This is a genomic window from Streptococcus sp. CF8_Ac1-9 (assembly GCF_024295565.1).
GTDB lineage: Bacteria > Bacillota > Bacilli > Lactobacillales > Streptococcaceae > Streptococcus > Streptococcus parasanguinis_X.
In genome coordinates this window covers 57,672-115,342 of the sequence record NZ_JANCOY010000003.1, presented here as the reverse complement: position 1 = coordinate 115,342, position 57,671 = coordinate 57,672, and the positions used below count along the sequence as shown (strand labels likewise).

Sequence of the window (57,671 nt, the reverse complement as noted above, 5' to 3'; positions counted from 1 at the left end):
GCCACTGTCAACATGTGACCTATTTCATGATATTTTTTAAATGTAATGTGGTGGCCTTTATAATGTGAGACAATATTGGCTATTGCTGACGAGGCATCCCATATTTCATCAACAGTACTTCCGAGCAATAAGATTGGCGAAGAGAATCTACTAATGTCTATCCTAGCAGAGCGATCTTTAGGGATAGGTTTTCTAAAAAGTTTGCTAAACAGATAATCTCTCAGTCGAAACTTTTGATAGGTAAGTTCCTTTTGCAAATACGTCCAAGAAGAAGTATGGGAGTTCCATTTCCCTTTTATCCCTTCATACACCACATCAGAGGGTGAATTTAGTACCAAACATTGAACGTCATTAAAAATGCTCTCCTCAGCTAAAACTAACTCTGCTCCCTTAGAACGTCCATAGATTCCAATTCTTTCACTATCTACTTGATGATGCTGACGTAGATAATCCTTTGCTTCCACAAGGCACTCTAAAGGAATACGTTCCAAATTTTTTGGCAACCCCTCTAAACCAAAGTAGGCAACTGCTAAGCAAATATAACCTCTAGAAGATAGAAGCTGAGCTATATTCTGTGCCTTTTCAATCCTTCCTTCACTACCGCTCACAATAATCAATGCTGGTGCTTTTATTGCCTTTTTATCATAAAATAGTCTCCCTTGAAAATGTTTCATGTAAATATCTTGATGACTAATTTGCGAACTCATGTAATGTCTTGTGAAAGTTCTCTCTGCGACGACAGTATTACCTTGTATAATTTTGATTTCCACAAAAAAGTGATCTAATAAGGGAATTTTAGAAAGAGAGTTTGGAAGTTTCTTTTTCCTATTGGTCAAGGGCTTGGCATTAAAGAATAACCCCATTGTTGCAATATCTTCATAAGAGCCAGAACAAGATGGAGTTTGTGAAATATCAATAATACCATTCTTATCTGATACAAAAGTCGCTGTTGATTTCCATAAAACATCATGAGCTAAAAGCATAGGAGCATTGATACAATAATAATCAGATAAATACATTTCGACTCGATAGGTTTCTCTTGGTTTTAAGCCATCGATGACAATATTAAAAGATTCGTCTGCTAAATCAGACTCTGAGATCAGTTCAATTTGTATATTCATATCTTCCTCTTTTTGTTAATATAATTAACAATATAGTTTTAAAATTACCGTGATTTTTACCACGGCAATTCTTGCCATACCTGTTCAACATCATCCATCAGTTTCATAACCATTTGAAGATCCTCCTCACTATAATTTCTTAAAACTGAAAAAATGGCCTTTTCAATATGTTCTTGCTGCTCTTTATGGATATTAAAAACTTCAACACCTTTTTTGGATAATATCAGATATTTATTTTTTTCATTATCCGGTGCAAATTCAAAAGTAACGAGGTCTTTCTTGGTTAAACGTCTAACACTCTGAGTAATGGCACTCCTAGATACTTCAAGTAACTCAGATAATTTCACTAGATTCACAGGCTGATTGCGACCTATCAGGTCGATCAAATGGACTTCATTAATAGTGATTGATTTATCAATACTGTTCCTATGCTGAGCTTTTTTCAACTGTTCAAAAGCTAAAGCAAAGCTGTTAAAACGATTATTAAACTTATACAGTTCTTTCTTATTCATAGCGCCTCTCTTTTGTTAATGATATTAACAAAAATACTATTTATTGTCAAGCTGAGCCTAAAAAATCCTCCAGAGTTGAACTCTGAAGGATTTATTTTTATTTAACAACGATATTAACAAGTTTATTAGGGACACTAATCACTTTCACGATGTCCTTGCCATCGATTTCTGCTTTGACTTTTTCGTCAGCTAGAGCGACTTCTTGCAATTCTTCGCGTGAAAGATCTTTCGCGACCATGAGTTTAGCACGGACTTTTCCTTTGATTTGAACGACGATTTCAATTTCGTCTTCAACCAATTTGCTTTCGTCCCATGTTGGCCAAGCCACATAAGAGATAGACTCGCCTGTTGCTGCGACTGTTTGCCAGAGTTCTTCTGCCAAGTGAGGCGCAAATGGAGCGATCAATTGGATAAAGCCTTTGGCATAATCCACATAGAGTTTGTCTTCCTTGTTGGCAGCATTGACAAAGACCATGAGCTGAGCAATGGCTGTGTTGAATTTCATAGACTCGATTTGCTCTGTAACAGCCTTAACAGTTTCGTTGTAAACTTTGTCTAGAGCGCCATTGTTTTCCGCAACGATTTCTTTACTTGTGATCAAACGGTACACACGGTCAAGGAATTTACGGCTTCCTTCCAGACCTTCTTCAGACCAAGCGATGGAAGCATCGAGTGGTCCCATGAACATTTCATAGACACGAAGGGTATCCGCACCGTATTGTTCCACCACATCGTCTGGGTTGACCACGTTCTTGAGGGATTTAGACATCTTAGCTGGCGCTTGCTCCAACTCTTCCCCTGTTTCCACATGGAAGAAGGAACCGTCACGTTTTTCAACCTTGTCAGTTGCCACAAGAGCACCACGGTGGTCACGGTAGCTAGTTCCCAAGATCATTCCTTGGTTAAAGAGTTTTTGGAATGGCTCCTTAGTTGGAACAACACCAAGGTCATAGAGGAATTTATGCCAGAAACGAGCGTAAAGCAAGTGGAGCACGGCGTGTTCTGCACCACCTACGTAGATATCTACTGGCAACCATTGTTTGAGGAGATCCTCGTCAGCCAATTTCTCAGTGTTGTGTGGATCGATATAGCGGAGGTAGTACCAGCTTGAACCGGCCCATTGTGGCATCGTATTAGTTTCACGACGACCTTTGACGCCATCCTCACGGGTCACTTCCAGCCAGTCTGTCAAGTTGGCCAATGGGCTTTCTCCAGTACCTGAAGGGCGGATGTCCTTGGTTACTGGCAAGACAAGTGGTAGTTCACTTTCTGGAACAGCTGTCGAAGTTCCATCTTCCCAATGAATGATTGGGATTGGTTCACCCCAGTAACGTTGACGGCTAAAGAGCCAGTCGCGGAGACGGTAGGTCACCTTTTCTTGACCAAAGCCTTTTTCTTCTAACCAAGCCACAATTTTAGCAATCGCTTCTTCTTTGTTGAGACCGTTCAAGAAGTCAGAGTTGACGTGAAGGCCATCTTCTGTGTAGGCAGCCTCTTCAACATTGCCACCTTCCAAGACTTCTACGATTGGAAGACCAAACTGTTTAGCAAATTCCCAGTCACGCTCATCGTGGGCAGGTACGGCCATAACAGCACCTGTACCGTAGCTAGCAAGAACGTAGTCCGCAATCCAGATTGGGATTTCTTTACCATTGACAGGGTTGATCGCATAAGCTCCAGTCCAAACCCCTGTTTTTTCCTTGGCAAGGTCTGTACGAGCCAAGTCTGATTTAAGGCTAGCTTGGTGTTTGTAGTCCGCTACAGCCTCAGCTTGTTCTGGGCTTGTGATGGCATCTACTAGTTCATGTTCAGGCGCCAAAACAGTGAAGGTCGCACCAAAGAGGGTATCCGGACGAGTTGTAAAGACGGTGAATTCCTTGTCTGTCCCTTTTACTTTGAAAGTGACATTGGCACCAGTTGATTTTCCAATCCAGTTGCGTTGCATGTCCTTGATAGACTCTGGCCAGTCAAGGTCATCCAAGTCAGCAAGCAAGCGCTCCGCATAGGCAGTGATTTTGAGCATCCATTGGCGCATTGGTTTACGAACAACTGGATAGCCCCCACGCTCAGAGGTTCCATCTGGAAGAACTTCTTCGTTAGCGATAGCTGTGCCCAATTCTTCAACCCAGTTTACTGGCACTTCCGCTTCATAAGCCAAACCTTTTTCATAAAGCTTGGTGAAAATCCATTGCGTCCATTTGTAGTAGTTTGGATCTGTCGTGTTGACTTCACGGTCCCAGTCGTAAGAGAATCCAAGCGCATTGATTTGGCGTTTGAAGTTAGCAATGTTTTCCGCTGTGAATTCCGCTGGGTCATTCCCTGTATCCATAGCGTATTGCTCTGCAGGCAAACCAAAGGCATCCCAGCCCATTGGGTGAAGGACGTTGTAGCCTTGTGCACGTTTGAAACGGCTGAGGATATCAGTCGCTGTGTATCCTTCTGGGTGTCCTACGTGCAGACCCGCTCCAGATGGGTAAGGGAACATGTCCAATGCATAAAACTTAGGTTTTGAAGCATCTGTTCCTGTCTTAAAAGTATGATGGTCAGCCCAGTATTTTTGCCACTTAGGCTCGATTTCTTTATGATCGTAAAAACTCATAGCGTCTCTCCAATTTTCGTGATGCTCCTATTATACCATTTTTAGGCGATTTTTAAAGGTTCAGACAAAGAAAAAGACAGGTCCCATACGGGACCTGTCCATCCTGTTTTCGCTAAGAAAAGTCTATTTCACATGCTTTTCAAGTTCTTTTTGCGCTTTTTTATTGGATTCTTCTTTTTCTTTCTTCCATTGTTCACGCGCTTTGTCATAGTCTTTCGCCGCTACGACCTTGTCTTGAACTTCTAAATACTTATAGTTAAAGGTTTGACCCTTGTGGCCTGTCCAAGCAAAGGCTGCAGAGTATGGTACAGTCTTACGAACGACTGGAGAAGCCCCATCCGAATGAATCGGAATCAAGAGGGCGCTATCGGTCAACCAAGCCTGAGCCGCAGCATATTTTTCATAACGCTTGTTCACATCAGTGTTTTCTTTTTGAGCGTCCTCAATTAATTGATTGTACTCATCAAAGCCAGCTGCTTTTGCCGCCGCATTATCCGTACCAGCATCGAATCCAAAGTAAGAATTGGCATTTTCACCAGATTTACCACTGGTGATGTCGATGTAAGAAGATGGGTCCGTATAGTCTGGTCCCCAGCCCAAGTTATTGTTTAGATCCCAGTCTTGTTGGGAAGCATTTTCAGCAAAGTAAGTCACTCGTTGAAGATCATCCTCAGAAACCATATTCAGATCGATGACAATATTTTCTGCTCCCAATGTAGATTCAATCGACTGTTTGAAGGATTGGGCTTGTTTGATTCCTTCCGTATAAGTCGAAGAAGTTGGAAGGTCTAAATGAATTGGGAATTCAACTCCTTGAGACTGCAATTCTGCCTTAGCTTTGGCAAACTCTTCTTTGGCCTTGCTTGGATTGTAGAGGGTGTCTTTTCCATCTGCGACAGAGACCCCTTTCCATTCATCCCCATAAGCTTCTAAGTCTTTTTCTACTGCATCACCAAATTGTTTGCCATCGATTTGGACAAAGTTTGGTGGCGTAAAGGTATTACGGATCACCTTATTGGCACCCGCTTCCCCGTTAGTTTGCGCTACATAAGCCTTGCGGTTGAAGGCAAACATAATAGCTTGACGGAAGTCCTTGTTCAAGATTGCTTTCTTGGTAGAGGCCTTTTGAGCATCCGTGGTCTTCTTTGTGATTTCATAGGCCTGACGGTCAATGTTGAAGGAAAGGTTATAGGTTGAGGAACCTTGGTCAGTATAGACGATGTCGTCCTTATGCTTCTTCTCTACACTCTTATAGTTGGAACCATTTGGGAAAACACGGGCAACTGTATAGTCACCGTTATCAAATCCACGGATCAGAGACTCGGAGTCTTGACCATCATAATAGGTCAGTTTGACTTTACTGATCTTGACATTTTCCGCATCCCAGTATGTTGGGTTCTTTTCCAATATCGCAGAAGATTTAGAAGTGATAGATTTGATCAAATAAGGACCGCAGTATAGGATACTAGATGGAGAAGTTCCTTGACCATAGTCATCTCCTTTAGATTTCAGGAACTCTTCGTTAACCGGCATCAAGATCCCCATCGTAGTCTTAGAATTCCAGAAACTTTCTGGTTGGCTCAAGGTATATTGAACGGTATAATCATCAATAGCCTTTACTCCAACAGTTGAGAAATCAGATGTTTTCCCTGATACATAATCATCCAAGCCTTTGACAGATTTTTGGACCAAGTAAATCGCTTGTGATTTCTTGTCTGCCGCGTGTTTGAGGCCTGTGACAAAGTCTTTGGCCTTGACTTCTCCATATTCTTCCCCTTCAGAAGTCATCCATTTGACCCCTTTACGGAGTTTATAAGTATAGGTCAAGCCATCCTTGGAAACAGTCCAGTCTTTAGCAAGCGATGGGATCAAGTTCCCGTACTTGTCCACTTCCAACAAGCCATCTATCGCATTTCCTGTAAACTCGGAAGTCGATTTTTTATTGGAAATCGAGTAGTCTAAGGTATCCGGATCCTGGGTATAGACATAGCTAAATGTCTGACCACCAGAGCTACTAGATTTCCCTCCTGAGCAGGCTGCCAGTACACCAGCTGATAAAAGCAGAGCGCTGGTAGCTAAGAGTACCTTCCCTTTGTTCATATAAATCACCTCATTGTAAAAAATGTTATACTCAATTTAAATTATAGCACTTTCTAGGGAAATGTAAACGCTTTTACTGCGAAATTATTCTATTTTTCCTTTATTTTTTCAATTTCTACTTTTTCTAAAATTTTTTCAAGTTGAATCCCTGGCCTGTATGATATAATGGAATCTATGAATTATGTGAGACATTTACACAAACGACTAAAACACAGCCTCTTGTCCCTCCTTGTAGGAGTCTTGACATTAGGCCCTATTTCCACTGCCTTTGCGGACGACATCTACCAGCAAGAAGATGTCATGAAAATCGCAGCTGATGCTGGACTGGTATTGGACGATTTTTACAAGCCCAAGGCTGACATCGTCATCGACGCCAATACTGGAGCTATATTGTACGGAGACAATATCGACACGGTCCGGGACTCAGGAAGCATGGCCAAACTCATGAGTGCCTATGTAGTCTTTCGGGCCCTCAAAGAAGGCAAGATCAAATATGATACCGTGGTTACAGCAACAGAGGCAGACCAAGCCATCTCGGAAAACAATCTGTTAAGTAACTCACCTATTGTAGCTGGTGTTGACTACAAAGTATCTGAATTGATCAAGATGCTCTTTGTTCCATCTTCCAGTGCGGCCGTGATTATGCTCGCCAACGCCGTCACTGACAATGATCCCGATAAGTTTTTGGACTTAATGAATCAGTACGCACAAGAAATGGGGATGAGCCATACCAAATGGCACAATCCAAATGGGGCGATGATTTCGGTCCTTCAGGGCTACTACAATCCTCAGCGCTACGATGTCAATGCGAATAACGAAATCACAGCGCGGGACATGTCTATTCTGGCTTATCACATCGTAAACGACCTGCCAGAAATGTTGGAATACACCAAGCAAGCTCACACTACCATCATGGAAGGAACCCCCTACGAGCAAAGCTACGATAACTACAATACTTCGCTCGAAGGTGGAAAATTCGCCCTTAAAGGAACAGATGGACTCAAAACTGGATCTAGCCCGACTGCTGACTATAACTACACCGCGACCACCAAGCGGGGGAAACAACGGATTATCGAAGTGATTTTGGGGGTTGGGAACTACGACGTCGAGATCGCCGAAAGCTACCGCAATCAAATAGGGAATACCCTGGCTGAGAAAATGTTCGCAGACTACCAGTATAAAAAAATCCTTTCTGCAGGCGATCATACCATCGACGGGAAGACCATTCAGCTGAAGCAAGACTTCTATGCGACCGTTAAGAAGGGGACGAAGCCAGCCCTTAAACTGGAAGACAACCGCCTAGTCGTTCAGAACGGCTTGCAACAGGTATCTCCAAGTATTAAAGCGGGAGTGACCGTCAGTGAGTCTAAAACAACGACCTTTAGCAGTAAAAGCAAGGGACTAGATGTTATGTGGCTCTTCTGCTTCCTGCCTGCCGGAATTTTATACCTGATCTTTAAACAAACCGATCCAAAAAGAAGAAAATAGAAAAAGAACTCCCATTACCATAAGGTATGGGAGTTCTTGGTTTGTTGACAAAGTCATCTTAGAAACTTTCCTTAGGTGAGTACGGACGTCAGCGAACTTCGAAGAAGTTCCATGACTTAGTTTTGAGCCTAAGGTCTCAAAACTCCCGAGTGCCTGAAACAATTGTTTTCAGGCACTTTTCTCACGGCGGAAAGTTCCTAAGTATTTTTTAATGAGCCTTAAAAAGTATCTAATTTTAATTTTTTAGGCATCCATTAGTTTGTTTGATGTAAAAAATCAGTTTGTCTACATTATCTGTGAATGACAGATATTGATTTAGTCTAAACCTTGAACGTAGGCATCTACTGCTACGATGGCTTGGGCAATATCAGAAGCCTTCACTTCAAATGGCATTTGATGGATGGTTTCTCCTTCGATGGTGGCTTGTTGACCAACTTTGAGAAGATCTTCATAACTTGCAGTTTCAAGATGCATTTCTTTCAGAGTGGTTGGCATACCGATTTGTTGATAGAAACGAATGTATTTATTCAATTCTTCCTTAGGACGGTTTTCTAAGAACAATTGAACTAACGTTCCGTAGGCTACTTTTTCACCGTGAGTCAAATGGTGGATGTCCCCAGTAAGGGCTGTAAAGCCATTATGGATGGCATGGGCAGCTGCTAACCCACCACTTTCAAACCCAATACCACTAAGAAGGGTATTGGCTTCAATGATGTTTTCAAGAGCAGGGGTTACGACTTTGGCTTCACAAGCAGCCATGGCTTGGAGTCCATCAGCAAATAAGGTTTCTTCACAACGTTGTGCAATGGCGACACCCGCTAAGGTTTGTCGTTGACCCAACATGGTTTTTCCATTGGCTTGCATTACCGCACGCGCTTCGACCCAAGTCGCTAATCCATCTGCGATTCCAGAAGCGAGCAAACGTTTTGGTGCTTGAGAGATGACTTTGCTATCCACCAAGACCAATTCTGGGTTTTTAGAATAGAAAATATAGCGAGCAAAGGCACCTTCATCCGTGTAGATAACTGACAAAGCGGAAACGGGAGCATCTGTAGAGGCAATGGTAGGGGCAATCACAACTGGTGATTTTAAAAGATCGGCAATAGCTTTCGCACTATCGATGGTCTTTCCTCCACCAAGTCCAATGACCAAATCACAGCCATTTTCTTCTGCCAAACTAACCACACGATTGATTTCGTTATCAGAAGCTTCTCCATTAAAGAAGACTGGCAAGACTGTAAATCCATACCGAAGGAGATATTTTTCAAATCGTTCTCCTACGATTTCATAGACTACTGAGTCGCATAGTAATACAGGATGACTCCCCAGTTCTAAAATAGGTTTTGCATTTTCAAATAAGGCATTTTCCCCTTGAATGTAACGTGACGGACTTGCAAAATTTCTCATATACTCCTCCTTTATCAAATTATATTCTGATGATGAATAGCTGACCAATCATTTGCAAAATCATTCACCGCTTTTTCAATTGACGGCATTCCAAAAGCCGCTTCAAAGACATCAGCCCCAGCAGTGATGGCTTGTGCCCCTTCTTTGAATGCTCGATTGACTTGACCGACATTCTTAAAGGATGCTGCTAGAATTTTGCTTGATGATTGATTTTTTTCGATTGAATCTGCCAATTGTGCTATTACCTGTGCTGAATCAATATTCAAGTTCTCCATTCGATTATAATAGGGAGCAAGGTAATCTGCGCCTGCTTCAATAGCCAAAAGACCTTGAAATACAGTATAAATTGCGGTTGCAGTAATTTTATAACCTTCTGATTTTAATGTTTTGATAGCTGCCAACCCCTCAGGAGTAACCGGAACTTTAATAAAAACATTTCCGCCACATTCTTGTCGAATTTTCGCAGCATCTTTTAAAATACCGTCATAATCTTTCGCAACAACTTGCACATGGATAGAAGGAGCTTCACCAATGATCTCCCGAACCTCATGAATCCGTTTAAAGAAATCGATTTCTCCTTCTTTTTTGGCAATTGTTGGGTTAGAGGTTACCCCAGCAAGAGGTAACACTCGAGCCCATTTTTTTATTTCATTTATATTTAAAGTATCAAGCATAAATTCCATATACATACCTCTTTACTATAGAGTATGCTCTGTCCGTCCAATAATATCATCTTGTGTAGGTCTTGATAGTACATTGAAGAAAGCTGAGTAGCCTGCAACACGTACAATTAAGTCACGGTGTTTTTCCGGATGTTTTTGAGCATCTAATAACGTTTCTCTAGAAACCACATTATATTGAATATGGTATCCATGTAGACGATTAAAGAACGTACGGAGTAAAGCAATAAGTTTTAATTTATCTTCTTCTTTGGCTAAAGTTTGTGGGTTTACTTTTTGGTTCAGTAAAACACCACCAACTATTTCATCTGTTGGCAATTTAGAAACTGATTTTAGAACAGATGTTGGGCCATGTTGGTCCATATTGTGGGATGGAGAGCATCCTTCTGCTAGTGGAGTTCCAGCATTACGACCGTCCGGAGTAGCTAATGTTCCACGACCTTGTCCTACATTGGCTGAAATAGAAGATGTACCTGAGTAACGGATACCACCGATTGGCCCACGTCCATAGCGAGTATTTGGATATTTAGCAATTTCATCCACATAAATATCGTATGCTTCTCGAACTAAGCTGTCTGCATAGTCATCATCGTTTCCATACTTCGGTGCATCATGGATAAGCATCTCTTGGATTTCTTTTCCACGTTCGCCCTCGTAATCGGTTTCCAGAGCATGCCATAGTTCTTGTGGTGTTAAGCGCCCTTCTTCAAATACCAGTTTCTTGATCGCTGCAAGCGAATCGGATAAGTTTGCAATACCCACTTGTAAACCAGAAATATAATCGTAGACAGCCCCACCTTCTTTTAGGTGTTTTCCACGTCCAATACAGTCATCTGTCAAAGCTGAACAGAGGATATCTGGCACTTCTCTTTCAAGAGATAGGTCGATAGAGTTTTCTACGATCACACTCATGCGGGTTAAGTGGCGTAAGGTCTTGTCCCATGCTGTTTGCAATTCATCGAAGCTCTTCATGTCTTTAAAATGACCAAAGCTTGGTGCAAAGCGCTTGCCAGAAGCAGGATCGATTCCGTCATTCATCGTAATGAGCAAAACTTTAGGGAAGTTCATATAACTCATACCTGTACAGCGATATCCCCACTTACCTGGAACAGCTGTTTCTACACAACCAATTGCACTGTAATCATAAGCATCTTCTTCAAGCACGCCTTTTGAAATAAAGGATGGAATAATGATCTCATCATTATTGAAAGCAGGCATACCGAATCCGAGCTTCATAACTTCAATACATTCGTTCATGAAGCGGGCATCCAAACCAGCATGGTAACGAACAGTTAAGTTTGGTTGAGGAAGGTGAGTTTGAGCAACAGACTTCAACACTAAATAAGACAATGGGTTAACAGCGTCTTTCTTATCACGCGTTTGACCACCAATCGTAACATTTTGATAAAGCGGACTACCTGCAGATGAGAAGGTATGTGCTTGACTACGTACTTTGTTAATTGTAATAGTCTTAATCCAAAGGTTGGTCAAGCGTTCAACAATACTCTCTTCAGTTTCCCGTCCACTTTCCAAATCAGCTTTAACGTATGGATACATATATTGGTCAAAACGGCCATATGAAAGTGAGTGTCCATTTGATTCAATCTGAAGAATACATTGGATAAACCAAACAGACTGAACAGCCTCTGCAAATGTACTTGCAGGCTCGTATGGAACTTTTGAGCAAATCTCTGCAATTTCAAGCAATTCCTTCTTACGTTCAGGAGTTGCTGTCTCAGCAAGTTGTTTAGCAAGTTCAACAAATCGTTGAGCATAGGTCTTAACAGCATCAACTACGATAAAGATAGAATCGTAAAAATGGTACTTATCAATGCTAGCTGGATCCGTTAGATCTAGGGCTGCTTTAGCTTGGCGGGCTCTTTCTTCAAAACCTTTCAAGCCATATTGCAATAATTTTTGATAATTGACTGCTAAGTGGGCATCTCCTGAATTCATCTTCCCTTCCATACCGAAGAATCCTGTTTCCATATAGACAGATACTTCTTCAGGTAGAAGAGCTCCAGCTCTTGCACGTAAGTTATTATTTTCCCAGAACGGTGCGATACTACGGAGCTGCTCTTTCGTTTCTTCCGTAATATAGAAGACGTCACCATCCCGCTTTTCAAAAAGATCCAATTCCTTCAGAACGAACTCTAAAGTATATTCTGGGAAGATCGGAGCATCTTTATTAGAGGATGCTTGGTTTCCAGCAATCATGGATTCATCCTCAATATAGATTGTCATATTTTCAAGAATCTCTTTCAACATATAGGCACGTTTAAGAACATTTGGTTGTTCCTTATAACGATCATATGCCTTAGTTGCAAGAACGGCACGTTCAGCGTCGATATAAGGCTTCTTGTTTAAGACATCTTCACGATACTTATTCATGCGTTCAGTGAGGCTTCCAAAATATTCTGTTTTAATGCTTGTACTTGCTACTTCTACTTGTTTCATTTTTTCAAAACCTTTCTTTTGAAATTATTTTGTTTTCTTTCGTAACTATAGTAGCATTAAATTTTACGAATTTCAATGAATTATGGATAATACCTATAAATTCTATTCTAGTCGCACATCTGTGCACTCCTAATAAACGCACTATTTTTCAGCTTGTAATTCGTTGTTATAGGCAAGATTATCTTGGAATTTGAAGAATGGGAAATATACGACAGTCGAGGTTGCGAGAACCAGCACTTGAACGAAAGCACCTTGCCAACCTCCAACCATAAATCCAGAAATAATGGCTGGTGTACTCCAAGGAAGGGTCACACCTGAGAATGGATGCATGAACCCAATAGCAATTGAAGTATAAACAATTATCGCTGCTAAAATTGGAACGATAATAAATGGAAGGAACATCACTGGGTTCATTACAATTGGGAAGCCAAATACGACGGGTTCATTAACATTGAAGATTGCAGGAAAAGCTGCAACTTTCCCAAGTGCCTTATATTGTTTTGACTTAGCAGCAAATAACATAGCAACAACCAAACCAAAGGTTATACCTGATCCAGACAAAATAAGGAAACTATCTAGGAATTGTTGAGTTACAATGTGAGCACCATTTTCAACGGATAGCTTCCCAGCTGCCAACATTGATTTATTGGCATCCAGGTTAGAAAGTAGTAAGGCTGTTACTACACCATTGACAACTGATTGTCCGTGCACACCAAACCACCACAAGAACGAAATAAAGAAGGCAATTCCAATCGCTCCGTAAAGTGATCCTGTTAGACCTTGTAGAGGAACCTGAATGACATCATAGATCATTTCAATGAAAGTACCGCCACTTGTCACTACTTTTGATACGATATAGACAATCATTGATAGTAAGAAAATCACGAAAGCAGGAATCATCGCTTCAAATTGTTTGGCAATGGCTTGAGGTACTTGTTCTGGCATTTTAATAACAATGTGTCTTTGGATAAACACAGTATAAATCGCACCAACTACCAGACCTATAATAATAGCCCCGATAATCCCTTGACCACCAAACCATACTTTTGCAATGGCATCACCAATTGGTTCTCCCTTAGCTGGTACATAAGAAGATTTTAACAAGATAAAGTATGAAGATAGGGACAAAACTCCTGCTGGCAAGGGTTCTACTCCACTGTTTTTAGCATATGAATAACCAATGGAGAAGCACGAAATTAAGCCCATGATGGCGAATGTTCCTGAATAAACCTGCATAAATGGCTCTGTCCACGTATCGCCAAATACACTAGCAATAGCCTGATTAAGGCCTTCAAATGGTAATTGCCCAATAATCAGGAACAAACTACCAACTACCGTTAATGGAAGGATCGCTAACATCCCATCTTTAAGAGCAATAATTCCTTTCAAGTTTACAAACCGCATGATTGGAGCGATAATTTTCTGAGAATTAAAATTAGACATGGGAAGCCTCCTTATTTTTCTCCTAGCAATTCTAGAGCTAGATTTAGTACTTTCTTACCATCCAACATCCCATAATCTGCCATAGGGATGACAGCAATAGGAATATGGTTTGCCTCACAAATCGCTTTTGATTTATCCAAAGTATAAGCTACTTGAGGGCCCAACAAAGCGACATCGATTTCAGGAGCAAAATCTGCTAATTTCGCTTGAGAATAGGCATCGATTTCAGCATCAATCCCTAATTCCTTAGCCGCCACCTTCATATTATTTACCAACATTCCTGTTGAAAATCCTGCTGCACAAAACAATCCAATTTTCATCTTCTTTTCCTCCTTATTGTTTCGCTGAAAGTTCTTTACGTAAGTCAATCATTTCTTTGATCAAGTTAATCTCTGTGATTGAAGTCATTAAGTGATCTTGTGAGTGCACAAACAAAGCTGTAATCTCTGTCTTTGTCCCACCTGCTTCCTGGGCTAAAAATTGTGTTTGCAAGTTATGCGCTTCTAGCAATGCTGCATCTGCTTTCGCAATTTCGTCTTCAGAAGATGTAAAATCGCCCTCCTTAGCATATGATAAAGCTTGGTAAATATGCTGTTTAGCATCACCCGCATTTAAAATCAATCCCATAATAATTTGGTCTGCAACAATTATTTCCATGTGCACTACACTCCTTTATCAATCTACTGAAAGCGCTTTTTCTATTGTCAATATACCATTTATATTTTTGCCGGTCAATAAAAATCGCAACATTTGATTATTGTTTTTGTTTTTTGCACATTTGTGCTATTTAACTCAAAAAAATAAGGACTGCATTCCTGCTGTCCTATTTTTTAGTAAATTGCTGATCACCATCTAATTCTAAGACTTTTAAGATCGTTGCTTCATCTGTGACTAAATGATTGATATAGTTGGCTTTCAAAACCGATAAAAGTGCTTTTGCTTTCTGATCACCGTAGGCCAAAGAGATGGTGTTTGGTACCTCTCTCAATTCCTCCAATGTGATAGATATTGTTCTTTCCTGTAATTCAGGATAAACGGGGATACCTTCTTGATCAAAGAAACGACAGCATACTTCTCCTACAGCATGTTCTGACTCCAATTTCTTAAAATCATTTGATGTCAGCATATCAAACCACTGAGGATTCTTGCTATCTGCATAGCCACCAATCCCTACAGCCGCAACATCCAAACAACGCCAACTAGCTTTCAAATCCTCAAAATACTTAGAAGATAAGATGCCTTCCGTCACCTCAGAATTTTCTTGAATGACACTCGCGTTTATAAAATGACATTCCCCATGAAATTTACTCGCCATACTGTAGATCAGCGTATTGACATGGTAGCGAGCATGAATATGACTGGGACCTCCAGCTAGGGGATAAAACTGTACACCATCCAAGCGCTTCGTTCCAACTTGTTCTACCATTAATCTGAGAGACTTGCCCCATGAAAATCCGACTGTCATTCCATCTTCAATCAAATTACGAAGCATGACCGCACTTGCTTGCGCCAGTCGCTTTTCAAGGCTTTCTCGAGGTTCATCAACTAGATTCGGTATAATCTCGATAGCTTTTAAGCCATATTTTTGTTTGATATAATTTTCTAAATGGAAGAGGCGAGTATCAAAGTTTTCGATTTCAATTTTTACTACGCCCTCTTTCTTGGCCTCTGCTAGCATTCTGCTGACAGTTGTACGGTAGATTCCAGTTTCTGCTGCGATTTGCGATTGACTTTTGTCTTCAACATAGTATAGATAGGCTAATTTAGCAAGTAACTTTTTCCGTTCATCTTTCAATTGGCTTCTCCTTCTTATACTAAAGTTAAAATTGTTTGTGAATCCTCAAGTTTTTCTTTCGCTTCTTGAGATATATTCTTATCTGTTATGACTCTCGAAACTTGTGAAAGTGCAAATCGTCTGACAGTTCCACATTTCCCAAATTTACTTGAATCTGTTAAGACAATCACTTCTTTAGAAACATCGGACATAGCTTGAACAACTTCACTTCTCATCATATCTTTCCCAGTAAAGCCAAGTTCGTCATCATATCCGTCTACCCCTACAAAAGCAAAGGGAACTCTAAAAGAGCGGATTAATTCTTTCAAAAGCGGACCTACAGTCACTCTCGATTCTTTTTGAAATTCACCACCAAGTAGGATGATTTTACAAGAATCATATTCCTGAATATAATCTGCAATAAAGTAAGAATTTGTCACAATCTTGACATTCTTTTTTGTTTGGCAAATTTCTTCCGCTAGCAAGGCACATGTAGAGCCCGATTCAATCAAAACCGTGTCGTTATCCTTAATTAATTTAGCAGCTTCCCTGGCTATTCTTTTCTTGGTATCATATTGAAAGGACAGTCGAACATTGATATCATCTCCACTATTTAAAACAGCATAGCCGTGTTCTCTATGCAATAATCCTTTGGATTCTAGCTTGTCCAAATCCTTTCGAATGGTCACTTTAGAGACTTGTAATTTCTCAGACAAACTATTAACATCAATCTTTTCAAATTCCGATACTAATTTCAATATTTCATCTAAACGTTGCATTGTTTTTACCTCTTCTCTATTTTAGCAAATTTTCGAGTGAATTCAAAACAAAATAAACTTTCGTTCGTAATTGAATTAGTTTCTTAAATAATGTATAATGGACTTACTAGATTGATAGGAGAGCAAAAATATGGAACAAAATCGCGGCATAATCTTTAATATCCAACACTTTAGTATCCATGATGGCCCTGGAATCCGAACTACTGTATTTTTAAAAGGATGTCCCCTACGTTGTCCATGGTGCTCCAATCCTGAATCCCAGCGTGCAAATCCTGAAAAAATGTTGGATGCTGTTACTAAAAAGGAAACCATCACAGGAGAAGAAAAAACAGTTACCGAGATCATAGATGATGTCTTAAAAGACGTTGACTTCTACGAAGAATCTGGTGGTGGCCTTACCCTGTCTGGTGGAGAAATCTTCGCTCAATTTGAATTTGCCAAAGCTATCTTAAAAGCTGCGAAAGAAGTTGGACTTCATACTGCAATCGAAACGACAGCTTTTGTTGAACATGAGAAATTTGTCGATCTCATTCAGTATGTTGATTTTATTTATACAGACCTTAAACATTACAATACACTTAAACATAAGAAGGTTGTCGGAGTCAACAATCATCTGATTATTAAAAATATTCATTATGCCTTTGCTCAAAACAAAACAATCGTTTTACGTATTCCAGTCATTCCTAATTTCAATGACTCTTTAACTGATGCTGAAGAATTTGCTTCCCTTTTTAATTCTCTCAACATCGATGAAGTACAACTTCTCCCATTTCACCAGTTTGGAGAAAACAAATACAAGCTTTTAGGACGTCGCTATGAAATGGAAGGAATAAAAGCCCTGCATCCAGAAGATTTATATGACTACCAGCAAGTTTTTTTAGATCATGACATTCACTGTTATTTCTAATCCACTCAAAAATCCCCAAAACTAGTTTCAGTAGATTGAAACTTGGCTTTGGGGATTTTTATTTTTTTACGACCGTCGAGAAAAAGAGAGATTGCCTGGTGGGCATGGCCCACATGGTCAATCTCCTATTTTCTTCTCGCTTTTTTTACGGGCTTAGTATCTTGATTTACCAAATGATCACACGATCTTCTGGTGCGCGCCACATGCCGTCGCCTTCTTTGACATCAAAGGTTTCAAAGAATTCGTCAAAGTTTGGTAATTGGACATTGGTGCGGAGTTTTCCTGGTGCGTGGACATCGACACTTGCGAGGAGTTGCATGTACTCTGTCCGAGCTTTCATGCGCCAGATGCGAGCAAAGTTGGTGAAGAATTCTTCTGCTGAGAAATCTTCCTCTTTCTTAGCGGCTTCAAGGGCTGCAGCGATACCACCGAGGTCTGCTACGTTTTCAGAAACGGTCAATTTCCCGTTGATCTTGGCACCGTAAGAGTCTTGTCCTTCAAACTGATCGATGACTTTTTGAGTCCGAGCGGTAAAGGCTTCGTAATCTTCTGGCTTCCACCAGTCTTTCAAGCTACCGTGCTCATCAAAGGATGCTCCATTGGTGTCAAAGGCGTGGGAGATTTCATGGGCAATGACTGCACCGATTCCGCCGTAGTTGGCTGATGATGATTGGTGAAGGTCATAGAAAGGTGCTTGTAAAATCGCTGCTGGGAAGACGATTTGGTTTTGTTGCGGATCATAGTAGGCATTGACCAGGTGGGCTGGCATGTGCCATTCGCTTCGATCAACCGGTTGGTTCCACTTGCTCCAAGTATGGGCAATGGAAATTTCGTAAAGGGCTTGAGCATTTTCAACCAAGGTCTTGCTTTCGTCGATGATCTTTTTGGCGTATGTTTCTGGTAATTTTTCAGGGTAGCCGATATGTGGTGTGATGACATTGAGTTTGACAATGGCTTTTTCACGAGTTTCAGGAGCGAGCCAGTCTGCTTTTTCTAAGCGCTCCTTATAGACGTCAATCATGGTCGCTACTTTATGCTCTACGTCTGCTTTTGCTTCTGGTGAGAATTTTTCGCCCGCATACCAGAGTCCAAGCGCTTGGCTATAAGGTCCTTCTGCCAAGGCCAGAGCTGCTTTTTCTTTTGGACGAGGTTCTGGAATCCCCGTGATCATCCGTCCATATTCACCAGACAAGACACGGATTTCTTCCGTCAAGAAAGACGTCCAATCTAAAGCTGCACCAAGTTTCAATTTGGCATGAATGGTTTCCCAGTTGGCTGCCGAGTAGTATTTTGGTGCGAATTCCTTCCAGAAACGCTCTTCTGGCACGATGATTTTATCTGGTGTTTGTCCGATCACTTCAGTAAAGAAGGCATCGAGTGGCAATTCTGGGACCAAGGCCTTGAAATCTGACCACTCATAAGGATGATAGAGTTTGTTGTACTCGGATCTTTCTTCATTTGACAAGACATATTTGGCCAATTCTGCATCCGCCGCAATGACCTTATCCAGGATATCCTTGATTTCTGCCTCTGAGAATTCAAATTTAGGTAAGAGTTTTTCCATCATTTGGCGCCAGATAGCCAGTAATTCTGGGCCTTTTTCGTTGCCTTCTTCATAATAGGTTGTATCTGGCAAGATGAGAGCAAGAGACTCTCCCCACAAGACATTCATTTGGGCATTCATAAAGTCTGGTGACACGCTAAATGGCAAGAGATTTGGTTTGCCAGCTAGCTCATAGGTGCCCAACTTGCTGGTATAGTCTTCAAAGGAAGATAAGGCCTTGATTTCGTTGATCAAGGGCATAGCTGGAGCCACACCAGCTGCTTCCCGTGCATCAAAATCTGCCACCATTTTGTGGTATTTGACAAAGTTTTGCAGAATGCTATCTTCAGGCAATTCTTCTCCTCTTTGCCATTTTCCGGTAATATCCAACATCAAGTTTTCGATATCTTGGATCAAGTCCATAAAACCACCGGTTGACGGTTTGTCATCTGGAATCACAGCTGTCTCAGCCCATGCCCCATTGACGTAATCATAAAAATCATCTTGTAAACGTACCATGATCTTCTCGCTTTCATTCTTTTGTAATAACCTTATCAAAAATAGGAACTTTTTTCAATGATTTCAAGAGATTTAAGTTGAATTATTTTAAAAATTAACTTGACTTAACTTTTTATTCGTGTATAATTATTTCAAAAATTAACTTGACTTAATTTTTTTATTCATGTATATTAATGGTAAAGGAGCAAAATCATGATTCAATTTGAACATCTCAGTGTTGCTTACCAGCAAACACTGGCCTTGGAGGATCTTTCCCTCACCATCCAGGGTCCAACCATCCTAGGCATTCTTGGCCCCAATGGGGCTGGAAAATCAACCCTAATCAAGGCCATGCTAGGACTTCTCCCTCATGCGGGAAAGGTCCAGCTCGATCAAAAAGATCTCAGCCAAGTTCTTCAACGGGTGGCCTACGTCGAACAGAAATCCGCTATTGATTTCCACTTTCCCATCACGGTGAGAGAGTGCATCTCACTGGGTCTTTATCCCCACCTTTCTATCTTCAAGAGAAAAAGCAAAGAAGATCTCCAAAAAGTGGAAAATGCCTTGAAACTTGTCAATCTTCTTGATCTAGCGGATCGCCAGATCGGCCAGCTTTCAGGAGGGCAATTCCAACGGGTGCTGATCGCCCGCTGCTTGGTCCAAGAAGCGGATGTCATTTTTTTGGATGAGCCCTTCGCAGGGATTGACTCTGTCAGCGAAGACATCATCATGCAGACCCTCCAGACCTTGAAACAAGAAGGCAAGACCATTCTGATCGTCCATCACGACCTCAGCAAGGTCCCAGCTTATTTCGACCAGGTCCTCCTCCTTCATCGTAAACTGATTGCATTTGGGAAAACAGAGGAAACCTTTACCAAAGAAAATCTGCATGCAGCCTATGGGCATGAACTCTTTATAGGAGGTGGCGTCGGATGATTACAGAATTTATCGATGGATTACAGCAATTCCACTTCTTACAGAATGCCCTGATCACAGCCATCGCCATCGGGATTGTCGCTGGAGCCGTTGGATGCTTCATTATTTTAAGAGGCATGTCTCTCATGGGAGACGCTATCTCACACGCAGTTCTTCCTGGTGTGGCTCTCTCCTTTATCCTGGGCATCAATTTCTTTATTGGCGCTATTGTCTTTGGCCTCCTGGCGTCCGTCCTTATCACCTATATCAAGAGCAACTCCATCATCAAGAGCGACACTGCAATTGGGATTACCTTTTCTTCTTTCCTCGCCTTAGGAGTCATCCTGATTGGAGTCGCTAAAAGTTCCACCGACCTTTTCCACATCCTCTTTGGGAATATCTTGGCCGTCCAAGACCGGGATATGTGGATAACCATCGGTGTTGGTGCTGCGGTCTTGCTGGTGATTGTCCTACTCTTTCGACCCTTACTGCTCACATCTTTTGATCCTGTTCTGGCTCAATCCATGGGCGTCCGGGTCAAGGTCTATCACTACCTCCTTATGGTGCTCTTGACCTTGGTTTCTGTCACTGCTATGCAGAGTGTCGGAACCATTCTCATCGTCGCCATGCTCATTACACCCGCTGCGACAGCTTATCTCTATACCAATAGTCTCTGGTCCATGATGCTCCTTTCATCCGGATTAGGTGCTCTTGCATCCATCCTGGGACTCTTTATTGGCTATAGCTTAAACATCGCCGTCGGGTCTTGTATTGTCCTCACTTCTGCTGTCTTCTTTCTCATCAGCTTCTTTATCGCTCCTAAGCAGAGAAAGAATAAGCACGCTCTTTCATCTCATTAAAGGAGAAACACATGAAAAAAACCGCTTCTATCCTCGCCCTCTTTGTGGCGCTCTTATTTGGTCTGTTGGCCTGTAGCAAAGGCTCTTCTTCTGGAGCTTCTGGTAAATTGAAAGTGGTCACCACCAATTCAATCCTTGCAGATATAACTAAAAATATTGCTGAGGATAAGATCGATCTGCACAGTATCGTTCCTGTCGGCAAAGATCCTCACGAGTACGAACCGCTTCCAGAAGATGTCAAAAAGACTTCGCAAGCAGACCTCATCTTCTACAACGGGATCAACCTCGAAACCGGTGGCAATGCTTGGTTTACTAAATTGGTCAAAAATGCCAATAAAGTTGAAAACAAAGACTATTTCGCAGCTAGCGACGGAGTCGACGTCATCTACTTGGAAGGCCAAAACCAAGCTGGAAAAGAAGACCCTCACGCTTGGCTCAATCTCGAAAACGGGATCCTCTACGCTAAAAACATTGCCAAACAATTGATCGCAAAAGATCCCAAAAATAAGGACTTCTACGAAAAAAATCTAGCAGCCTATACTGAAAAACTTAGTAAGCTCGACCAAGAAGCCAAACAAAAATTCAACAATATCCCAGAAGAGAAGAAGATGATTGTAACCAGTGAAGGCTGCTTCAAGTACTTCTCCAAAGCCTACGGCGTCCCATCTGCCTATATCTGGGAAATCAATACGGAAGAAGAAGGGACACCTGACCAAATCAAAACGCTGGTAGAAAAGCTCCGGCAAACCAAAGTACCGGCCCTCTTTGTCGAATCCAGTGTCGATGAGCGTCCTATGAAAACTGTGTCTAAGGATACCAATATCCCGATCTATGCAAAGATCTTCACTGACTCGATTGCCAAAGAAGGAGAAAAGGGCGATAGCTACTACAGCATGATGAAGTGGAACTTAGACAAGATCGCAGAAGGATTGAGTCAGTAGACCATTCAGATTTCTAAACAAATCAGTGGTCCCTCCACCGGTATTGCGGTACAATAAAAACAAAAAAGGAGTCTTTTTATGGCAACATTTTTAGGAAACCCTGTGACCTTTACCGGATCTCAACTTCAAGTAGGGGAAATGGCCCATGATTTTTCATTGATCACTCCAGCTCTTGAGAAGAAATCTTTAGCTGATTTCGCTGGCAAGAAAAAAGTCCTCAGCATCATCCCATCTATTGACACTGGTATCTGTTCCACTCAAACACGTCACTTCAATCAAACCTTATCAGATATGGAAGACACTGTCGTCTTGACGGTCTCTGTCGACCTTCCTTTTGCTCAAGGTAAATGGTGCGCTGCTGAAGGGCTCGACAATGCCATCATGCTCTCAGACTACTACGACCATTCCTTCGGGAAAGCATACGGCCTCTTGATCAATGAATGGCACCTACTTGCGCGTGCTGTCTTGGTCTTAGATGCGGATAACAAGGTTACTTACGTTGAATACCTAGAAAATATCAACAGCGAACCAAATTACGACGCTGCAATCGAAGCCGTCAATGCGCTTGGATAAATGAAAAAAGAGGTCTGCGACCTCTTTTCCATTGCTATAAAATCCGATGAAGTCCATTCTGTAGGAGGACGCGCCAGCGTAAGCGAGGGATGCCTCTGAGGAAACTCCGCACGCGCTGTGCCACTTGTTGCTTGTAGCTCTTGCCTCCTTGTGCAAAGACCCCTTTTCGACTCCAGTAGCCTTCGACACTGCGATCATTTTTAGGGGCTAGATAGCGAACACCTTGACGATAAAGGACCTGCTTCCGAAAGGCTGGGTCCCAAGCTTTGACGGGGTCAATATCTAAGTCCTTATGGGTCCGTCCCCTAGCCAGCCCGTAGTTAAAACTAGCCCCATTGACAATGCCATTTTCAGAAACTTCTACTGGATCGACTTCATTGAGAAAACGCCCGGCTTGATCGAGAATATACTCCGTATGAAAATTTAACAAGACCTTGAAATTGACTTGTTGGGAGGCCCCTGATGGATAATGAAGGTGACCATCTGGCCCTAGGGAGACCTTATTGTGAAGGCGGGCAGCTGCATAAGCATCCACCGTGACCGCTCTAGCCTTTTGTATGTAAGCTTGTAAGGCCTCCTCGTCAGTCTGTCCAGCTCTGGCCTTATGCGTCCGAATCCATTGGGCTTGGTAACTTGAAAGTAGGTAGCGTAACTGGTGAACCTGGCGTTTCAAGAGCTGATCTCCCGACTGATCTGCTAAGGGATCCTTTTCAAAGGCGATTTGCACGACGTGTGAAAAAGCCTTCCAAAAGTCGGAACCTGGCGGACAATCTGGAGACATCCTACTCAGAAGAAAGGCTGTTTCTTCACAAGTTCCGGACAGGTCACTTGGCATAAGAAGAATTTTCATGACTCCCCTCAGCAAGTCTTGGGCAGCCGTTTCCGTTAGATCTTTGATCTCTTGAAACCACATGTTTTGAAACAGAGGACTGGCAAAGAAAAAGACAGACTGGTATTGTTCTTGGTAGGCTTGTGGATCTTTCAATCCCTGCAAGTGCTTCTCTAGATAGGCTAAACTACTCTCTCTCCAGCCTAATCTCACTAATTCCCGTCTGTTCATAGTGCCGTCCTTTCTATGCTACTATACTACCATCTTTTGGAGCTTGAGACAATTCTCATTACTCCACTAGCGTTTTTGAGGATATTTTTGATATACTAGAAGTGAGCGAAGAAAAGAGGAAAGCATGACACCAAACAAAGAAGATTACCTCAAGTGCATTTATGAAATTGGCACAGAAGTAGAAAAAATTAGCAACAAGGAAATCGCGAGTCGCATGCAGGTCTCTCCACCCGCTGTGACCGAGATGATTAAGCGCATGATCTCAGAGGGTCTCTTGGTGAAGGACAAGTCTCGTGGGTATTTGCTAACGGATCTAGGATCGCAGTTGGTCTCTGATCTCTACCGCAAGCACCGCTTGATCGAAGTATTTCTTCTGGAAAAACTTGACTATACAACTGAAGAAGTCCATGAAGAGGCAGAAGTTCTCGAGCATACCGTTTCTGAACATTTCATTGACCAGCTGGATCACATGCTTGGAACTCCTAAGACCTGCCCTCACGGTGGGACAATTCCAAAGAAAGGCGAAAGGCTTGTCGAAGCCTACCAAGACCGTCTCAGCGAAGCGATCCAACCTGGTCTCTATATTCTGCAAAGGGTCCATGACACCTATGAATTGTTAAAATTCTTAGACCAGATCCATCTCCAGATTGGCGATACCATCGCGTTTCAACGGTATGATGACTACACAGGCCTCTATCACTTCGTTATCCATGATCAAGAAATTTCTATCAACCAAGTGATCGCCCAACAACTCTATATCGAAAAACATGCAGTCTAACCCGACTGCATGTTTTCTTACTTATGGATTTTTTGTATCTAGCAAAATCGTCACTGGACCATCATTGATCAATTCAATCGCCATATCGGCTCCAAAGATCCCTCGTTTGACAGGGACTTCTTTTTCTAATTGATCATTAAAGGCATCATATAACTGACTGGCCATCTCTGGCTTGGCAGCCCCTATAAAAGCAGGACGGTTGCCTTTTTTTGTCTCCGCAAAGAGGGTAAATTGAGAGATTGACAAGATTTCTCCTTGGATATCTTTGACCGAAAGATTCATCTTATCTTCCTCATCTGAGAAAATACGCATCTGCGATACCTTGCGGACCGCATAATCTAAATCCTTCTGGTCATCTTCAGGACCGACACCTACTAGGAGCAGCAAGCCTTGCTGGATCGCATTGTAGACTTGACCATCAATGGAAACCGAGGCACTCTTGACCCGTTGAATCACTAATTTCATTTTATTATCCTATTTTATAAATCTATCGAGCATTCACTGCTAACCTTGAAAGAACGTCAACCACAGACGACGAGCTAACCAAGCAATAAAAGAGTTCTGAACATATCCTAGCTTCTTCAAAGAAAATCGACATCAAACAAGGCAGTGAGACGCAGGTATATTATCTAAAAATCAAAGGCTGTTCAGTTGCTTTTAGTGCGAGGCAGCGAGACGAAGACAGTACTGAAGTACGGCAAGGCGAGCTAACGAAGCAATAAAAGAGTTCTGAGCACATCCTAGCTTCTTCAAAGAAAATCGACATCAGACAAGGCAGTGAGACGCAGGCATACTATCTGAAAAGTAAAGGCTGTTCAGTTGCTTTTAGTGCGAGGCAGCGAGACAAAGACAGTACTTAAGTACGGCGAGGCGAGCTAACGAAGCAATAAAAGATAACTGAGCAGCCGATTAGCCGTTGGTACGCTTAACAGAGTACACCTCCGGCACACTCTTAATCTTATCCACAACTGTTGTCAACATAGACAGGTTTGGAATCCCAAAGGAAATGTGGATATTGGCAAATTTCATGTCTTTGGTTGGTTGGGCATTGACAGTTGAGATCATCTTAGCTGTATTGGAGAGGACTTGGAGTACATCGTTAAGAAGTCCGGCACGGTTGAGTCCATAAATATCGATATGGGCGATGTAGTCTTTAGTCGTGTTGTTATCTTCCCATTCTACATCAATCAAGCGTTGCTCGTAGTTGTCTTGAGCGCGAAGATTCATGCAGTCTCGGCGGTGAATCGCGACACCACGTCCTTTGGTGATGTAGCCGACAATTTCATCGCCTGGAACTGGGTTACAGCACTTAGCAATCCGAATCAAGAGTCCAGAAGCTCCTTGGATAACCACGCCACCTTCATGACGGACCTTCAAGGTGTCTTTTTTATTTTCAACCTTGACCTCGCCACCTTTGACCAGCTCTTCTGCTTCTGCGCGTGCCTTGGCCCGCTCTTCTTCTCGGCGCTCATCCTCCGTCAAGCGGTTAAAGATGGTAATAGCCCCAATCTCTCCAAAACCAATCGCCGCAAACAAGGCTTCTTCTGTCTTATAGCTTGATTTTTGTAGCACTTTGTCCATGTGCTTTTTATCCATGAACTTATTGGCTACCAAGTCATGCTCGTGGAATTGGGCCATCAAGAGGTCACGGCCACGGTTAATCGACAATTCCTTGTCTTGATTTTTAAAGAATTGACGGATCTTGTTGCGCGCCTTGCTAGTTTTAACAAGGGTCAACCAGTCACGACTCGGACCAAAGGAATTGGCATTGGTGATAATCTCCACCTGATCTCCTGTCCGAAGTTTGGTATTGAGGGGCACCATCCGGCCATTGACCTTGGCACCAATCGCTTTTTCCCCAACCTTGGTGTGGATCTCATAGGCAAAATCGATCGGTCCGGAATCTTTGGGAAGCGAGCGCACGGTTCCGTCTGGAGTGAAGACGTAAATCTCTTCTGCCAGGATGTCTTCTTTTACATTTTCTACGAATTCCTTGGCATCGCCTGACTGGTCTTGGAGCTCCATCATCTCCTTGATCCAGTTCATCCCAATAGCAGATTCCTTACTGTTGACTTGACCTTTGATGCCTTTTTTATAGGCCCAGTGAGCCGCAACCCCGTACTCAGCGACTTCGTGCATTTCCTTGGTTCGGATCTGGAATTCAATCGGTCCTTTAGGGCCGTAGACAGTCGTATGGATGGACTGGTAGCCATTGGCCTTCCGGTTGGCAATATAGTCCTTAAAACGCCCTGGCATTGGCTTCCAGAGCTCATGGATGTAGCCTAGCATGGCATAGACATCGCTTGGAGTATCCAGGATACAGCGGATGGCAATCAAGTCATAGATTTCATCAAAGCGCTTCTTCTTATCCTGCATCTTGCGGTAGATCGAGTAGATATGCTTTGGTCGGCCATAAATTTTTCCATGCAAATGGCGTTCCCCAGCATAGGTCTCAATCTTGTGGACGACTTCTTCCACCAACTCTTCTCGCTCGCGACGTTTTTCCTTCATCATATGAGAAATCTTGTAGAATTCTGTCTCATTCAAATAACGGAAAGACAAATCTTCAAGCTCCCACTTGACACTGGAAATCCCGAGACGGTGGGCCAGTGGCGCATAGATCTCCATGGTCTCACGCGAAATGCGTTCTTGCTTATCTTTGCGCAAATGCTTGAGGGTACGCATATTATGCAAGCGGTCAGCTAATTTGACCAAGATTACACGAATATCTTGAGACATGGCCATGAGCATCTTTCGATGATTTTCAGCCAACTGCTCTTCGTGGGACTTGTACTTGACCTTCCCGAGCTTGGTCACCCCATCGACGATCACACGCACGTCATGACCAAATTCGCGCTCTAAATCATCTAAGGTTGCATCCGTATCCTCCACGACATCATGCAAAAAGCCACAGGCTACCGTCACAGCATCCAGTTTCAGCTTAGCAAGGATTCCTGCCACTTGAATCGGGTGAATGATATAAGGCTCACCAGACTGACGGAATTGACCACTATGGCAATCAACTGCATAGACCAAAGCCTTTTGCACAAAAGCAACATCCTCAGGTGATAAATATTTTTTTGTAAGGGCAACGACTTGGTCCCCAGTTAAATTCTCTTCTTTCGGCATGTATTTTCTCCAGTTTCTTGGATACTATTTTAACACTTTTAGAAGCAGATGGGAACCAATGAAGCTACTTTAATATACGGATACTTCTCGAAGATCATTCTGGGATCCACCTTGCTTTCATCATTCTTGTAAAAAAAACTAACGAAGCGATTCCTTCACTTCGTTAGTTCATTAATTCTGTAACAACACTCACGGCGCTAAGAGCATAGAGTGGTGCTGTTTCTGCTCGTAGGATGCGAGGACCAAGTCCTGCAAGGACTGCTCCTTTAGCTGTAAAACTTTCAGTTTCTGCAGGGGAGAGACCGCCCTCTGGTCCAAAGATCAAGAGCAGTTTACTTCCAGCTTCTAAGCCTGTCAGCGACTGAAGTAAAGCTGCCACCTCACCTTCTTTTGCTGACTCTTCATAAGCCACCACGATCCGGTCAAACTGGTCAAGTTGTGCTAGAAAGTCAGACTTTTTCTCAAAAAGGGTAATGCTTGGGAGCAAATTCCGCTTGCTTTGCTCGGCTGCTCCAAGGGCGATTTTTTCTAGTTTTTCGACCTTCTTGCCCAATTTTTTACCGTCCCACTTGGCAACGGACCAGTCTGCAGGGAAGGCCCAGATTTGGCTGGCACCCAGTTCCGTTACTTTCTGAGTGATGAACTCGAGCTTGTCTCCTTTGGGAAAGCCTGATGCGATGGTCACTTGAATTGGCAATTCTACATTGTCAGCCAATTCCTCAATCAGCTCCAACTGACGCGCCTCCACATTGACCACGCGCGCCAAACGCTTGATCCCATCATCAAAGACTAGAGTAACTTCGTCATCCTCCTTCAGGCGCATGACCTGAAACATGTGCTTGCTGGTTTCCTTGTCCTCGATAGTGACAGGTGATACGGCAAGACCTTTTACAAAATACTGCTGCATGCTAGCCTCCAATCACACCGGAGACATCCTTGGTCTTCTTGAAGACGCAGGCATTCCATTCCCCTTGGATCATGTGGGTTTCAAGGAAAAATCCAGCCGACTCAGCCGACTCACGCACCATGTCCCACTTGTCCTTGATAATGCCACTCATGATCAGGTAACCTTCGTCCTTGACCAAACGATAAGCATCCTCTGTCAGATGGATAAGGATATCTGCCAAGATATTGGCCACGATGACATCTGCCTCAATCTCCACGCCTTTAAGCAAATCGCCTGGGGCTACATGAATGTTTTCCATGCCCGGATTGAGCTCAATATTTTCCTGAGCGACTCGAACCGCTACATCATCCAAGTCATAGGCAAAGATTTCCTTGGCACCAAGAAGGGAGCTAGCAATGGAAAGGACACCTGAACCAGTTCCTACATCTAGCACTGTCTCCCCACCACGGAGAACCTGCTCTAAGGCAAAGAGGCTCATCTTGGTTGTCGGGTGGGTTCCTGTTCCAAAGGCCATACCAGGATCCAGCTTGATAATCTTTTCTCCCGCCGTTGCCTCATAGTCTGTCCATGACGGCACGATGGTCAAGTCATGAGTGATACGAGCTGGTTCATAGTATTTCTTCCAGTTGTCTGCCCAGTCTTCCTCAGCCAAGGCAGTCGTCCCCATCTTGACCTCTCCTAGATCCATAAAATCCGTCAATTCTGCTAAGCGAGCCTGCAAGTCCGCTTCAACCGCTGCTACATCAACCGTTTCCGGGTAGTAGGCCGTCACCACGATTTCTTCTTGCTGCTCGACATCAGGAAAAATCTCACCAAAGCGGTCGACATTTCCCACATAATCCATGCTGTCTTCGATTGCTACCCCTTGGGCGCCTAACTCGATCAAGAGATTGGAAACCAACTCCTCACCCTCACGCTTCACTGTAACTTTTAACTCTTGCCATGTTTCCATCTGATTCTCCTTAACAATCCATTGTTTCTTCTAATTCTTTTAAAGTCTTACCGTCCTTATTTTTCCAATCCGTTCGTCCATTCGTATTCATTCCTAGTACAAAAGCAGCTGCATAAGATGGACTGGAGAACAGTTGTTTTTCTTGTAAAACACCATCTTTAATCACATTTGATTTGATTAATTCCTTACGCAATTCTTTTAGACTAGCTGGTATTGCGGGTGAATCAACCTCATCCACTTGACTGCCTTCTAAAACAACAAAACCTTCCGAAGTCTGTTCGCAGATAGCTTCAATCATTCGATTTGATTTCTTTGTTTTTCGCTTCAAATAGAGATAAGTTGAATTTTCATCAGAAACATTCTGATCCGTTTTCTTGGTCATAGGAACAAACACTCGGTACCCTAAGGTTCCTACAATCATCAAAGTATTTTCTACAACCTCATCCAACTCAGACTGCTTTTCTTCTGTTACATTCCCAGAATTGGGCTCATTCCCATTTTTGACAATAAAGCGCCCCGCGTCCTTTGCTAGTTGTGTAAATTTATTTTCCAAGTAACTAATTTCTGTGGGACCAAAGGAATTATTCTGCGTCGTCAAAATAATCACATCATTAAAATAATCTGCATGGTTATCACGAGTATGTTCCTGAACACGTAAAAGGACACCTTCACCATTTTTGCGATTCATCGCCTGCCCAATATAGGTAACATCCTTTTGCTTATTTTCATCACGACCAAATAAGAAATAAATGCCACTTTGCTTCATTTCGTCACGTGATTTTAAATCTGATAATTGAATGCGTGGAATTTTATAGATCACACCTGTCCAATTGGACAAGGTACATTTGATTATACCAGTAACTTCTCCATCCATGAGAAACATGTTGATATTTTTACTACGCTTCATCCTAATTTCTTCTCCACATAATCTCTCACTCGTTCTTGCAATTGGGGAACAACTCGATCTGACTTTAAAAACTCTTCAAAGCTCACTAACTTATAGCCCTGTCCCTCATCTCCAAAGTCAATGTGTTCAAACTCTTCTTTGGCTAGATTGCCAACTAGAAAAACGAACTGTTTTTTCTCATCCAAGAGGCCAGGATAGATCCCAGACCAGATCACTTCCTCTTTCGACAGTTGGATGTTCAATTCCTCATAAACCTCACGCGCCACACACTCAAAAGGACTTTCGTCCCCTTCGCGACCACCACCTGGCAAGTCCCACATATTGGGGTAAGGAATCGTTTCTTTATCATCGCGCAAAATGGTCAAAATTTGCCCATCACAAATCAAGGCAATCTTACAACCCGTAAATTCAAACCGTGCTTCTATGCAATCCTCAAGCATGAGCTTTCCCTCCTAGTATCTCGGATAGGGATAAAAGGCGCTTTCTTCCAGGCCAACTTTGCCTTCTTCAAAGACTTCTTGGTTCCAGACGATCTCAAAGCTCTCTGCTTCTTCGTCTGCTAAGAAATCCATGAGCTCATCCAAGGCCAGCTCAGCTGTATCTCTAAGGAAAGTCGCAAAATAGGCTAGAAACTCACGAGACAAGCCTTTTTTAGGCTCATAAGGAATCGCTGTTAAATAGGCATCTTCGTCCACATGCGACTTGGCTGGATTGTAGAAGATAACGGCTTCTTCAAAGAAAATATCCTCATCAGATTCTTCGCCAGCTTCATCAACCAATGCAACCCCGCCTGTGTTTTGCGCTTCCAAGAGAAAAGCCACTTCTACCGCATGGTTTTTCTTATCCCAATTGATCTCAAAATCAAAGGGAAAAACCTTGTCCATCTCCTCTTCTAAAACATCCAAAAATCCGTATTTAGACATAGCGTCCTCTTTCTAATTTCCCACTCTTAGAGCGGAATATGTTACAATAGTTACTACAATCTTACCATAAAAAACGCCTCTTTGAAAGGAGACAAAGCTAGAAAGGAGAAGGAAATGCCCGACAATCTCGCACTCCGTATGCGACCACGAACGATCGATCAAGTCATCGGTCAACAGCATCTGGTCGGAGAAGGCAAAATCATTCGTCGCATGGTCGAGGCCAATCGTCTGTCCTCTATGATTCTCTATGGACCTCCGGGGATCGGAAAGACCAGTATTGCTTCTGCGATCGCAGGAACGACTAAGTATGCCTTTCGGACTTTTAATGCAACTGTTGACAGTAAAAAACGCCTCCAAGAAATCGCAGAAGAAGCTAAATTTTCTGGTGGCTTGGTCCTGCTTTTGGACGAGATCCATCGCCTCGATAAAACCAAGCAAGATTTTCTCCTGCCATTGCTCGAAAGTGGTCTAGTCATCATGATCGGTGCAACGACTGAAAATCCCTTTTTCTCAGTCACACCCGCTATTCGTAGCCGCGTACAAATCTTTGAGCTGGAGCCTCTAACAACGGAGGAGGTCAAACAGGCACTGAAGACAGCGCTAGATGACCCCGAGCGTGGCTTTGACTTTCCTGTCGTGCTTGACGAGGATGCTTTGGATTTCATCGCTACCTCGACCAATGGAGATCTTCGCTCTGCCTTTAATTCTCTCGATCTAGCGGTGCTGTCGACCTCTGAAAATGCAGAAGGGATTCGCCATATTACGCTAGAGATCATGGAAAACAGCCTCCAGCGCAGTTACATCACCATGGATAAAGATGGAGACGGCCACTACGATGTGCTCTCTGCCCTGCAAAAGTCTATCCGTGGTTCGGATGTCGATGCCAGTCTTCACTACGCCGCTCGTTTGATCGAAGCTGGAGATCTACCCAGCCTAGCTCGTCGCTTGACCGTCATCGCCTATGAGGATATCGGCCTGGCCAATCCAGATGCGCAGATCCATACCGTAACAGCCCTTCAGGCAGCGGAGCGCATCGGCTTTCCTGAGGCCCGCATTCTCATCGCCAACATCGTCATCGATCTAGCCCTTTCGCCTAAGTCCAACTCAGCCTACGTTGCCATGGACAAGGCGCTAGCTGATCTTAGAAGTTCTGGCAACCTTCCCATTCCTCGCCACCTCCGCGATGGTCATTATTCCGGAAGCAAGGAACTGGGAAATGCGCAAAACTATAAATATCCCCACAACTACCCTGGCAACTGGGTCAAGCAAGACTACCTGCCAGAAAAGCTCAAACACGCTTCCTACTTTATTCCCAATGAAAATGGCAAGTACGAGCGTGCTCTCGGAGCCACCAAGGAGAAGATTGATCAATTTAAGAAAAAGTGACATCGGTTTCAAAAAAATGAGATTTTTTCTTGAAATATTTCCAAAATGTGGTATCATATACATATAGAAACGCTGTGGTGTACGAACTCACACTTAAGTGTTGACCGACTATTTTTTGTATTATTAGGGAAACAAAAGACTTCTGGCAGTATGCAGGCCGTTTCACGCGGAAGCAGCTAAGTCAGAGCGAGTTGCCCACCTGCTTAATTGCGCGGGTTCAATACAAATCGTGAAGTTTCGGCACCAATACAGCTTTTTATATTTGCCTCCTTAGCTCAGTTGGTAGAGCAGTAGACTCTTAATCTATGGGTCACAGGTTCGAGCCCTGTAGGGGGCATCAAACTTCAACAGTAAAAGCCTTGATAACCAAGGCTTTTTTGCTTGTCTATAACTGATTTGCCCCATCATTTGCCCCACATTTTTTTATGAGCAATCTTTCCAGACATCTCTGATTTGATTAAATTCTTCAAAAATTTTCTCTTCTAAAGTGTGTCCATATACTTCTACTAACATTGAAATATCTCTATGCCCTAAAATTTTTGCAATAACTCCAAGGTCAAATCCTTTGTGCCAGAGGTAGCTTCCATAGGTATGACGTGCTCCTTTTGTCGTGATAATTGGATAAATATCTAATTCATTTAAAAGAACACTTAAAGCTTTATTGACACTTGCAATATCTGGTACCAAGTGAATATATCCATAATGCTGAAAAATCATTTTATACCTATTCTTGATTCCTAGCTCTTTATTAGCTTTCTCCTGTTCAATTTTTAGGACTTGTAATATCTTAATACATTCTTCGTCTATCGGTACCATCCGAATAGACGTTTTGTTTTTTGGAGGGACAAATTTATGAGAAAGGGTATTAAACCTCCTATATGTTTTTAGCAGTCCTCTGTCAAAGTCAACTTCATTCCAAGTTAACGCTATTAGCTCTCCAAACCTCATGCCTGTTTTTAATAGAAAATAGACGATATAAGGAACAATTGAACGTTGGTAATCGAATTTTCTCTTTACTGCTAAAAGTAAATCCAGATAGTCCTTTTCTGTATGTAAATATTTCTCTTCTGTCATCTGTTGTTCTTTGGATGAAAACAACTCGACATGTTGTGTAAAATCATCTATTAGAACTTTGTCAGCAATTGCCATTTGGATGCTCTGATGAATTCCAGTATTCAACCTACCAAGAAAATTTCTACCAACTGTTTGACCATACTTATTCATTATTCTTTGGTATTCACTCGCACGAATTTGAGTGACTTTTTTATTTCCAAATAATCTTTCAATTGTGTTTTTACGGAGAAGATATTTTTTCTTTGTTTCTTCCGACCTACTACTCGGTAGAATTTTTAGTTCAAGCCATTCTTGATATAGATCGACAAGAGAAATATCTCTAGAAATTCTTTTCCCTAAACGAAGTTCTTGCAGAATCGGTTCAGCTTCTGACTCTGCAAGTTTTTTTGTTTTAAAACCGCTATTATGAGCAACAGTTTTTCCTTCGTTACGAATTTCATAAGTCCATAAATTACTATCTCCTCGCTTTCGGTAACGAACACTTGCCATATTACGCCACCTCTGTTCCTAGAATCTCATTTACAACACTTTTTGGAACAACCATCAAACGTTTGCGATTATAAAATGTATAGCCTCGTGATACAAGTAATTCTCTTGCCTGATGGATGATATCATTTGCAGTGTGAGGGCGATAGCCCATTTCAATTAATTCTTTGTTGCTAATTAAATTATTATCCATAGTTATCCTCCTTATTGATTTTCTAAAGTCAGAAACTCACCTACAAGTAGTTGTAATTCTGTATTTAATTTAGGGAGATTCTGTATTAATACTTCTTTTAATTCTTCCGCAAATTGGTTCGTTTCTTCTCTCAATAGTTTGCGGACTCTTGTTTTTTTCTTTTTGATGCTGTCTGATTTTAAATTTGGAAAAGCCAATGACAACAGTTCAGGATTGTTGAGAAAGATAATTGTAAATGCTCTTTGCTCCACTCGAATATGATCTAGCTTATAAAATCCGAAATTATCAAGTCGATTCATAATATCTTGGACCATCTCCTCCCCAATCGCTTTGGTTCTGAGTTGGAACTCCAATCTCCACCAAAACGGATTTACAGCCAAATCTAGCTTCTCTTCACGCTTGTGAGCAATGATTTCTTTATTCTTATCATATAACCTAACTTGTACATTACTACCGCTAGAACCCCAATATTTCGTCTCTAATTCGCCCCCTCGACCATAGAAGACCTTATGGGTAACACCACCTTTAATATGTTGCAAATTAACGATCTCAGGCCTGTTGAGAATGTCAAATGCCAAATCAAAACGAGACAATCGTACCGTCAATGAATTCAATCTGGCAAAGTACATTAATTGCCTCCATACTTTCATTCCATCAAATTCTTTTAAAGTGTTAGGATTGAAATCAATCCGAATCAATTGTTCACCTCCATAAGTGGATAATTGAAAAAATATAATATTGATTGAATCATACTCATTAAAATCTTTAGCTAAAGTAAAGACATCATCTCGCACGTTATCATGTATTTCAAATGAGTCAACTCTTGTACTTATTGCCTGTTTCAGATTTTTGAAAATTCGTCTTAGGGAACCCGTGTCTGTATCCCAGATAACCGTTAATCTATCAATACTGACATCTAACCTCTGTACTAATTCTCCTATTTCACATCGTTCTTGAATGCTTCTTAAATCTTGTATAGAAACCAACAAAATTGTCCCCCCTTCTTTTAGATTTTTTAGGTCTCAGAAACACCGTCAAATCAACGTTTGCTCGTTCCGTCGTTCTTTGGACGTTGTCCTAAGTGTACCTTTTTGCTGGCTGTTAGAATAGCCAGCTTTTGCTTGGCTAGAAATTGTCTGGACGGCAGTCCGCAGGACTTCGCCTGACTTCCCGTCAGGCTCGTCCCTTGTCCTTGTCCACACAATTTCTAGCTCCAAGGCTTCGAATAGTCATAAGTCATAGTCTCGTCTTCAACTTCCTCCTCACTCACTATTCCTAAACATATGAGCTATTTTGTATCATTTATAACTTATTTATAAGTTATAAATATATTTTATAAAAAATATTTGGGGTAGTCAACTAAAAACTTGATTTGTAAGTTTACAGGTGATAAAATAAGTTAAAAATAAAAACAGGAGTTTCCCATGACCTTTATTATTCAAAATTTTGGACCCAATTTGGCACGACTACGCATAGAAAAAGGAGTAAGTCAAACTCAACTAGCTGAAGACTTAGGAATTGGTAAACAGTCCATCTCTGATTATGAAAAACAAAAAAGCTATCCTACCTTTGCAAATTTAGATAAGATAGCAGAATATTTTAATGCAACTCCAACTCAACTTTTTGGAACTAGTAAAGAGATTGAATTAGAAAAGAGTGTTCTTGAATCGAATGAATACTCTGATAAAGTAAGTGAGATCTTAAAGGCTGTCAAATACATCGAAGATTTTCTAGAAACTGATGGACAGTACTTAGAGGATTTACTTTACCTAACAAGAGGCAACCAACTATACACAGAAGATGGAGATGAGTTGTATATTGATCCAACTTCTCAGAAAAGAACACTTCATAACCAATATGAACCTGGTTTTATTGTAGCAAGGGATAAATCTCCACTAGAGCTCTTAATTGAAAATAAGGACCTATTAGATTAAAAAAAGCGAGGATATGTACTGATCCCAAAAGTTAGATTTTTTCTGTCTAACTTTTGGGGTGCAGTACATTTTCAACTCTCTTATTTATTTTCTTATCTCACATAATTACTTCACATATCCAGGCTCATCAAATTCATTTTTTTCAATAACATATGCCACATTTGCATCCTTATTGATCAAAGAACATATATCTATTAAACTACAAAAGCTCTCTGACCGCAAAATTCCGTTAATTTACAACCTTATTCCTACTTTCTATTTTACTTTTCTGACAGATAAGATTATAATAAGAAGTATTTATTTTCGGAGGTTTTTATGTCATTTCTATCAAAAAATTGGGCAGGACTGTTAGTCTGTCTGATCATTTCTATCATCTCTTGGGTTTTAGGAGGCTTTCTGCCTGTTGTGGGAGCACCTGTTTTCGCCATTTTTATCGGAATGATTCTCTACCCCTTTCTCACTCCCTATAAACAACTGGATGCTGGTTTGACTTATAGCTCCAAAAAATTGCTTCAGTATGCTGTTATCTTACTTGGTTTTGGACTCAATATCTCTCAAGTTTTCGCAGTTGGAAAATCTTCCCTTCCTGTCATCCTTTCGACTATTTCTATCGCTTTAATTATTGCTTTCTTTTTCCAACGATTTTTTAACATGGATACAAAGCTAGCTACCTTGATTGGGGTAGGCTCTTCTATCTGTGGCGGTTCTGCCATTGCAGCGACTGCTCCTGTTATTCACGCCAAGGAAAAAGAAGTAGCCCAAGCCATTTCTGTTATCTTTTTCTTCAATGTCTTGGCAGCTCTTATCTTTCCAACTCTAGGTTCTTGGCTCCATCTCTCCAACGAAGGTTTTGCTCTCTTTGCGGGTACTGCGGTCAACGATACTTCCTCTGTAACAGCCACAGCTAGCGCCTGGGATAGTCTGTATCATACCAATACTCTAGAATCTGCAACCATTGTCAAACTGACTCGTACCTTAGCTATTATCCCTATTACTCTCTTCCTCTCCTATTGGCAAAGCCGTCAACAAGACAACAACCAAGGAGTAAAGCTTAAAAAAATCTTCCCCGTTTTCATTCTCTACTTCATCCTAGCTTCTCTGCTAACTACCGTCCTTACTTCTTTTGGTGTTAGCAATAGCTTCTTTTCACCTCTCAAACAGCTCTCCAAATTCCTCATCATCATGGCTATGAGTGCTATTGGTCTCAAAACTAACCTCGTTGCTATGATCAAATCCAGTGGAAAATCCATTCTTCTTGGAGCCCTTTGCTGGATTGCTATCATCCTGACTAGTCTTGGCATGCAATTACTCATCGGTATTTTCTAAGAAAAAAGGGAGCCTAAAGGCTACCTCAGAACGTAGACAGACGTCATTTTTGGCGTTTGTCTTTTTGTATGTTCAAAGATATTTTGTCTTATCATCTACTATTCCATCCAAAAATCTGATTTAAAGCAAAATAAAAAGGGATATTCCCTATCCATTTCGATAATTTTTTCATTAATTTGTTTTTCCATTTTATCCTCCGATTAGTCTCGCACTGATATTTATTGATAACAACACTATATTTCTAGTATAGCATAATCATTAGATATTATAGGTTTTCAAACCAAATGAGAGTCATTCGTTTTTGCCCCATTTTTAAATCATGACATTGGAAATACCTAAAAGTACTTCCCTAAAATCACTTATATTTCAATATTTTTAATTACTCTCAATATGAAAATCCTTTCCAAATCCATGCAGGGGGCATCTAAATCAACAGGAAAAAGCCTTGATTTATAAGGCTTTTTTGCTTGTCTATAACTGATTTGCCCCATCATTTGCCCCACATTTTTTTATGAGCAATCTTTCCAGACATCTCTGATTACGAAAAACAAAAAAGCTATCCTACCTTTGCAAATTTGGATAAGATAGCAGAATATTTTAATGCAACTCCAACCCAACTATTTGGAACTAGTAAAGAGATTGAGTTAGAAAAGAGTGTTCTTGAATCTAATGAATACTCTGATAAAGTAAGTGAGATTTTAAAAGCTGTCAAATACATCGAAGATTTTCTAGAAACTGATGGACAGTACTTAGAGGATTTACTTTACTTAACAAGAGGCAACCAACTATACACAGAAGATGGAGATGAGTTGTATATTGATCCAACTTCTCAGAAAAGAACACTTCATAACCAATATGAACCTGGTTTTATTGAAGCAAGGGATAAATCTCCACTAGAACTCTTAATTGAAAATAAGGAATTGTTTGATAAATAGAAAAAGCGAGGATAACCTCGCTTCAGATTGAAGTTAAAATCTTTAGAAGACACTTTTATAAGGACTTTGTCTTCAATCTGTGAAAAGGAGTGAAAACTCCTTTTCTTTTTGTAAGTCAGACTGAAACTTCCAAATTGTTTATTTATTTTATTGACATTTTCTATAAAAATAAGTACAATAGTTTTATTAGCAAACTATACTATATAGGGGGTATTGAAATGAAATTTTCTAATCGTTTACTGCTATTCCTTGCAGGAGTTGTTTTTGTCCTTTTAGGACTTTTCCTATTTACAAACCCAGTAGCTAATCTTGTTGCTTACAGCTGGTGGATTTCATTTGGTTTACTGGTTTCTTCTATAGCAGCTATTTTAGGCTATTTCTCTGCACCAAAAGAGCTTCGCTCACCTGTTTATCTTTTCCAAGGATTTGTTAGTCTTCTCTTAGCTCTTTACCTCGTTGCTTATGGCTTTGTGACCCTGCCGGTCGTCATTCCGACCATTGTAGGAATTTGGTTAATTGTAGAAGCCATTATTGCTTTCTTTAAAGGCAATCGTCTAAGATTGATTTTCCCTATTATTGGTAGCAATATCATGTGGGTAGCCTTGCTTGAATTTTTACTAGGTCTAGTGATTCTGTTCAATCCAGTGGCTACAGGTGTCTTTGTCGTTTATGTCATTGCCTTTTCATTTTTAGTTACTGGCTTCACCTACATTATTGAGGCCTTTCGTAAATAGTCTAGTTGCTATTTCTATCGCATTCAAAAAAGCTGGGAAATCATATTCTCAGCTTTTTCGTCTCTTTAATTATCACTTTTTCGCATTCCATTCTACGTAGAAATTTGTTTTTCCATTTTATTCTCCAATTTGATCTCGCACTGACATTTATTTATAACAAAACTATATATCTAGAATAGCATAATCATTAGGTATTATAGGTTTTCAAACAAAATACGAGTCATTCGTTTTTGCCCCGCTTTTGCCCCATTTTTAAATCCTGACATTGAAAATACCTAAAAGTATTTCCCTAAAATCAGCTATATTTCAACATTTTTGTTTATTTTCAATATGAAAAGTTCTTACAAATCCATGTAGGGGGCATTTTTTATGCACAAAAAGCCTTGAAAACCAATGCTTTTTGCTTATTTCAAAAGCATTGGCTCATATTTTTATATACTATAATGTAGCTTACGAAGTTAAATCATTCTGCACCATTGTTATTCCATTTAAAATAAAAACCAGCTTTGAACCCTACCAAACATTTGACAGCTCTTCACCGAATCCGCTATGATAAGGGTACTTGAAATTCCGAGTTTTCATAGCATTTAAAATGTAAGGAGTCCAAAATGAAAATCTATTATTCAAAATATGTCGGTGGTGGCTATCTACTCTTTGCATCGGCTATATTCATTCAAATTTTCTTTCTTCTCTTACATGGATTGATCGACTTTTCTCAACTAAATCTTCTCACTGTGATTCCAACCGTCCTCTTTTTCGCTGCTATCTACGCAACAATTGCAGGCATCAAAAGACTGACTAGCCACAGAGTCTCCTTTGAATTCACCTTTGAAGGTATTGAGGTCTATCCCGGACTCTTCTTCTCAAAAGAAATCTTCATTCCCAAAGAAGAATTGTTGCGAGCATCGTATGTTGAAGTGGACGTCAGCGACCCTGATCATGTCAACAGCAAAGCTTGCTATTTAGATTTTAACCTCAGAGAAGTCACCCAGCTAGAAGATATTTCTAAGTCAAACATCATCATCAATACAAGCACCTTGAAATTGCGTCTCGCCCTTAGCCTCTGTCGATTTAGAGAGGAAGAAAAAGCCGAGTTAGCGACCTATCTAAAAGAAAACTACGGCATTGATTTTTTCTATTAGCATGTAATAAAAAAGCCCTCCATTAGAACTTTAGAATAGCAAGATCTTTCCAAGCACTTGAAGGAAGAGTACAGAAGAACCATTTTATAGCAAAGAAAAAGCCTTGAGTTGTTCTCAAGGCTTTTTTAACTGCTCTTAGTTCCCCATTTCCCCTTTGGGTACGAGCAGATAGAAAAATAGCAAATTCAATGCAAATACGGCAACAAAGAGTCCTAATTGGGTAGCATCAATCGTTTGTTTCTCGGTCAAATCTTGGATCAGCTTTGTATAATAATAGCCTGGGAAAGCCCGTTGTAGCTTGCCAACCAGGTCCATAAATCCTCCACTTGCGCCAAGCGTATCAAAGGGAATAATGGTCATAGCGGCCAAAATAATGACAGGAAAGCCAATGGTATCAATCGTCTTGGCATCTACCCTGACCCCAAGAACAAAGCCAATCACGCTAAAGTAGATCCCCATCAAGGATAAGAGGAAAAATTGTACCAACAGGCTAGTCGTCACCGGAAAGTGAAAACATAAAACAGCAACTACTAGCACTGCTAAAAAGATCAAGCTGTTCAAAATCAGTTGTACGATCGATTGATCCCATAAATAGTTCTTGACACTATAGCTTGTAAAGTGGGATTCAAAAGAATAAAACCCGATATCTGAGGCGATCCGCTTACTAAAGGTTGCAAGGCTATTGCCAATGACCCCGATAAATACGGCAATACCTAATAAAATACTTGGCGAAACCCCTTTTTGAAGCTGATAAAAGAAGATATACCACCCTATGGGTAAAATAATGGTGAATAATACAAAGCGCTTATTTCGTAAAACTTGTTTTAATTGAATCTTTTTCATGCTTGTTCCCCTCCTTTATTCATCTCTTCTCGGAAATACTGCTCAATGGTTTGACCAGCCTGGTGAATATCCTCAACAGCCTTTGTTGCAGCAATTCGACCATCTTTTAAAATCAATACTTTTGTAAAAAAGGCATCAATTTGGTTAAAATCATGGGTCACCACAACAGATGTAAATTCTTGCTGCTCCAGCAATTTCCAAAAATTATCCACTGCTTCCAAGTCCATGCCAGTCGTTGGCTCATCTAAAAAAATCAACTTTGGATGATTCAAAATGGTTAACAACAAGGACAAGCGTCTCTTTTGACCACCGGAAAGACTTCCCACCATCTGCTCTCTTGATTCTCTTAATTCGACCATCTCTAAGAGTCCATTGATATCAGCCTGCTTCAGCTGATTCATCCGGCTTTTTAATTCGACGAATTCAGCAACGGTTAGATCCTCGATGAGCAGATCCCCCTGAGGCATCATCCCAATCTCTCTTTGAAAATCAAGCGAAGTCTTTATCGTCCCCGAATCAGCCTGGAGCTGTCCAGCGATAATGTTGAACAGGGTGCTTTTACCTGCTCCATTATTTCCCAGCAAGGCAATTTTGTCTCCTTCTTCTATCGAAAAAGACACCCCCTTTAATACAGCTTTCTCCTTAAACGATTTTGTAATAGATGCTACCTGAAACATAGGATCCCTCTTTTCTTATTGATCTTGTGTCCATTATACGTCAAAGAGAAAGCCTTGGAGGCTCTCTGTCAGAATCTGTCAAAAAATCGTCGTGAATGGTCAAAAAAGAGGCTGGGACAAAAGTCCTAGCCTCTCAATTATTTTTGGATTGTCGAGCAAGGCGCAGTGGTTGAGTGGGCTCTACTACGCTGATTTCATCAGCTTTTACAGCCCTACTCAACTGTGCGGAGGTGGGACGACGAAATCGAATTCTAACGAATGACCGATTTCTGTCCCACTCTCTCTTCTATTATTCCTTCCAAAAGGTCAGGCTCTGAGTAAATCGGTAGTTTGAACTCTTGGTAGACACTGTCGTTTTGGGATACTTTTCCAGTAATTGTTGGATCTTGTACAAGCCAAGACCGCGACCATCTCCTTTACTCGAGTAGTCTTTTTCAAAAATTCTCGCTAACTCTATTTTTTCAGCTTTTGTACTATTTTCAACTATTAAGATGAGGGAGTTCGTCTCCTGGAGCATGGCAAGGATCAGCTGGGGGTCCTCTGATTCGAGACCCGCTTCGATAGCATTGTCACAAAGGATGGATAAGAAGGTGATGAAATCTAAAACCTCGATGAATAAATCACGAACAGGTTCATCGATCTCGACAGAGATCCCAATCCCTTTATTTTGAGCCTCCAATAATTTTGCGGATAGAACACTTTTTACAGCTGGATTTTCGATGTGACTGAGTTTGGCAATATCAAACTTGCTATTGTAAAATTGCTGGCCACTCTCTCGAAGAACATTCTCATAGACTTCCCTGATCGCATTGAGATCTTCATGCTCAATACTTAATTTGAGACTTGTTAAAATATTCAGGTAATCATGACGAAAGGCACGAATCTCCCCATAGAGCATTTCGACGTGTTGGCTATAGGTGGCTAACTCCTGCAGTTGCCTATCTTTTTGCTCTAGAATCTCTTGTTTCAATCGTTCTTTGGACACTGCATTGAAATACAAGAGCATCACAAAAAACAAAATCAGATAAATACTATTTAACTGTTCCCGTAAAGCATCTGCATGTGGAATAGCATCCTCAAAAACCACCAGACCTACAACACTGACTAAATACACAAACATGGAAAGATCCATCGGGAGTAAGAAACGATTAAAATACTGCCGTTGAAACCCTACTTTTAAATCTGTAAAATCTAGTTTTAACAATTTAGTGATTCCTATATAAACAGGAAAGACCAGCAATTCAAGTAGAGCATCATACCAGCTGACAGATGCCTCATGAACAAGTACGATCCCTAACATTGGAAAGACATAAAAGGCTAAGAGACGCGCAATGAGACTCTCCATGACAACCGGGTAGAGCCCGTAAAAAATATTCAAAAGGTGTCGTATGTTACGATTTCGGTAGAAACTATAGGCAATAAATACTAAGAAATAGCCAAAAAAGCCTACCGGTGGTACAAGGGTAAAGATAATTGCGAAGAGGAAGGGGCACAAAAAGAGCCAGCGCAAGGCGAACTTTTGTCTACTGATATGACGATAGATCAGCATGCTGACGAAGAACTTTAGGTAAAATATTAGAATATCTAACAGCAATTCTTTCTCCCTCTATTTTTTCAAAGCTTCCAGTAAGCCTCTGTACTTGGTCCGTGAGATCAAGCAATTGTCCCCGTTTTCAAAAAAAGCTTTCTTTGTTTCTTTATTAATCTTCGTAATATTTTGCGGATTCACCACAAAGGAGCGGTGGCACCGATACAAGCGGGGATCTGCTTTTTCGATATCGGTAATACTAGCGTAAAATTCCAAGCGCTCTTCCTGGGTGTGTAAAATGACCTTGTGAATGGTTGGAGACGTTTCAACATACAAAATCTTATTAAAAGGAACTTGTACACGCGCCATCGCACTCTCAAACGTAAAGGCATCTTGCGCAATCGTGGTCCCAGCTTGCTCCAAGGTATAGTCGATGGCTGAGCTGATTCTCTCTTTGAACTTTTCCTTACCCAGCGTTTTATCGATAAAATCCAAGGCAGCTACTTTGTACTGAAAGGTAATGGGCATGAATTCAGAGTGAGTGGTGATAAAGACAATGGTCGCATGGGGGTCTTTCTTACGAATCTCTTTTGCGATCTCTAGACCCTTTTTCTCCTCACCTTTAATCTCGATATCTAAAAAGAATAGGTGATGCGCGCCTCTCTCTGTGATAGCATCTAGTAACTGGCTTGACTTCCCAAACACTTCTGGCGCTTTACACTGCAAGGATTTTTGACGGATGAGATCCTGCAAGACCGCTTCGATACGCGATTGTTGGATCCATTCATCTTCTAACACAAAAATCTTCAACAAAGTCCTCACTCCTTCCCCTCGACGAATATGTTCTATTTTACCATAAATGATGCCTACTGAGCCACTCTTTCAAAGGAGACTCAAAGGCCTTCTACTTTTTTTTCTTAACAAAAAAACTCTCCCGGAGGAATCCGGAAGAGCTTGCGCAAGGGGAATTTGAAAAATATTTATTAATATGAAAAAGGTCGATAAAATCTATGCTATGTTCAAACTCTCATTTTACTAACAGCGATATTACGATCAAGTTTTATTGTCAATAGACATGTATGTGGGAAGTTCTCCCCTTGCAACAATGTAGACCTGTGATCTACTCTTACTAGTATACACTAGAATTATTACAAAATCAGTTAATTTGTATTGCAATTTGTTGGCAAATATCCCTCTGCCTGAAAACACCGCAAACACCGGATTCCCAAGCATCTACGCAAGTCCTCTTTAATTAGTATTTATCATTTCTGTTACAAAATTTAAAATAAAAATATTATTCCATAACAAATAAAAATCCCAAAGCACGATAAAAAGGGAGCGAGACAGAATGAGTTTTTATAAAAACTCGTTCGTTGTCTCGCCCCCGCAAGGCTGATTAGAGCTCTTCCGAGCTTAAGAAGCGAAGGGAGAGCACAATCAGCTACTGCGTCATTCAGCTCACCCTATGATTGGTCGCGAAGATTAGAAAGAATCTTCCACTCCCTTTACGCTAGTAAGACGATTAGGTAGGCCGCACAATAGCGGCTGGCGTCAAATGATGAGAGGCAAGACCTCAATCATGTAACGGTTACGACAGAAAATAAAGAAGGCCGACAATGCCTTCTTTGTTTTCTTAGTAAGACACTTCGGCAAGGCACCATAGTGCTTGCCGTAGCCTAATGAGGTGCTTCAGCACCCATTAGACTAAGTGTGTTACATCATCCCGCCCATCATGCTTGGATCCATTCCTGGTCCTGCTGGGGCTGCTGGTTCTGGTTTGTTGGCTACGACTGCTTCGGTCGTCAAGATCAGACTCGCTACGGAAGCGGCGTTTTGAAGGGCTGAACGGCTCACTTTAACTGGATCGATGATTCCTGCATCAATCATATTCACCCATTCACCTGTTGCAGCATTGAAACCTGTTCCGACTTCGGCATTTTTCAAGCGATCAATCACAATAGATCCTTCGTAACCGGCATTGTGGGCAATTTGGCGCACTGGTTCTTCCAAAGCACGAAGAACGATATTGCGTCCGGTCGCTTCATCCCCTTCCAATTCAAGGGCTGCGACTGCAGAGATGACATTGACAAGGGCTGTACCACCTCCGGCAACGATCCCTTCTTCAACGGCTGCGCGAGTCGCATTAAGGGCATCTTCGATACGGAGTTTCATTTCTTTCAATTCTGTTTCTGTTGCAGCACCAACCTTGATTACGGCAACACCACCAGACAATTTGGCCAAACGTTCTTGTAATTTTTCACGGTCAAATTCAGAGGTTGTGGTTTCGATTTGTGACTTGATAACAGCCACACGGTTAGCGATCGCTTCTGGGTTACCAGAACCTTCGACAATGACGGTACTGTCTTTATCGACTGACACTTTAGCTGCTTGCCCAAGGGCTTCAATGGTTGCATCTTTCAATTCCAAACCAAGATCGTCTGTAATGACTGTACCACCAGTCAAGATGGCAATGTCTTCTAGCATGGCTTTGCGGCGATCTCCAAATCCTGGTGCCTTGACAGCTACGACATTAAAGGTACCGCGGATCTTGTTCAAGACAAGTGTTGGAAGAGCTTCGCCATCGACATCATCTGCGATGATCAAGAGTGGACGGTTGCTTTGAAGAATGCTTTCCAACAATGGCAAGATTTCTTGGATATTTGAAATCTTCTTGTCAGTGATCAAAATGTATGGATTTTCAAGGTCTGCCACCATTTTTTCATTATCAGTGACCATGTATTGTGAAAGGTAACCACGGTCAAACTGCATGCCTTCAACGACTTCCAGTTCTGTTTCCATTCCACGTGACTCTTCAATCGTGATAACCCCATCTTTGCCAACTTTTTCCATGGCTTCAGAGATGTACTCACCGACTTTTTCAGAACGAGAAGACACAGCAGCTACTTGAGCAATGGCTTCCTTGCTCGATACTGGGATCGCATTGTTTTTCAAAGCTTCTACTGCTGTTGCAACAGCGGTCTCAATCCCACGGCGGATGCCAATTGGGTTAGCTCCTGCAGTGACGTTTTTGATTCCTTCACGGACGATGGCTTGAGTCAAAACAGTTGCGGTCGTTGTACCGTCACCTGCGATATCATTAGTCTTAGAAGCCACTTCTGACACCAATTTGGCACCCATATTTTCAAAATGATCTTCCAATTCGATTTCTTTTGCGATAGTTACCCCATCATTTGTGATCAAGGGTGAACCAAATGATTTTTCAAGAACAACATTGCGTCCTTTAGGGCCCAACGTAACTTTCACTGTATCTGCTAAGACATCGACACCACGGACCATTGCAGAACGTGCATCAGATGAAAATTTAATATCTTTTGCCATTTCTCTTACCTCTTTCTTCTCTTACTCTACAATTGCAAGAATGTTTGATGTTCCAACGATGGTGTAGGTTTCTTCCCCATCTTTCACTTCAATTCCTGCATGGCTTTCAACCAAAACGTGGTCTCCTGCTTTTACAGCTGGAGCAATGAGTTCGCCACTTAGGGTACGCACACCTTCACCAACGGCCACTACTTCAGCTGTTTTTGTATCAGCCTTGCTCGCACCTGCGAGGACAAAACCTCCAACAGTCTGTTCTTTTTCTTCTACTTTTAAGACCACACGGTCTCCTAATGGTTTTAACATGTTCATTCCTCCATACGTGTTTTTAGCACTCTCTATACGTAAGTGCTAACTTATGTTTCTATTGTATCACTTGGTCAGAAATAGTCAAGAAAAAAACACCTCAAAAATAAATGAGATGTTTCTAAAATATCAATTTAAAATTGTCAATTTTTGATTGAAATCATCGATCACTTTTTGAAGATTGATCCGCCCGCGGTAGATGCCATATCCAAAAACAATCATGCCTAAAATTCCAACCAAGGCTAGTAAAATCCCGAGGATCAAGAGTGGGAGGAAACTTTTGTGAAAGAGATAGATCAATACCACACCAATACTGGCAATGATAAAGAGTAAGCTGAACCAACGACCAAGGTTTTCAAGCATGTGGCGTTGGTACTTGATTTCTGTTTCATATCCATTGACAAGTTCTTGTTTTGTAACCATGGGATTCCTCCTGATAAAAATTGAGAATGAAGTGCAAGTAAAGGAGGTCAGTCCACTTCATTCTCAAAAACTCCTACTAGCAAATTTGTTTTTTTTACCTTAGTATTTAAGATGTGGGTCAAAGATACCAAGGGCAACACCGATCAAAGCCACTACAACGAGAAGTAACATGACTTTGTTTGGTGAAATTTTTTTCTTAGACATCAACCACCAGCAAAGAGTGATGAAGGCTGCTGTCAAGAGACCTGGATAAACACCATCGATCTTTTCTTGGATGTTCAAGAAGACTTTTCCTTCAGAATTCTTGAATTGAAGGGCTGTTGTAACAGATACCCAAGTAGCTGCTACGGCACCGATAACCATACCACCGACAACGCTGATCGCTTTACGAAGAGCTTGTCCTTTTGGTCCTACAAGGAATTCAACGGCTTTATCCCCTAATTGGTAACCTTTGAAGAAGGCAAAGCGCATACCAAAGTAGACTAAGAGGTTCCATACGACGATGTAGAAGAGAGCACCAGCGACGTTACCACCTTTAGAAAGACCAAGGGCAATCCCTAAGAGAACTGGGATCAAGGTACCAACAACCAATGAGTCACCAATACCAGCGATTGGTCCCATCAAACCGGCACGCATACCGTTGATGGTTTCGCCATCCACTGCATCTCCGTTTGCACGCGCTTCTTCCAAACCAGCTGTGATCCCTACAACAAGAGATCCAAGTTGTGGTTCAGTGTTGAAGAAGGCCGTATAGGTTTGCATAGCATCCTTTTGTTCTTCTTTTGTGTCATACATTTCTTCTACGATTGGAAGCATAGAAGTCAAGTACCCGAAGGTTTGCATATGTTCTTGAGAGAAACAAGTCAAATGACCATAATACCAATGATGGAATGCTTTTGCTAATGTTTTCTTTGAAATTTTCTTTCTATCAGCCATTTTAAATATCCTCCTCATCATCGTCTTGGTCCACCACTCCGGCTGGAGCAGCTTTCATCGATTTGATCACTTCAAGTTCATAGTAGATTACTGCAAAGATTAATGAAACAACGGCACTGGATACCAAGTTCAATCCGAGAGATTTTGCCAAGGTAAATCCAACAAAGAATGGAATGAAGTCAGTTGCTTCTGTAACAATTTGTTTCAACAAGATGGCAATACCGACACATGGGAGAAGAGCACCGACTGTAAAGAGGGCTTTCATCCAGTAACCATCCATAGGAAGGTATTGTTTCATCAAATCAACCATGTTTTCACCGTATTTGGTGATAATCATTGTTGGAAGGAAAGAGAAGAGGAAGTGAGAGATCCAAGGGTAAACCCAGTCAACTGCGTAGAGTTTTTTGAAGTTTCCTTCTTCAACGGCTTTCCAACCGATGTGTTGCCATACCAAGTTCATAGTAGCGGTACCGTAGAAAAGAACTGTACCGATTGTCCCAACGGCTGCACCGATTGGAGCTGCAGCTGCGGCGATTCCAGCTTCATCTGTGATGTTGTTGGCATGCACAAACAAGATAGCAAGAGGAACACCGATGTAAGAGATGGCACGCACATCGGCAGATACGGTACCACCAGGTGTTACCAAGGCGATATAAACGACTTGAAGGGCAACCCCGACCATAATACCAGTTGTCACATCTCCAAGAATTAAACCTGAAATCAACCCACCGATCAAAGGACGACCGAGTGTATAGTTCCCGATACTGGAACCTCCCATACCAGGCATTGAAGACAAGCTGGCGAAAATACCAAGCAAGATTGCTTGAATCCATGAAATTGTCATAACAAACGCTCCTTTTGTTTGTAAATTTATTTACCTAACAGATGAGACTGTTAGTTTTAAAAACCAAATTTTGATTTGAAATCATCCCAATAACCGATGGAAACATCTGGCAACAATTGGAATTTCACCTTGTAGCCTGCTGCTTGAATGGCTTGGAAGGCTTCTGCTTCTTCCTGAGTGATAGATTGGTTATTTCCCAATTTCACAGCTCCAGGACGATCATTTGCAGGGCCAACAATGATTTCTTTGACATCACCTGGGACAAACCCTTGGTCGACCAAAATTTCCTTCATATCGATTGGATTTTTGGTGATCAAGAAGTAACGACTATCTGATTCTGTTACTTTTGCTGATTTTTCCTTAAAGGCTTCCTTTGTCCATACAAAGGTTTTCTTGTCTGATGCGCCTTTGTAAGCTTGGATCAAAACCTTGTTTGATGCTGCTGCATCGTTTACGGCAATCAAACCATCACATGGTTTTTCCTTTGCCCAGCGTGTGACTGTCTGACCGTGAATCATGCGGTCATCAATCCGTACAAATGTTACTACCATAAGGTACCTCCCTATTAAATATCGTCATCATCTTCTTCAGCACCAGTGGCTGAAACTTCAAAAGGCTGTAGTGCAGATCGTGCTTCTGATAAGATGGTAGCTGACAAATCGTCTCCATCCAACACATCCTTCATCACAACTGCCGTCAAGGCCATGGTGAGGTTCATCCCACCAAGGATCAAGGCTCCATCGAGCTTTCCAGCTTCTTCTAGAACCGTGGCTGCAGTGGTTAATGGACTACCACCTACGATATCTGCCAAGACCAAAACAGAATCATCAGCTGTCAATCCTGAAATGCTCTCTCTGAAATCAACTGCGAAGTCATCGACCGATTTTCCTTCTTTGAGTCCAACTGCGATGACCTGATCCAACTTGTCACCAGCAAACATGGCTAGTGATGTTTTTAGACCTTCTGCCAGTCCACCATGACTGACCAAAACGAGGTATTTCATTTTGCTACGCCTCCTTTATTTGACTCTATTGTAGACTATTTGAAAGCGCTTTTACATTGTCAAATGTCACATTCCCAATATGACATTTAGCAATAAAAAAATGACATCTGTCACTTGACAAAATGCCATCTTATTTTACTCTAAACTCCTACCTGTAGACTACTTTCAATCTCCCTCTGAATTTGAGGCAAGCGGTTCTCAACATCTTGATCGCGCAAGGCATTGCCAATCAAGTAATCTAACTTTTCTAACAGCTCTTTTGAGACATTTTTCGGGCTACTTTCAACAGCTTGTTCCATGATGCGGTTCAAGGTCTGATTGGTCAAGGAATCCGTCCCAAAATCATCTACCTGCAGGAGGTCTTTACTAGAGCGACTCTTGACTACCTGTGGCATGACGGAGATCCCTTGGGATTGGGCAAAGAGGGTTTGTTGAATGTCTGGATCCTCTGTCAAAACTTGCATCAACTCCCAAGCTAACTTGGAATGAGAACTTCGGGCTGACATAGCAAAAGAAGTCGTCGTGACCAAGGTTGCCTTGGTTGTTTTTGACTTAGCAGGCATTGGGATACAGGTCCAGGTAAAGTTTGAATATTTAGAAACATGGTAGGGATACGGTTTATAGGTCCGATATTGGGCCAAGGTCATGGGATAAAAGGCGACTTTCCCCTGGTCAAAATCTTTAGAGCTCACCTTGTAATTTTTATTTAGATCTTCCAATTTTTGCAGAAAAGTCAAAGACTCTTTGACTTCTGGAGCTGTCAGCTTGAGCATGCCTCCTTGGAAGAGATGACCTCCATTTGCCGCCAAGGCTTCTTTCCAGGTGTATTCTGTACTTCCAAATTGGTCCAATTGCCCATCTCCATTGGTATCCTTGGTCAGTTTCTTGCAAATCGTATAGAACTCTTCAAGGGTCCAACCTTCTTTGGGAACCGCAATGCCTTCTTTATCCAAGAGATCTTTATTGACACACATCAAAATCGGATTGCTTTCATAAGGTAAGGCATAGGTTTGCCCCTGATAGACACCTGATTCAAAGGCAACGGGATAAAAGGCAGCTTGGTCTTTTCGATCCATATAGCCGTTTAACTTTTCTAGCACGCCCCGCGCCGCTAATAAGGAAAGATCTTGCTCAGAGACCATAAACACATCTGGCGTCTTTCCTGAGACAATCTTTTCGGAGAGCCAGTCAGAATAATCCGACTGAGGAATCCCATTTTCATACTCTACACGAACGTGGGGATGGGATTTTTCAAATTTTTGAATCGCACGATCCAAGGCATGGGAACGTTGACTGGTCGGCACATCCCAGCTAGAACCTGCATAAACGCCGATATGGAGTACGGTCGGTTGCTGTTTCCACCAATAAAAACCCGCGCTCACACAGAGCACAACAAGGAGACCAATCCCCCAACAAAGATGCTTTCGCTTCAATTTCATTCTGTATTTCCTTTAGAAAAATCACGTCTCGTCACTCCTGTTTGGACTGACCAGATCGCTAATTGCGTTCGATCTCGTAGGTTTAATTTCGCCAAAATCGTTGATAAGTAATTGCGCACGGTTCCTTCTGACAAGAAAAGTTTGGCCGCAATTTCTTTATTAGACTCCCCATAGCCGACTTCTTGGATAATGCGCCATTCCGTCGTGCTCAAATCCTTGACATTGTCCTCATCCACAGCAATAGAGAAGTTGGTCTTGGCCATTTGTGAGAAAATTTGAAAGACTTTACTAGCGATATTCGGGTTGATCATGGCTCCGCCTTGATACACCACCTTAATCGCTTCATAGAGTTCCTCTGTCGAGGCTCCCTTTAAAAGATAACCTGAAGCACCATACTTGAGTGCACTATAGATAAATTCATCATCATCAAAGGTCGTTAAAATAATAATTTTGATATCCGGATAGTGCTCTTTGACTTCTTTTGTCGCCAAAACTCCATCCATGCCTGGCATCCGAATATCCATTAAGATCAGGTCAGGATGTGTCTGCGGAATGCTCGACAAGACGTGATTCCCATCTTCCACTGTGGCCACCACTTCGATATCGGGGTGGGCTGACAAAATAATTTTCAGAGATTCTCGAATCAAGGCCTGGTCATCTGCCACCATTACTTTTATCACCATCTCTATCTCCCTTCTTTATATTTCGGTAAACTGATGCGCGTGAAAAATCCATCGCGGCTTTCAAATTGAAGCTGTCCTCCTAGGATAGAAATTCGTTCCATCATCTGCTTGAGTCCATAGCCATAGGTCAAGGTTTCAAACCCAACCCCATTATCCTGCAACTCGATCAGGTAATCTTCTTCATTCTCAAAAAAATGAAGGCTCATCTGACTGGCATGACCGTGGCGAACCGCATTGGTCATAGACTCTTGGATCACACGAAAGATTGTATCTTCAATCATGACGTCCATATCGACATCGACCCATTCATAGTGTAAATCAACCTGCAAGTTGGAAAGCGTTTGGTACTCACGGATCATCTTTTCCAAAGCATCTTTGAGGGTTCGTCCCTCAAGGGCACCTGGACGGAGGCGGTTGAGAGAGCCTCTCACATCTTGAATCCCTTCACGAACCACTTCTGATACGCTTTTTACCTGCTCTTTTGCCCGATTGGGATCGATATCAATCAAGACTCCGACAGCATCTAAACCTGCCGAGATCCCTGTTAGCGCGTGTCCCAAGGTATCGTGAATCTCCCGAGCAATCCGCTTGCGCTCTCGATCCTCTGCAATCTTCTCAGACAAGGCCATATAGTTGTTCAATTCCGTATTGACCTTCGAAACCATGGCCAACTCTTCTTCCACTTCGTGGTTTTCCGCAAGAACATTCATAATATAGAACAAAAGCGAAATAATGAAGAGCACCAGATTCAAGGCATAGAGGGAATTCTTTAAGAAAAAGGCCAGAATCCGAATGGAGGCAGGATAAAAATGAATATAGACATCCAGAGAAGGTATCGGAAAGAAAAGCGAAAAGACGTCTGAGTTGGTCACAAGAAGCATCAAGAAACTCACTAGGATAAACGCAAACCAATACTTGCGGTCTCGCTTGGTATTCAACTCTTTGGAACCATAGAAGATATCCGCAAAAACTAATAGAATAAGCCCGTTATAAGCTACATTTTGGACCCACATCAAGAGCAACATCAGGAGGATCTCCAGAATGTTCCACTTATCAAAAATGGACCATCGACTCGTTTGAGACCGGTAACGACTCATGGAGATCAAGGCAATCCCAGCAAATAAGAGCGCAGACAACCAAAAAGTTGTCGAAGGCGCAAAAGGAATACGCTCTAAACGTTCTACTAATAGGGAGGCTTGTCGTTGGGCAATGATATAGTTGGTTGCTTGAAGATAGATGATACTGTTGAGCATCACAGCGATAAAATTCACGACCATCAGAATTGCCAAACTGTATCTCACACCTCTAAATTTTCTCATTACTGCCACCCATTCACATCAAAGTGATCGATGTTTTCCTTTGTCATCATTTGAACCGGAATGGTTATCTCTTTTTGGTAGCTCTTCCCAGCCGTCATATCTTGGATGACCTCCATCACACGGTCTCCCATCTTCAACGGAGACTGGGCAACGGTTCCTACGACATCATCTGTCGAGTGCAGCAAGGCTTTCATATCTGGTGAGCCATCAATCCCATAGATCGCAATGGGATGGGTGATTCCTTGCTCCTTGATCGCTGCTAAAGCTCCTATAGCTGAACGGTCATTCAAGGCGACTAGAGTATCGACATTCCCCCCTGACTGCAAAAACTTACGGACAGCGGGCATGGCGATCTCCGTCTGACCCTTGGTTTCTAGTTCCGAGATGATCTCATAAGACCCATGCCCTTTGATGGTATCCTTAAATCCCTGAATCCGCGTATCTGCTGAAACAGTTCCCTTATGCTCCAAGAGAAGGATCCGAGCATTTGAAGAGCGTTTCATCAACTCTTTCGCAATCAAGACTCCTGCTTGGTAGTTATCAGAGACAATGCTAGCATCCGGCTTAAAATGCTTGAGCTGGGTATCAACTGCAATGATCTTAATTCCTTGTTTTCTAGCTTTTTTAAGAGCTCTTAAAATGGGCTGACTATCCCCTTTGACCGGATTAATCACAATCACATTTACTTTTTGGGCGCAAAAATCATCGATCTGCTGGCTCTGCCTTTTTTCATCCAATTCCGGATCTCGGACAGATACAAGAGCCCCTCTCTCATCGGCAATTCGACTAATTTCCGAATGAATACTTTTATAGAACTCATTGTTCATGGTCATATAGGTGACACCGATCTTGGTCTGATCCTTGATGCTACTGGTTTGACAAACGGCATAGATCCACAAGAGGATGCAGGCCACTGGAATCACCAGTAAAACCCGTTTTATCAGCCATTTCAACCGTTCTTTTCTTTCTTCTTTCCCCTTCAAACTCCGTTCCTTTTCTGAAAATTTTGAATATATATTACTTTATTCTACTACTTTTTCAAGAAAAGTGCTGGCTTTTATTGTACAGATGCATATTTTTGCTTTATTTTTAAAAGAGTAGTTCCCGAATGAAATCCCTAGCAAGTATCAAAAAAGCTGGTCTATAAACGAACCAGCTTTCTTTTTTGATCCTAAAAAGGAAGATCTTCTTCTTCTAAGATGATATCGGCTAAATCTCCCGTTCCACCATTTTCACGCATCGCTCGCTGAGCGCGGCTCTCTAGCAACTGAAAACTTTGGCAGAGGACCTCTGTCACATACTGCATAACTCCATTTTTCTCGTAGCGGCGCGTCCGAATCTCTCCATCCAAAGAGATCAGGCTCCCTTTGCTAGCATAACTAGCCATGGTTTCAGCCAATTTCCCCCAGACAACGACATTGACAAAATCAGTCTCTCGCTCCCCGTTTTGGTCCTTGTAGCGACGATTGACCGCAACGGTCACTCGGGCAACGGATTTGTCTGTGCTGGTTTTATGCAATTCTGGAGCCGCTACTAAGCGACCGATTAAAACAACTTTATTATACATCATTTACCTCCTATCTATTTATTCGAAAAAATTTTAAAAAATGGAGGTGACAAACCAAAATCAAAAAATCTAGGATTCAAAATATCCTAGATTCTTCTCTTTATTCGTGCCAGTGACGAGCAGGATCAAAAGGTGTCCCTGCTACTTCTGCATCATCCAATTCAATAATGCCTCGTTTTTGAGGAGCATTTGGCAAGTGCAATTCACGCGGACTGCACATCATGCCATAACTTTTTTCTCCACGAAGAGCCCCTGGGAAAATCAAGCTACCATCCGGCATCATGGCACCTGGAAGAGCAACAATGGTCTTTAGACCCACCCGCGCATTTGGAGCTCCTGCTACGATCTGAACTGTCTTATCTGGTCCAACTGCTACCTGGCAGATATTCAAGTGGTCACTATCTGGATGGGCCACCATTTCAAGGATTTCTCCCACCACAAATTTTGGTTCCCGATCGTTGACCAAACGTTCTGCGAAGCCTTCTCTTTCCAATTCTTGGTTCAAACGATCCACTTGCTCATCTGTCAAAAAGACTTGGCCCTTGCCTTCGATGGCGAAGAAAGATGAGGCGTCAAAGATATTCCAGGCAACGGTTTCTTGCTTGTCCTCACGGTAAACGCGAGCCACTTTTCCTTTTCTCTCCACCGCGAGCTTTGCATCTCCACTATTTTTCAAGGTCAGCATCAAGACATCGCCGACTTGTTCTTTGTTGTATGTTACAATCATGATTTTCTCCTATTTTAATCCTGCTAAGAATGCTGTAATCTGCGCTTTGGTTTTCCGATCTCGATTGACAAACCGACCGATTTCCTTATCCTTTTCCAGAACCACCAAACTAGGGATCCCATAAACATCCCAGACTTTCGCCAGATCCATATAGGCATCTCGGTCAATCAAGATAAAGGTAAATTCAGGATTTTCAGTCTCAATCTCCGGCAAAAAAGGCTTGAGGTAACGACAATCCCCACACCAATCTGCTGAAAAGACAAACACTTTCTTGCCATCTTGCTCTACATATGAAGCAATTTCTTCTAGAGAATTTGGTATAATCATAGTTTTTCCTCTTCGTAATGCAAGAGACCGTCCTCGTAGATAAAGCGGTAATGGCGCTCATCTTCAAAAATGACGCCTCCTACTAAGCGTTCTTCACTAGACTCGTAGAGTTCCACATACAGGGTCGCAATCGTCCCCATGGCTTCCATTTGCTCCCGTACTTCTGCTACCAACTCTTCTTGGGTACGGAGACGCTTTTGATCTTTGGCAATTTTATAAACACCGGCCGCAAGAGCTCCTGCACTTGCTACAGCCAGACTAGACAAAATAATTTTTTTAGCTTTCATAGTGCCTATTGTAACACAAAATAAGCAGAGGGACAACGGTCTAGGCTAGATCTCTCCCTCTGCTTTTAGAGACTGATTTCCATAATAACGCTACCATCCTTGTAGAAAAAGTGATAAAATAGCATCAGAAAGAAGGTAACCTATGACTGATTTATTTTCTAAAATTAAAGAAGTAACTGAAATTCCTGCTATCTCAGGGCACGAAGCACCTGTACGGGATTATTTGCGCCAACAATTGACCCCTCATGTGGACGAAATCGTGACAGATGGTCTCGGTGGGATCTTTGGGGTCAAACATTCAACAGCTGCCGATGCTCCTCGTATCTTAGTAGCTGCCCACATGGACGAAGTTGGTTTTATGATCAGCGAAATCAAAGCTGACGGAACTTTCCGTGTTGTCCCAATCGGAGGTTGGAATCCGATGGTCGTCAGCAGCCAACGCTTCAAACTCTTTACACGTGACGGACGTGAATACCCTGCTATTTCAGGATCTGTTCCTCCTCATTTGACACGTGGAACAGGTGGACCAACCGTACCTGCCATTAGCGATATCGTCTTTGATGCAGGCTTTAGCTCTAAAGCCGAAGCTGAAAGCTATGGGGTCCGTCCTGGAGATACTTTGGTCCCAGATAGCTCTGCGATTCTCACTGCTAATGGTAAAAACGTCATCTCCAAAGCATGGGATAACCGCTACGGCGTCTTGATGGTCAGCGAATTGGCCAAGAGTCTTTCTGGACAAGCCTTAAACAACGAACTCTATGTAGGGGCCAACGTTCAAGAAGAAGTGGGACTTCGTGGAGCTCACACTTCAACCACTAAATTTGATCCTGAAATCTTCCTTGCTGTAGACTGTTCGCCAGCAGCTGATGTCTTTGGAGACCAAGGTGCGATTGGGGAAGGAACACTGCTTCGTTTCTATGATCCAGGTCACATCATGCTACCAAATATGAAGGATTTCTTGCT

Annotated in this window: 58 protein-coding genes, 1 tRNA gene and 1 other RNA gene (2 of these 60 cut by a window edge); 16 read left to right on the top strand and 44 right to left on the bottom strand. The window is 41.9% G+C overall.

What is annotated here, in order from left to right; genetic code table 11:
* From NML76_RS06465 to NML76_RS06450, 4 genes are all read right to left on the bottom strand, one after another.
* A protein-coding gene (locus tag NML76_RS06465; protein ID WP_254733018.1) for an acyl-CoA thioesterase/BAAT N-terminal domain-containing protein crosses the window boundary here: on the bottom strand, positions 1-1,121 show its 5' portion. The gene continues 112 nt to the left of window position 1, outside the view; the window shows 1,121 of its 1,233 coding nt (coding positions 1-1,121); the start codon lies at positions 1,119-1,121; the stop codon falls past the left edge of the window.
* Positions 1,122-1,177: 56 nt separating this feature from the next.
* The gene (locus NML76_RS06460) at positions 1,178-1,633 is read right to left on the bottom strand and encodes a MarR family winged helix-turn-helix transcriptional regulator (RefSeq protein ID WP_060933554.1); all 456 of its coding nucleotides are present in this window, start codon (positions 1,631-1,633) and stop codon (positions 1,178-1,180) included.
* Positions 1,634-1,730: 97 nt separating this feature from the next.
* Complete coding sequence (gene leuS, locus NML76_RS06455; protein WP_254733016.1) at positions 1,731-4,232, bottom strand: leucine--tRNA ligase; 2,502 nt, start codon at positions 4,230-4,232, stop codon at positions 1,731-1,733.
* Between the two features lie 123 nt (positions 4,233-4,355).
* A complete protein-coding gene (locus NML76_RS06450) occupies positions 4,356-6,332 on the bottom strand; it encodes a peptide ABC transporter substrate-binding protein (RefSeq protein ID WP_254733014.1) in 1,977 nt (658 codons plus the stop codon).
* Positions 6,333-6,497: 165 nt separating this feature from the next.
* Between NML76_RS06450 and NML76_RS06445 the strand changes: the two genes are divergently transcribed.
* Positions 6,498-7,820, top strand: coding sequence for a DUF1958 domain-containing protein (locus NML76_RS06445; protein ID WP_065427349.1), 1,323 nt, complete (start codon positions 6,498-6,500; stop codon positions 7,818-7,820).
* Between the two features lie 315 nt (positions 7,821-8,135).
* Here NML76_RS06445 and NML76_RS06440 read toward each other — a convergent pair whose 3' ends face one another.
* From NML76_RS06440 to NML76_RS06405, 8 genes are all read right to left on the bottom strand, one after another.
* Entirely contained in the window at positions 8,136-9,227 is a 1,092-nt protein-coding gene (locus tag NML76_RS06440; RefSeq protein ID WP_049506401.1) for a glycerol dehydrogenase, read from the bottom strand.
* Positions 9,228-9,241: 14 nt separating this feature from the next.
* Positions 9,242-9,910: a fructose-6-phosphate aldolase gene (locus NML76_RS06435; RefSeq protein WP_049486453.1), complete on the bottom strand. Its 669-nt coding sequence runs from the start codon at positions 9,908-9,910 to the stop codon at positions 9,242-9,244.
* Positions 9,911-9,925: 15 nt separating this feature from the next.
* Positions 9,926-12,364, bottom strand: a complete 2,439-nt coding sequence (locus tag NML76_RS06430) for a glycyl radical protein (protein ID WP_254733012.1) — start codon at positions 12,362-12,364, stop codon at positions 9,926-9,928.
* Positions 12,365-12,505: 141 nt separating this feature from the next.
* Complete coding sequence (locus NML76_RS06425) at positions 12,506-13,807, bottom strand: PTS sugar transporter subunit IIC (protein WP_049486454.1); 1,302 nt, start codon at positions 13,805-13,807, stop codon at positions 12,506-12,508.
* A gap of 11 nt (positions 13,808-13,818) precedes the next feature.
* Positions 13,819-14,127, bottom strand: coding sequence for a PTS sugar transporter subunit IIB (locus NML76_RS06420; RefSeq protein ID WP_013904534.1), 309 nt, complete (start codon positions 14,125-14,127; stop codon positions 13,819-13,821).
* A gap of 13 nt (positions 14,128-14,140) precedes the next feature.
* On the bottom strand, positions 14,141-14,464 hold the full coding sequence (locus tag NML76_RS06415) for a PTS lactose/cellobiose transporter subunit IIA (protein WP_049486455.1): 324 nt from the start codon (positions 14,462-14,464) through the stop codon (positions 14,141-14,143).
* A gap of 166 nt (positions 14,465-14,630) precedes the next feature.
* Entirely contained in the window at positions 14,631-15,602 is a 972-nt protein-coding gene (locus NML76_RS06410) for a sugar-binding transcriptional regulator (RefSeq protein ID WP_049486456.1), read from the bottom strand.
* Between the two features lie 14 nt (positions 15,603-15,616).
* Complete coding sequence (locus tag NML76_RS06405; RefSeq protein ID WP_048717589.1) at positions 15,617-16,360, bottom strand: DeoR/GlpR family DNA-binding transcription regulator; 744 nt, start codon at positions 16,358-16,360, stop codon at positions 15,617-15,619.
* Positions 16,361-16,490: 130 nt separating this feature from the next.
* On the opposite strand from NML76_RS06405, the gene NML76_RS06400 reads away from it, so the two are divergent.
* The gene (locus NML76_RS06400; RefSeq protein ID WP_048691616.1) at positions 16,491-17,267 is read left to right on the top strand and encodes a glycyl-radical enzyme activating protein; all 777 of its coding nucleotides are present in this window, start codon (positions 16,491-16,493) and stop codon (positions 17,265-17,267) included.
* A gap of 166 nt (positions 17,268-17,433) precedes the next feature.
* On the opposite strand, the gene NML76_RS06395 is transcribed toward NML76_RS06400, so the two are convergent.
* Positions 17,434-19,329, bottom strand: a complete 1,896-nt coding sequence (locus tag NML76_RS06395; protein ID WP_049515713.1) for a M13 family metallopeptidase — start codon at positions 19,327-19,329, stop codon at positions 17,434-17,436.
* A gap of 192 nt (positions 19,330-19,521) precedes the next feature.
* Between NML76_RS06395 and NML76_RS06390 the strand changes: the two genes are divergently transcribed.
* The 4 genes from NML76_RS06390 to tpx all read left to right on the top strand — a co-directional run bounded on the left by NML76_RS06390 (position 19,522) and on the right by tpx (position 22,597).
* Complete coding sequence (locus NML76_RS06390) at positions 19,522-20,244, top strand: metal ABC transporter ATP-binding protein (RefSeq protein ID WP_049515716.1); 723 nt, start codon at positions 19,522-19,524, stop codon at positions 20,242-20,244.
* On the top strand, positions 20,241-21,083 hold the full coding sequence (locus tag NML76_RS06385; protein WP_003004302.1) for a metal ABC transporter permease: 843 nt from the start codon (positions 20,241-20,243) through the stop codon (positions 21,081-21,083). The genes NML76_RS06390 and NML76_RS06385 overlap by 4 nt, the downstream gene beginning before the upstream one ends.
* Before the next feature lie 11 nt (positions 21,084-21,094).
* Complete coding sequence (gene fimA, locus NML76_RS06380) at positions 21,095-22,024, top strand: metal ABC transporter substrate-binding lipoprotein/fibrin-binding adhesin FimA (RefSeq protein WP_023919586.1); 930 nt, start codon at positions 21,095-21,097, stop codon at positions 22,022-22,024.
* 78 nt (positions 22,025-22,102) lie between these two features.
* Positions 22,103-22,597 (top strand): thiol peroxidase, encoded by a 495-nt coding sequence (gene tpx, locus NML76_RS06375; protein ID WP_049491046.1) that lies wholly within the window; start codon positions 22,103-22,105, stop codon positions 22,595-22,597.
* Positions 22,598-22,631: 34 nt separating this feature from the next.
* Here the strand turns inward: tpx and NML76_RS06370 are convergent, their stop codons facing one another.
* Complete coding sequence (locus NML76_RS06370) at positions 22,632-23,657, bottom strand: DUF3114 domain-containing protein (protein WP_049491047.1); 1,026 nt, start codon at positions 23,655-23,657, stop codon at positions 22,632-22,634.
* Between the two features lie 124 nt (positions 23,658-23,781).
* On the opposite strand from NML76_RS06370, the gene NML76_RS06365 reads away from it, so the two are divergent.
* Positions 23,782-24,435, top strand: coding sequence for a metal-dependent transcriptional regulator (locus tag NML76_RS06365; protein WP_254733010.1), 654 nt, complete (start codon positions 23,782-23,784; stop codon positions 24,433-24,435).
* A 21-nt stretch (positions 24,436-24,456) separates the two neighbouring features.
* On the opposite strand, the gene dtd is transcribed toward NML76_RS06365, so the two are convergent.
* From dtd to NML76_RS06330, 7 genes are all read right to left on the bottom strand, one after another.
* Positions 24,457-24,900: a D-aminoacyl-tRNA deacylase gene (dtd, locus tag NML76_RS06360; protein WP_195529165.1), complete on the bottom strand. Its 444-nt coding sequence runs from the start codon at positions 24,898-24,900 to the stop codon at positions 24,457-24,459.
* A 444-nt stretch (positions 24,901-25,344) separates the two neighbouring features.
* On the bottom strand, positions 25,345-27,564 hold the full coding sequence (locus NML76_RS06355) for a bifunctional (p)ppGpp synthetase/guanosine-3',5'-bis(diphosphate) 3'-pyrophosphohydrolase (RefSeq protein WP_013904522.1): 2,220 nt from the start codon (positions 27,562-27,564) through the stop codon (positions 25,345-25,347).
* A 163-nt stretch (positions 27,565-27,727) separates the two neighbouring features.
* Positions 27,728-28,471 (bottom strand): 16S rRNA (uracil(1498)-N(3))-methyltransferase, encoded by a 744-nt coding sequence (locus NML76_RS06350; protein ID WP_254733008.1) that lies wholly within the window; start codon positions 28,469-28,471, stop codon positions 27,728-27,730.
* A 1-nt stretch (position 28,472) separates the two neighbouring features.
* Positions 28,473-29,423, bottom strand: coding sequence for a 50S ribosomal protein L11 methyltransferase (gene prmA / locus NML76_RS06345; protein WP_148130441.1), 951 nt, complete (start codon positions 29,421-29,423; stop codon positions 28,473-28,475).
* A 10-nt stretch (positions 29,424-29,433) separates the two neighbouring features.
* The gene (locus tag NML76_RS06340) at positions 29,434-30,330 is read right to left on the bottom strand and encodes a GIY-YIG nuclease family protein (RefSeq protein ID WP_254733006.1); all 897 of its coding nucleotides are present in this window, start codon (positions 30,328-30,330) and stop codon (positions 29,434-29,436) included.
* Entirely contained in the window at positions 30,327-30,770 is a 444-nt protein-coding gene (locus tag NML76_RS06335) for an NUDIX hydrolase (protein WP_195189937.1), read from the bottom strand. The genes NML76_RS06340 and NML76_RS06335 overlap by 4 nt, the downstream gene beginning before the upstream one ends.
* Before the next feature lie 12 nt (positions 30,771-30,782).
* Positions 30,783-31,253, bottom strand: a complete 471-nt coding sequence (locus NML76_RS06330) for a DUF3013 family protein (protein WP_195189938.1) — start codon at positions 31,251-31,253, stop codon at positions 30,783-30,785.
* 114 nt (positions 31,254-31,367) lie between these two features.
* Here NML76_RS06330 and NML76_RS06325 point away from each other — a divergent pair, with 114 nt between their 5' ends.
* The 3 genes from NML76_RS06325 (at position 31,368) to NML76_RS06315 (ending at position 32,976) form a co-directional block, all read left to right on the top strand.
* The gene (locus NML76_RS06325) at positions 31,368-32,639 is read left to right on the top strand and encodes a replication-associated recombination protein A (protein WP_049473120.1); all 1,272 of its coding nucleotides are present in this window, start codon (positions 31,368-31,370) and stop codon (positions 32,637-32,639) included.
* A gap of 66 nt (positions 32,640-32,705) precedes the next feature.
* Positions 32,706-32,898: non-coding RNA, 6S RNA (ssrS, locus tag NML76_RS06320), on the top strand.
* A 5-nt stretch (positions 32,899-32,903) separates the two neighbouring features.
* Positions 32,904-32,976 (top strand) — tRNA-Lys (locus NML76_RS06315).
* An 86-nt stretch (positions 32,977-33,062) separates the two neighbouring features.
* Here the strand turns inward: NML76_RS06315 and NML76_RS06310 are convergent.
* The 4 genes from NML76_RS06310 to NML76_RS10265 are packed head-to-tail and all read right to left on the bottom strand — an operon-like array spanning position 33,063 to position 35,609.
* Complete coding sequence (locus NML76_RS06310; protein ID WP_015605872.1) at positions 33,063-34,202, bottom strand: site-specific integrase; 1,140 nt, start codon at positions 34,200-34,202, stop codon at positions 33,063-33,065.
* A gap of 1 nt (position 34,203) precedes the next feature.
* Positions 34,204-34,392, bottom strand: coding sequence for a DUF3173 domain-containing protein (locus NML76_RS06305; RefSeq protein WP_000369785.1), 189 nt, complete (start codon positions 34,390-34,392; stop codon positions 34,204-34,206).
* A gap of 11 nt (positions 34,393-34,403) precedes the next feature.
* On the bottom strand, positions 34,404-35,381 hold the full coding sequence (locus NML76_RS06300) for a replication initiation protein (RefSeq protein ID WP_002885728.1): 978 nt from the start codon (positions 35,379-35,381) through the stop codon (positions 34,404-34,406).
* 45 nt (positions 35,382-35,426) lie between these two features.
* Entirely contained in the window at positions 35,427-35,609 is a 183-nt protein-coding gene (locus tag NML76_RS10265; RefSeq protein ID WP_080551212.1) for a hypothetical protein, read from the bottom strand.
* 207 nt (positions 35,610-35,816) lie between these two features.
* Between NML76_RS10265 and NML76_RS06295 the strand changes: the two genes are divergently transcribed.
* The 5 genes from NML76_RS06295 (at position 35,817) to NML76_RS06275 (ending at position 40,463) form a co-directional block, all read left to right on the top strand.
* Entirely contained in the window at positions 35,817-36,326 is a 510-nt protein-coding gene (locus NML76_RS06295; protein ID WP_254733004.1) for a helix-turn-helix domain-containing protein, read from the top strand.
* Between the two features lie 315 nt (positions 36,327-36,641).
* Positions 36,642-37,652 carry a YeiH family protein gene (locus tag NML76_RS06290; RefSeq protein WP_003009857.1) on the top strand — a complete coding sequence of 337 codons (1,011 nt, stop codon included), beginning with the start codon at positions 36,642-36,644 and terminating at the stop codon, positions 37,650-37,652.
* Between the two features lie 518 nt (positions 37,653-38,170).
* The gene (locus tag NML76_RS06285; protein ID WP_225305933.1) at positions 38,171-38,587 is read left to right on the top strand and encodes a helix-turn-helix domain-containing protein; all 417 of its coding nucleotides are present in this window, start codon (positions 38,171-38,173) and stop codon (positions 38,585-38,587) included.
* 218 nt (positions 38,588-38,805) lie between these two features.
* Entirely contained in the window at positions 38,806-39,321 is a 516-nt protein-coding gene (locus tag NML76_RS06280) for an HdeD family acid-resistance protein (protein WP_003004261.1), read from the top strand.
* A 608-nt stretch (positions 39,322-39,929) separates the two neighbouring features.
* A complete protein-coding gene (locus NML76_RS06275; protein ID WP_049474411.1) occupies positions 39,930-40,463 on the top strand; it encodes a hypothetical protein in 534 nt (177 codons plus the stop codon).
* 135 nt (positions 40,464-40,598) lie between these two features.
* Here the strand turns inward: NML76_RS06275 and NML76_RS06270 are convergent, their stop codons facing one another.
* The 19 genes from NML76_RS06270 to NML76_RS06180 all read right to left on the bottom strand — a co-directional run bounded on the left by NML76_RS06270 (position 40,599) and on the right by NML76_RS06180 (position 56,708).
* A complete protein-coding gene (locus tag NML76_RS06270) occupies positions 40,599-41,306 on the bottom strand; it encodes an ABC transporter (protein ID WP_195529158.1) in 708 nt (235 codons plus the stop codon).
* Complete coding sequence (locus tag NML76_RS06265) at positions 41,303-41,983, bottom strand: ABC transporter ATP-binding protein (protein WP_014712801.1); 681 nt, start codon at positions 41,981-41,983, stop codon at positions 41,303-41,305. Before NML76_RS06265 ends, NML76_RS06270 begins: the two co-directional genes overlap by 4 nt.
* A gap of 289 nt (positions 41,984-42,272) precedes the next feature.
* Positions 42,273-43,361 carry a sensor histidine kinase gene (locus NML76_RS06260; RefSeq protein ID WP_254733002.1) on the bottom strand — a complete coding sequence of 363 codons (1,089 nt, stop codon included), beginning with the start codon at positions 43,359-43,361 and terminating at the stop codon, positions 42,273-42,275.
* 228 nt (positions 43,362-43,589) lie between these two features.
* Positions 43,590-44,324, bottom strand: coding sequence for a response regulator transcription factor (locus NML76_RS06255; RefSeq protein ID WP_254733000.1), 735 nt, complete (start codon positions 44,322-44,324; stop codon positions 43,590-43,592).
* A gap of 900 nt (positions 44,325-45,224) precedes the next feature.
* Positions 45,225-46,850: a chaperonin GroEL gene (gene groL / locus NML76_RS06250; RefSeq protein ID WP_003004647.1), complete on the bottom strand. Its 1,626-nt coding sequence runs from the start codon at positions 46,848-46,850 to the stop codon at positions 45,225-45,227.
* 21 nt (positions 46,851-46,871) lie between these two features.
* Positions 46,872-47,153, bottom strand: a complete 282-nt coding sequence (groES, locus tag NML76_RS06245) for a co-chaperone GroES (RefSeq protein ID WP_003013619.1) — start codon at positions 47,151-47,153, stop codon at positions 46,872-46,874.
* A gap of 129 nt (positions 47,154-47,282) precedes the next feature.
* Positions 47,283-47,576 carry a hypothetical protein gene (locus tag NML76_RS06240; protein WP_003004348.1) on the bottom strand — a complete coding sequence of 98 codons (294 nt, stop codon included), beginning with the start codon at positions 47,574-47,576 and terminating at the stop codon, positions 47,283-47,285.
* 99 nt (positions 47,577-47,675) lie between these two features.
* Positions 47,676-48,530: a PTS system mannose/fructose/sorbose family transporter subunit IID gene (locus NML76_RS06235; protein WP_037585172.1), complete on the bottom strand. Its 855-nt coding sequence runs from the start codon at positions 48,528-48,530 to the stop codon at positions 47,676-47,678.
* Positions 48,514-49,356 carry a PTS sugar transporter subunit IIC gene (locus NML76_RS06230; protein WP_003004789.1) on the bottom strand — a complete coding sequence of 281 codons (843 nt, stop codon included), beginning with the start codon at positions 49,354-49,356 and terminating at the stop codon, positions 48,514-48,516. Before NML76_RS06230 ends, NML76_RS06235 begins: the two co-directional genes overlap by 17 nt.
* 56 nt (positions 49,357-49,412) lie before the next feature.
* Positions 49,413-49,907, bottom strand: coding sequence for a PTS sugar transporter subunit IIB (locus tag NML76_RS06225; RefSeq protein WP_000261775.1), 495 nt, complete (start codon positions 49,905-49,907; stop codon positions 49,413-49,415).
* Positions 49,908-49,921: 14 nt separating this feature from the next.
* A complete protein-coding gene (locus NML76_RS06220; RefSeq protein ID WP_227038491.1) occupies positions 49,922-50,359 on the bottom strand; it encodes a PTS sugar transporter subunit IIA in 438 nt (145 codons plus the stop codon).
* A 140-nt stretch (positions 50,360-50,499) separates the two neighbouring features.
* A complete protein-coding gene (locus tag NML76_RS06215; protein WP_254732998.1) occupies positions 50,500-51,798 on the bottom strand; it encodes a sugar ABC transporter substrate-binding protein in 1,299 nt (432 codons plus the stop codon).
* Positions 51,795-52,478 (bottom strand): response regulator transcription factor, encoded by a 684-nt coding sequence (locus NML76_RS06210; RefSeq protein WP_037585171.1) that lies wholly within the window; start codon positions 52,476-52,478, stop codon positions 51,795-51,797. The genes NML76_RS06215 and NML76_RS06210 overlap by 4 nt, the downstream gene beginning before the upstream one ends.
* Positions 52,479-52,483: 5 nt before the next feature.
* The gene (locus NML76_RS06205; RefSeq protein WP_254732996.1) at positions 52,484-53,800 is read right to left on the bottom strand and encodes a sensor histidine kinase; all 1,317 of its coding nucleotides are present in this window, start codon (positions 53,798-53,800) and stop codon (positions 52,484-52,486) included.
* On the bottom strand, positions 53,800-54,783 hold the full coding sequence (locus NML76_RS06200) for a substrate-binding domain-containing protein (protein WP_031572659.1): 984 nt from the start codon (positions 54,781-54,783) through the stop codon (positions 53,800-53,802). Before NML76_RS06200 ends, NML76_RS06205 begins: the two co-directional genes overlap by 1 nt.
* 188 nt (positions 54,784-54,971) lie before the next feature.
* Positions 54,972-55,367 (bottom strand): single-stranded DNA-binding protein, encoded by a 396-nt coding sequence (locus NML76_RS06195; protein ID WP_031572656.1) that lies wholly within the window; start codon positions 55,365-55,367, stop codon positions 54,972-54,974.
* A gap of 100 nt (positions 55,368-55,467) precedes the next feature.
* Positions 55,468-56,094, bottom strand: a complete 627-nt coding sequence (ytpR, locus tag NML76_RS06190) for a YtpR family tRNA-binding protein (RefSeq protein WP_031572654.1) — start codon at positions 56,092-56,094, stop codon at positions 55,468-55,470.
* A gap of 9 nt (positions 56,095-56,103) precedes the next feature.
* The gene (locus tag NML76_RS06185) at positions 56,104-56,421 is read right to left on the bottom strand and encodes a thioredoxin family protein (RefSeq protein WP_031572651.1); all 318 of its coding nucleotides are present in this window, start codon (positions 56,419-56,421) and stop codon (positions 56,104-56,106) included.
* Positions 56,418-56,708, bottom strand: a complete 291-nt coding sequence (locus NML76_RS06180; protein WP_031572648.1) for a DUF4651 domain-containing protein — start codon at positions 56,706-56,708, stop codon at positions 56,418-56,420. Before NML76_RS06180 ends, NML76_RS06185 begins: the two co-directional genes overlap by 4 nt.
* Positions 56,709-56,850: 142 nt before the next feature.
* Here NML76_RS06180 and pepA point away from each other — a divergent pair, with 142 nt between their 5' ends.
* Positions 56,851-57,671: the 5' portion of a glutamyl aminopeptidase gene (gene pepA / locus NML76_RS06175; protein WP_014712788.1), read on the top strand. Its footprint extends 244 nt past the window's final position; only the first 821 of its 1,065 coding nucleotides appear in the window; its start codon is at positions 56,851-56,853; its stop codon lies off the right edge, out of view.

Excerpts from the sequence above, each read along its gene's own strand:
- NML76_RS06460 (WP_060933554.1), bottom strand. The coding sequence starts at position 1,633 with ATGAATAAGAAAGAACTGTATAAGTTTAATAATCGTTTTAACAGCTTT.
- leuS (WP_254733016.1), bottom strand. The coding sequence starts at position 4,232 with ATGAGTTTTTACGATCATAAAGAAATCGAGCCTAAGTGGCAAAAATAC.
- NML76_RS06450 (WP_254733014.1), bottom strand. The coding sequence starts at position 6,332 with ATGAACAAAGGGAAGGTACTCTTAGCTACCAGCGCTCTGCTTTTATCA.
- NML76_RS06445 (WP_065427349.1), top strand. The coding sequence starts at position 6,498 with ATGGAATCTATGAATTATGTGAGACATTTACACAAACGACTAAAACAC.
- NML76_RS06440 (WP_049506401.1), bottom strand. The coding sequence starts at position 9,227 with ATGAGAAATTTTGCAAGTCCGTCACGTTACATTCAAGGGGAAAATGCC.
- NML76_RS06435 (WP_049486453.1), bottom strand. The coding sequence starts at position 9,910 with ATGGAATTTATGCTTGATACTTTAAATATAAATGAAATAAAAAAATGG.
- NML76_RS06430 (WP_254733012.1), bottom strand. The coding sequence starts at position 12,364 with ATGAAACAAGTAGAAGTAGCAAGTACAAGCATTAAAACAGAATATTTT.
- NML76_RS06425 (WP_049486454.1), bottom strand. The coding sequence starts at position 13,807 with ATGTCTAATTTTAATTCTCAGAAAATTATCGCTCCAATCATGCGGTTT.
- NML76_RS06420 (WP_013904534.1), bottom strand. The coding sequence starts at position 14,127 with ATGAAAATTGGATTGTTTTGTGCAGCAGGATTTTCAACAGGAATGTTG.
- NML76_RS06415 (WP_049486455.1), bottom strand. The coding sequence starts at position 14,464 with ATGGAAATAATTGTTGCAGACCAAATTATTATGGGATTGATTTTAAAT.
- NML76_RS06405 (WP_048717589.1), bottom strand. The coding sequence starts at position 16,360 with ATGCAACGTTTAGATGAAATATTGAAATTAGTATCGGAATTTGAAAAG.
- NML76_RS06400 (WP_048691616.1), top strand. The coding sequence starts at position 16,491 with ATGGAACAAAATCGCGGCATAATCTTTAATATCCAACACTTTAGTATC.
- NML76_RS06395 (WP_049515713.1), bottom strand. The coding sequence starts at position 19,329 with ATGGTACGTTTACAAGATGATTTTTATGATTACGTCAATGGGGCATGG.
- NML76_RS06390 (WP_049515716.1), top strand. The coding sequence starts at position 19,522 with ATGATTCAATTTGAACATCTCAGTGTTGCTTACCAGCAAACACTGGCC.
- NML76_RS06385 (WP_003004302.1), top strand. The coding sequence starts at position 20,241 with ATGATTACAGAATTTATCGATGGATTACAGCAATTCCACTTCTTACAG.
- fimA (WP_023919586.1), top strand. The coding sequence starts at position 21,095 with ATGAAAAAAACCGCTTCTATCCTCGCCCTCTTTGTGGCGCTCTTATTT.
- tpx (WP_049491046.1), top strand. The coding sequence starts at position 22,103 with ATGGCAACATTTTTAGGAAACCCTGTGACCTTTACCGGATCTCAACTT.
- NML76_RS06370 (WP_049491047.1), bottom strand. The coding sequence starts at position 23,657 with ATGAACAGACGGGAATTAGTGAGATTAGGCTGGAGAGAGAGTAGTTTA.
- NML76_RS06365 (WP_254733010.1), top strand. The coding sequence starts at position 23,782 with ATGACACCAAACAAAGAAGATTACCTCAAGTGCATTTATGAAATTGGC.
- dtd (WP_195529165.1), bottom strand. The coding sequence starts at position 24,900 with ATGAAATTAGTGATTCAACGGGTCAAGAGTGCCTCGGTTTCCATTGAT.
- NML76_RS06355 (WP_013904522.1), bottom strand. The coding sequence starts at position 27,564 with ATGCCGAAAGAAGAGAATTTAACTGGGGACCAAGTCGTTGCCCTTACA.
- NML76_RS06350 (WP_254733008.1), bottom strand. The coding sequence starts at position 28,471 with ATGCAGCAGTATTTTGTAAAAGGTCTTGCCGTATCACCTGTCACTATC.
- prmA (WP_148130441.1), bottom strand. The coding sequence starts at position 29,423 with ATGGAAACATGGCAAGAGTTAAAAGTTACAGTGAAGCGTGAGGGTGAG.
- NML76_RS06340 (WP_254733006.1), bottom strand. The coding sequence starts at position 30,330 with ATGAAGCGTAGTAAAAATATCAACATGTTTCTCATGGATGGAGAAGTT.
- NML76_RS06335 (WP_195189937.1), bottom strand. The coding sequence starts at position 30,770 with ATGCTTGAGGATTGCATAGAAGCACGGTTTGAATTTACGGGTTGTAAG.
- NML76_RS06330 (WP_195189938.1), bottom strand. The coding sequence starts at position 31,253 with ATGTCTAAATACGGATTTTTGGATGTTTTAGAAGAGGAGATGGACAAG.
- NML76_RS06325 (WP_049473120.1), top strand. The coding sequence starts at position 31,368 with ATGCCCGACAATCTCGCACTCCGTATGCGACCACGAACGATCGATCAA.
- NML76_RS06310 (WP_015605872.1), bottom strand. The coding sequence starts at position 34,202 with ATGGCAAGTGTTCGTTACCGAAAGCGAGGAGATAGTAATTTATGGACT.
- NML76_RS06305 (WP_000369785.1), bottom strand. The coding sequence starts at position 34,392 with ATGGATAATAATTTAATTAGCAACAAAGAATTAATTGAAATGGGCTAT.
- NML76_RS06295 (WP_254733004.1), top strand. The coding sequence starts at position 35,817 with ATGACCTTTATTATTCAAAATTTTGGACCCAATTTGGCACGACTACGC.
- NML76_RS06290 (WP_003009857.1), top strand. The coding sequence starts at position 36,642 with ATGTCATTTCTATCAAAAAATTGGGCAGGACTGTTAGTCTGTCTGATC.
- NML76_RS06280 (WP_003004261.1), top strand. The coding sequence starts at position 38,806 with ATGAAATTTTCTAATCGTTTACTGCTATTCCTTGCAGGAGTTGTTTTT.
- NML76_RS06275 (WP_049474411.1), top strand. The coding sequence starts at position 39,930 with ATGAAAATCTATTATTCAAAATATGTCGGTGGTGGCTATCTACTCTTT.
- NML76_RS06270 (WP_195529158.1), bottom strand. The coding sequence starts at position 41,306 with ATGAAAAAGATTCAATTAAAACAAGTTTTACGAAATAAGCGCTTTGTA.
- NML76_RS06265 (WP_014712801.1), bottom strand. The coding sequence starts at position 41,983 with ATGTTTCAGGTAGCATCTATTACAAAATCGTTTAAGGAGAAAGCTGTA.
- groL (WP_003004647.1), bottom strand. The coding sequence starts at position 46,850 with ATGGCAAAAGATATTAAATTTTCATCTGATGCACGTTCTGCAATGGTC.
- groES (WP_003013619.1), bottom strand. The coding sequence starts at position 47,153 with ATGTTAAAACCATTAGGAGACCGTGTGGTCTTAAAAGTAGAAGAAAAA.
- NML76_RS06240 (WP_003004348.1), bottom strand. The coding sequence starts at position 47,576 with ATGGTTACAAAACAAGAACTTGTCAATGGATATGAAACAGAAATCAAG.
- NML76_RS06235 (WP_037585172.1), bottom strand. The coding sequence starts at position 48,530 with ATGAGGAGGATATTTAAAATGGCTGATAGAAAGAAAATTTCAAAGAAA.
- NML76_RS06230 (WP_003004789.1), bottom strand. The coding sequence starts at position 49,356 with ATGACAATTTCATGGATTCAAGCAATCTTGCTTGGTATTTTCGCCAGC.
- NML76_RS06225 (WP_000261775.1), bottom strand. The coding sequence starts at position 49,907 with ATGGTAGTAACATTTGTACGGATTGATGACCGCATGATTCACGGTCAG.
- NML76_RS06220 (WP_227038491.1), bottom strand. The coding sequence starts at position 50,359 with ATGAAATACCTCGTTTTGGTCAGTCATGGTGGACTGGCAGAAGGTCTA.
- NML76_RS06215 (WP_254732998.1), bottom strand. The coding sequence starts at position 51,798 with ATGAAATTGAAGCGAAAGCATCTTTGTTGGGGGATTGGTCTCCTTGTT.
- NML76_RS06205 (WP_254732996.1), bottom strand. The coding sequence starts at position 53,800 with ATGAGAAAATTTAGAGGTGTGAGATACAGTTTGGCAATTCTGATGGTC.
- NML76_RS06195 (WP_031572656.1), bottom strand. The coding sequence starts at position 55,367 with ATGTATAATAAAGTTGTTTTAATCGGTCGCTTAGTAGCGGCTCCAGAA.
- ytpR (WP_031572654.1), bottom strand. The coding sequence starts at position 56,094 with ATGATTGTAACATACAACAAAGAACAAGTCGGCGATGTCTTGATGCTG.
- NML76_RS06185 (WP_031572651.1), bottom strand. The coding sequence starts at position 56,421 with ATGATTATACCAAATTCTCTAGAAGAAATTGCTTCATATGTAGAGCAA.
- NML76_RS06180 (WP_031572648.1), bottom strand. The coding sequence starts at position 56,708 with ATGAAAGCTAAAAAAATTATTTTGTCTAGTCTGGCTGTAGCAAGTGCA.